Origin of the sequence: Minwuia sp. (genome assembly GCF_048263705.1) — a bacterium.
Taxonomy (GTDB): domain Bacteria; phylum Pseudomonadota; class Alphaproteobacteria; order Minwuiales; family Minwuiaceae; genus Minwuia.
This window is the reverse complement of the sequence record NZ_JBLXDV010000010.1, coordinates 55,534-110,663: the sequence shown is the minus strand read 5'-3', so window position 1 is coordinate 110,663 and position 55,130 is coordinate 55,534. Positions and strand designations below refer to the sequence as shown.

54 protein-coding genes, 1 tRNA gene and 1 other RNA gene (2 of these 56 only partly in view) are annotated in these 55,130 nt (G+C 64.4%); 31 read left to right on the top strand and 25 right to left on the bottom strand.

Annotated features, from left to right (window positions below):
- The 5 genes from ACN0X7_RS14890 to ACN0X7_RS14870 all read left to right on the top strand — a co-directional run.
- Window positions 1-1,013 carry the 3' portion of a TRAP transporter substrate-binding protein gene (locus ACN0X7_RS14890; protein WP_417518632.1) on the top strand. The gene continues 25 nt to the left of window position 1, outside the view, so the window shows 1,013 of its 1,038 coding nt (coding positions 26-1,038); its start codon lies off the left edge, out of view; it ends in the stop codon at window positions 1,011-1,013.
- 199 nt (window positions 1,014-1,212) lie between these two features.
- Entirely contained in the window at window positions 1,213-1,773 is a 561-nt protein-coding gene (locus ACN0X7_RS14885) for a TRAP transporter small permease subunit (RefSeq protein ID WP_417518630.1), read from the top strand.
- Window positions 1,773-3,056: a TRAP transporter large permease gene (locus ACN0X7_RS14880; RefSeq protein ID WP_417518628.1), complete on the top strand. Its 1,284-nt coding sequence runs from the start codon at window positions 1,773-1,775 to the stop codon at window positions 3,054-3,056. The genes ACN0X7_RS14885 and ACN0X7_RS14880 overlap by 1 nt, the downstream gene beginning before the upstream one ends.
- A gap of 28 nt (window positions 3,057-3,084) precedes the next feature.
- Window positions 3,085-6,702, top strand: a complete 3,618-nt coding sequence (locus tag ACN0X7_RS14875; protein WP_417518626.1) for a hydantoinase B/oxoprolinase family protein — start codon at window positions 3,085-3,087, stop codon at window positions 6,700-6,702.
- A 91-nt stretch (window positions 6,703-6,793) separates the two neighbouring features.
- Complete coding sequence (locus ACN0X7_RS14870; RefSeq protein WP_417518624.1) at window positions 6,794-7,759, top strand: YihY/virulence factor BrkB family protein; 966 nt, start codon at window positions 6,794-6,796, stop codon at window positions 7,757-7,759.
- Between the two features lie 5 nt (window positions 7,760-7,764).
- Here ACN0X7_RS14870 and ACN0X7_RS14865 read toward each other — a convergent pair whose 3' ends face one another.
- Window positions 7,765-8,823, bottom strand: coding sequence for a TIGR03617 family F420-dependent LLM class oxidoreductase (locus tag ACN0X7_RS14865; RefSeq protein ID WP_417518622.1), 1,059 nt, complete (start codon window positions 8,821-8,823; stop codon window positions 7,765-7,767).
- 98 nt (window positions 8,824-8,921) lie between these two features.
- Between ACN0X7_RS14865 and cofC the strand changes: the two genes are divergently transcribed.
- The 3 genes from cofC to ACN0X7_RS14850 all read left to right on the top strand — a co-directional run bounded on the left by cofC (window position 8,922) and on the right by ACN0X7_RS14850 (window position 12,672).
- Window positions 8,922-9,602: a 2-phospho-L-lactate guanylyltransferase gene (gene cofC, locus ACN0X7_RS14860; protein WP_417518620.1), complete on the top strand. Its 681-nt coding sequence runs from the start codon at window positions 8,922-8,924 to the stop codon at window positions 9,600-9,602.
- The gene (gene cofH / locus ACN0X7_RS14855; protein ID WP_417518618.1) at window positions 9,599-12,025 is read left to right on the top strand and encodes a 5-amino-6-(D-ribitylamino)uracil--L-tyrosine 4-hydroxyphenyl transferase CofH; all 2,427 of its coding nucleotides are present in this window, start codon (window positions 9,599-9,601) and stop codon (window positions 12,023-12,025) included. Before cofC ends, cofH begins: the two co-directional genes overlap by 4 nt.
- A gap of 299 nt (window positions 12,026-12,324) precedes the next feature.
- Window positions 12,325-12,672: a PilZ domain-containing protein gene (locus ACN0X7_RS14850; protein WP_417518616.1), complete on the top strand. Its 348-nt coding sequence runs from the start codon at window positions 12,325-12,327 to the stop codon at window positions 12,670-12,672.
- A gap of 36 nt (window positions 12,673-12,708) precedes the next feature.
- On the opposite strand, the gene ACN0X7_RS14845 is transcribed toward ACN0X7_RS14850, so the two are convergent.
- Window positions 12,709-12,785: transfer RNA gene (locus tag ACN0X7_RS14845), tRNA-His, on the bottom strand.
- A gap of 118 nt (window positions 12,786-12,903) precedes the next feature.
- On the opposite strand from ACN0X7_RS14845, the gene gndA reads away from it, so the two are divergent.
- The 6 genes from gndA to ACN0X7_RS14815 all read left to right on the top strand — a co-directional run bounded on the left by gndA (window position 12,904) and on the right by ACN0X7_RS14815 (window position 18,735).
- On the top strand, window positions 12,904-14,271 hold the full coding sequence (gene gndA / locus ACN0X7_RS14840; RefSeq protein ID WP_417518614.1) for an NADP-dependent phosphogluconate dehydrogenase: 1,368 nt from the start codon (window positions 12,904-12,906) through the stop codon (window positions 14,269-14,271).
- Window positions 14,268-15,149, top strand: a complete 882-nt coding sequence (locus tag ACN0X7_RS14835; protein ID WP_417518612.1) for a gluconokinase, GntK/IdnK-type — start codon at window positions 14,268-14,270, stop codon at window positions 15,147-15,149. The genes gndA and ACN0X7_RS14835 overlap by 4 nt, the downstream gene beginning before the upstream one ends.
- A 4-nt stretch (window positions 15,150-15,153) precedes the next feature.
- Window positions 15,154-16,167: a C-terminal binding protein gene (locus tag ACN0X7_RS14830; RefSeq protein ID WP_417518610.1), complete on the top strand. Its 1,014-nt coding sequence runs from the start codon at window positions 15,154-15,156 to the stop codon at window positions 16,165-16,167.
- Window positions 16,168-16,231: 64 nt separating this feature from the next.
- Window positions 16,232-17,227: a D-erythronate dehydrogenase gene (gene denD / locus ACN0X7_RS14825; protein WP_417518608.1), complete on the top strand. Its 996-nt coding sequence runs from the start codon at window positions 16,232-16,234 to the stop codon at window positions 17,225-17,227.
- Window positions 17,228-17,362: 135 nt separating this feature from the next.
- Complete coding sequence (locus ACN0X7_RS14820) at window positions 17,363-18,103, top strand: SDR family oxidoreductase (RefSeq protein ID WP_417518606.1); 741 nt, start codon at window positions 17,363-17,365, stop codon at window positions 18,101-18,103.
- Window positions 18,100-18,735, top strand: a complete 636-nt coding sequence (locus ACN0X7_RS14815; RefSeq protein ID WP_417518605.1) for a glutathione S-transferase N-terminal domain-containing protein — start codon at window positions 18,100-18,102, stop codon at window positions 18,733-18,735. The genes ACN0X7_RS14820 and ACN0X7_RS14815 overlap by 4 nt, the downstream gene beginning before the upstream one ends.
- Window positions 18,736-18,750: 15 nt before the next feature.
- On the opposite strand, the gene ACN0X7_RS14810 is transcribed toward ACN0X7_RS14815, so the two are convergent.
- From ACN0X7_RS14810 to ACN0X7_RS14795, 4 genes are all read right to left on the bottom strand, one after another.
- Entirely contained in the window at window positions 18,751-19,572 is an 822-nt protein-coding gene (locus ACN0X7_RS14810) for a metal-dependent hydrolase (protein WP_417518603.1), read from the bottom strand.
- Between the two features lie 91 nt (window positions 19,573-19,663).
- Complete coding sequence (chrA, locus tag ACN0X7_RS14805; RefSeq protein ID WP_417518601.1) at window positions 19,664-20,941, bottom strand: chromate efflux transporter; 1,278 nt, start codon at window positions 20,939-20,941, stop codon at window positions 19,664-19,666.
- Window positions 20,938-21,768: a chromate resistance protein ChrB domain-containing protein gene (locus ACN0X7_RS14800; protein WP_417518599.1), complete on the bottom strand. Its 831-nt coding sequence runs from the start codon at window positions 21,766-21,768 to the stop codon at window positions 20,938-20,940. The genes chrA and ACN0X7_RS14800 overlap by 4 nt, the downstream gene beginning before the upstream one ends.
- Window positions 21,769-21,880: 112 nt before the next feature.
- Complete coding sequence (locus ACN0X7_RS14795; protein ID WP_417518597.1) at window positions 21,881-22,417, bottom strand: hypothetical protein; 537 nt, start codon at window positions 22,415-22,417, stop codon at window positions 21,881-21,883.
- Window positions 22,418-22,502: 85 nt separating this feature from the next.
- Between ACN0X7_RS14795 and ACN0X7_RS14790 the strand changes: the two genes are divergently transcribed.
- Window positions 22,503-23,450 carry an AEC family transporter gene (locus ACN0X7_RS14790; RefSeq protein WP_417518595.1) on the top strand — a complete coding sequence of 316 codons (948 nt, stop codon included), beginning with the start codon at window positions 22,503-22,505 and terminating at the stop codon, window positions 23,448-23,450.
- A gap of 14 nt (window positions 23,451-23,464) precedes the next feature.
- Here ACN0X7_RS14790 and ACN0X7_RS14785 read toward each other — a convergent pair whose 3' ends face one another.
- Together ACN0X7_RS14785 and ACN0X7_RS14780 are read right to left on the bottom strand one after the other, a co-directional pair.
- Window positions 23,465-23,704, bottom strand: coding sequence for a type II toxin-antitoxin system RelE/ParE family toxin (locus ACN0X7_RS14785; protein ID WP_417518756.1), 240 nt, complete (start codon window positions 23,702-23,704; stop codon window positions 23,465-23,467).
- A 41-nt stretch (window positions 23,705-23,745) separates the two neighbouring features.
- Window positions 23,746-24,042: a type II toxin-antitoxin system ParD family antitoxin gene (locus ACN0X7_RS14780; RefSeq protein ID WP_417518593.1), complete on the bottom strand. Its 297-nt coding sequence runs from the start codon at window positions 24,040-24,042 to the stop codon at window positions 23,746-23,748.
- 145 nt (window positions 24,043-24,187) lie between these two features.
- Between ACN0X7_RS14780 and ACN0X7_RS14775 the strand changes: the two genes are divergently transcribed.
- Together ACN0X7_RS14775 and ACN0X7_RS14770 are read left to right on the top strand one after the other, a co-directional pair.
- Window positions 24,188-24,469, top strand: a complete 282-nt coding sequence (locus tag ACN0X7_RS14775) for a type II toxin-antitoxin system ParD family antitoxin (RefSeq protein WP_417518591.1) — start codon at window positions 24,188-24,190, stop codon at window positions 24,467-24,469.
- Window positions 24,466-24,759: a type II toxin-antitoxin system RelE/ParE family toxin gene (locus ACN0X7_RS14770; protein WP_417518589.1), complete on the top strand. Its 294-nt coding sequence runs from the start codon at window positions 24,466-24,468 to the stop codon at window positions 24,757-24,759. Before ACN0X7_RS14775 ends, ACN0X7_RS14770 begins: the two co-directional genes overlap by 4 nt.
- Before the next feature lie 529 nt (window positions 24,760-25,288).
- On the opposite strand, the gene pyc is transcribed toward ACN0X7_RS14770, so the two are convergent.
- Both pyc and ACN0X7_RS14760 read right to left on the bottom strand, forming a co-directional pair.
- Window positions 25,289-28,741 (bottom strand): pyruvate carboxylase, encoded by a 3,453-nt coding sequence (gene pyc / locus ACN0X7_RS14765; RefSeq protein ID WP_417518587.1) that lies wholly within the window; start codon window positions 28,739-28,741, stop codon window positions 25,289-25,291.
- A 424-nt stretch (window positions 28,742-29,165) separates the two neighbouring features.
- Window positions 29,166-29,552, bottom strand: a complete 387-nt coding sequence (locus ACN0X7_RS14760; RefSeq protein ID WP_417518585.1) for a hypothetical protein — start codon at window positions 29,550-29,552, stop codon at window positions 29,166-29,168.
- A gap of 51 nt (window positions 29,553-29,603) precedes the next feature.
- On the opposite strand from ACN0X7_RS14760, the gene ACN0X7_RS14755 reads away from it, so the two are divergent.
- Window positions 29,604-30,074: a winged helix-turn-helix transcriptional regulator gene (locus ACN0X7_RS14755; RefSeq protein ID WP_417518583.1), complete on the top strand. Its 471-nt coding sequence runs from the start codon at window positions 29,604-29,606 to the stop codon at window positions 30,072-30,074.
- A gap of 340 nt (window positions 30,075-30,414) precedes the next feature.
- Complete coding sequence (locus tag ACN0X7_RS14750) at window positions 30,415-31,092, top strand: hypothetical protein (protein ID WP_417518581.1); 678 nt, start codon at window positions 30,415-30,417, stop codon at window positions 31,090-31,092.
- Between the two features lie 8 nt (window positions 31,093-31,100).
- Here the strand turns inward: ACN0X7_RS14750 and ACN0X7_RS14745 are convergent, their stop codons facing one another.
- From ACN0X7_RS14745 to ACN0X7_RS14715, 7 genes are all read right to left on the bottom strand, one after another.
- On the bottom strand, window positions 31,101-31,304 hold the full coding sequence (locus tag ACN0X7_RS14745; RefSeq protein ID WP_417518579.1) for a hypothetical protein: 204 nt from the start codon (window positions 31,302-31,304) through the stop codon (window positions 31,101-31,103).
- Between the two features lie 208 nt (window positions 31,305-31,512).
- Window positions 31,513-32,220, bottom strand: a complete 708-nt coding sequence (locus tag ACN0X7_RS14740; protein WP_417518577.1) for a copper resistance protein B — start codon at window positions 32,218-32,220, stop codon at window positions 31,513-31,515.
- Between the two features lie 3 nt (window positions 32,221-32,223).
- On the bottom strand, window positions 32,224-34,041 hold the full coding sequence (locus ACN0X7_RS14735; RefSeq protein ID WP_417518575.1) for a copper resistance system multicopper oxidase: 1,818 nt from the start codon (window positions 34,039-34,041) through the stop codon (window positions 32,224-32,226).
- Between the two features lie 20 nt (window positions 34,042-34,061).
- On the bottom strand, window positions 34,062-34,607 hold the full coding sequence (locus ACN0X7_RS14730; RefSeq protein WP_417518573.1) for a cupredoxin domain-containing protein: 546 nt from the start codon (window positions 34,605-34,607) through the stop codon (window positions 34,062-34,064).
- A 60-nt stretch (window positions 34,608-34,667) separates the two neighbouring features.
- On the bottom strand, window positions 34,668-35,021 hold the full coding sequence (locus ACN0X7_RS14725) for a hypothetical protein (RefSeq protein ID WP_417518571.1): 354 nt from the start codon (window positions 35,019-35,021) through the stop codon (window positions 34,668-34,670).
- Window positions 35,022-35,247: 226 nt separating this feature from the next.
- A complete protein-coding gene (locus tag ACN0X7_RS14720; protein ID WP_417518569.1) occupies window positions 35,248-35,553 on the bottom strand; it encodes a hypothetical protein in 306 nt (101 codons plus the stop codon).
- Entirely contained in the window at window positions 35,535-36,371 is an 837-nt protein-coding gene (locus ACN0X7_RS14715; RefSeq protein ID WP_417518567.1) for a hypothetical protein, read from the bottom strand. The genes ACN0X7_RS14720 and ACN0X7_RS14715 overlap by 19 nt, the downstream gene beginning before the upstream one ends.
- A gap of 527 nt (window positions 36,372-36,898) precedes the next feature.
- On the opposite strand from ACN0X7_RS14715, the gene ACN0X7_RS14710 reads away from it, so the two are divergent.
- The 7 genes from ACN0X7_RS14710 to recR all read left to right on the top strand — a co-directional run bounded on the left by ACN0X7_RS14710 (window position 36,899) and on the right by recR (window position 42,230).
- Window positions 36,899-37,870 carry a sulfotransferase family protein gene (locus ACN0X7_RS14710; protein ID WP_417518565.1) on the top strand — a complete coding sequence of 324 codons (972 nt, stop codon included), beginning with the start codon at window positions 36,899-36,901 and terminating at the stop codon, window positions 37,868-37,870.
- Between the two features lie 103 nt (window positions 37,871-37,973).
- The gene (locus ACN0X7_RS14705; RefSeq protein ID WP_417518563.1) at window positions 37,974-38,618 is read left to right on the top strand and encodes an MBL fold metallo-hydrolase; all 645 of its coding nucleotides are present in this window, start codon (window positions 37,974-37,976) and stop codon (window positions 38,616-38,618) included.
- 2 nt (window positions 38,619-38,620) lie between these two features.
- A complete protein-coding gene (proC, locus tag ACN0X7_RS14700; RefSeq protein WP_417518561.1) occupies window positions 38,621-39,433 on the top strand; it encodes a pyrroline-5-carboxylate reductase in 813 nt (270 codons plus the stop codon).
- Window positions 39,434-39,476: 43 nt separating this feature from the next.
- An RNA gene (gene ffs, locus ACN0X7_RS14695) (signal recognition particle sRNA small type) lies at window positions 39,477-39,574 on the top strand.
- A gap of 29 nt (window positions 39,575-39,603) precedes the next feature.
- A complete protein-coding gene (locus ACN0X7_RS14690; protein ID WP_417518559.1) occupies window positions 39,604-41,313 on the top strand; it encodes a DNA polymerase III subunit gamma/tau in 1,710 nt (569 codons plus the stop codon).
- Entirely contained in the window at window positions 41,310-41,633 is a 324-nt protein-coding gene (locus ACN0X7_RS14685) for a YbaB/EbfC family nucleoid-associated protein (RefSeq protein ID WP_417518557.1), read from the top strand. The genes ACN0X7_RS14690 and ACN0X7_RS14685 overlap by 4 nt, the downstream gene beginning before the upstream one ends.
- A gap of 3 nt (window positions 41,634-41,636) precedes the next feature.
- The gene (recR, locus tag ACN0X7_RS14680) at window positions 41,637-42,230 is read left to right on the top strand and encodes a recombination mediator RecR (protein ID WP_417518555.1); all 594 of its coding nucleotides are present in this window, start codon (window positions 41,637-41,639) and stop codon (window positions 42,228-42,230) included.
- Window positions 42,231-42,427: 197 nt separating this feature from the next.
- On the opposite strand, the gene ACN0X7_RS14675 is transcribed toward recR, so the two are convergent.
- The 4 genes from ACN0X7_RS14675 to ACN0X7_RS14660 are packed head-to-tail and all read right to left on the bottom strand — an operon-like array spanning window position 42,428 to window position 46,254.
- Window positions 42,428-43,312 carry an AEC family transporter gene (locus ACN0X7_RS14675; protein ID WP_417518553.1) on the bottom strand — a complete coding sequence of 295 codons (885 nt, stop codon included), beginning with the start codon at window positions 43,310-43,312 and terminating at the stop codon, window positions 42,428-42,430.
- 12 nt (window positions 43,313-43,324) lie between these two features.
- Entirely contained in the window at window positions 43,325-44,596 is a 1,272-nt protein-coding gene (locus tag ACN0X7_RS14670; protein ID WP_417518551.1) for an HlyC/CorC family transporter, read from the bottom strand.
- Window positions 44,597-44,599: 3 nt separating this feature from the next.
- On the bottom strand, window positions 44,600-45,706 hold the full coding sequence (gene aroB, locus ACN0X7_RS14665; RefSeq protein ID WP_417518549.1) for a 3-dehydroquinate synthase: 1,107 nt from the start codon (window positions 45,704-45,706) through the stop codon (window positions 44,600-44,602).
- A complete protein-coding gene (locus tag ACN0X7_RS14660) occupies window positions 45,703-46,254 on the bottom strand; it encodes a shikimate kinase (protein ID WP_417518547.1) in 552 nt (183 codons plus the stop codon). Before ACN0X7_RS14660 ends, aroB begins: the two co-directional genes overlap by 4 nt.
- Here ACN0X7_RS14660 and ACN0X7_RS14655 point away from each other — a divergent pair.
- From ACN0X7_RS14655 to ACN0X7_RS14640, 4 genes are read left to right on the top strand one after another with little or no spacing between them, the layout of a single operon-like run.
- Window positions 46,253-46,582, top strand: a complete 330-nt coding sequence (locus ACN0X7_RS14655; RefSeq protein WP_417518545.1) for a hypothetical protein — start codon at window positions 46,253-46,255, stop codon at window positions 46,580-46,582. The genes ACN0X7_RS14660 and ACN0X7_RS14655 overlap by 2 nt on opposite strands.
- Window positions 46,563-48,239, top strand: a complete 1,677-nt coding sequence (locus ACN0X7_RS14650; RefSeq protein WP_417518543.1) for a hypothetical protein — start codon at window positions 46,563-46,565, stop codon at window positions 48,237-48,239. Before ACN0X7_RS14655 ends, ACN0X7_RS14650 begins: the two co-directional genes overlap by 20 nt.
- Window positions 48,232-49,155, top strand: a complete 924-nt coding sequence (locus ACN0X7_RS14645; protein WP_417518541.1) for a site-specific tyrosine recombinase XerD — start codon at window positions 48,232-48,234, stop codon at window positions 49,153-49,155. Before ACN0X7_RS14650 ends, ACN0X7_RS14645 begins: the two co-directional genes overlap by 8 nt.
- A gap of 48 nt (window positions 49,156-49,203) precedes the next feature.
- Window positions 49,204-50,181: an HpcH/HpaI aldolase/citrate lyase family protein gene (locus ACN0X7_RS14640; protein WP_417518539.1), complete on the top strand. Its 978-nt coding sequence runs from the start codon at window positions 49,204-49,206 to the stop codon at window positions 50,179-50,181.
- Window positions 50,182-50,260: 79 nt separating this feature from the next.
- Here the strand turns inward: ACN0X7_RS14640 and ACN0X7_RS14635 are convergent, their stop codons facing one another.
- On the bottom strand, window positions 50,261-51,028 hold the full coding sequence (locus tag ACN0X7_RS14635) for a hypothetical protein (protein ID WP_417518537.1): 768 nt from the start codon (window positions 51,026-51,028) through the stop codon (window positions 50,261-50,263).
- Window positions 51,029-51,091: 63 nt separating this feature from the next.
- Entirely contained in the window at window positions 51,092-52,123 is a 1,032-nt protein-coding gene (locus tag ACN0X7_RS14630) for a zinc ABC transporter substrate-binding protein (RefSeq protein ID WP_417518535.1), read from the bottom strand.
- Window positions 52,124-52,248: 125 nt separating this feature from the next.
- Here ACN0X7_RS14630 and ACN0X7_RS14625 point away from each other — a divergent pair, with 125 nt between their 5' ends.
- A complete protein-coding gene (locus ACN0X7_RS14625; protein WP_417518533.1) occupies window positions 52,249-53,814 on the top strand; it encodes a long-chain-fatty-acid--CoA ligase in 1,566 nt (521 codons plus the stop codon).
- A 12-nt stretch (window positions 53,815-53,826) separates the two neighbouring features.
- Here the strand turns inward: ACN0X7_RS14625 and ACN0X7_RS14620 are convergent, their stop codons facing one another.
- Both ACN0X7_RS14620 and ACN0X7_RS14615 read right to left on the bottom strand, forming a co-directional pair.
- A complete protein-coding gene (locus ACN0X7_RS14620; RefSeq protein ID WP_417518531.1) occupies window positions 53,827-54,810 on the bottom strand; it encodes an NADPH:quinone oxidoreductase family protein in 984 nt (327 codons plus the stop codon).
- 59 nt (window positions 54,811-54,869) lie between these two features.
- Window positions 54,870-55,130 carry the final stretch of a 5-(carboxyamino)imidazole ribonucleotide synthase gene (locus tag ACN0X7_RS14615; protein WP_417518529.1) on the bottom strand. Its footprint extends 846 nt past the window's final position, so 261 of the gene's 1,107 nt are visible here — the last part of the coding sequence; its start codon lies beyond the right edge, outside the window; its stop codon occupies window positions 54,870-54,872.

The following is a 55,130-nucleotide window of genomic DNA, read 5'->3' as shown; positions in this document are numbered from 1 at the left end:
CCGCGCTGGGCATCAGCGCGACAGCCGCCATGGCCGATGACGTCACCGTCATCAAGGGCGTGGGCACCTGGGGCAACCTGACCAATTACCAGAAACACGAAGGCCCCTTCTGGAACAGCCACATCGCCGAAGCCTCGGGCGGCAAGATCATCGGCGAGATCAAGCCGCAGACCGAACTGGGTCTGAAGGGCTTCGAGATCATGCGTCTGGTCAAGAACGGCGTGTTCGATTTCGCCTTCGGCCTGCCGGGCTACGTCGCCGCCGAGAACGCCATCTTCGAAGGGGCCGACCTGTCGTCGGTCACCCAGGACATCGAAACCCAGCGCAAGGTGTCGGAAGCCTATTTCCCGACCCTGGAGAAGGCCTTCGCCGAGACCTATAACGCCAAGCTGCTGATGCTCTACCCGTTCCCCAGCCAGATGCTGTGGTGCAACGCCGAGGTGAACGGCATCGAAGACCTGAACGGCAAGAAAATCCGCGTCTATTCCACGACGCTGGGTGATTTCGTCGAAGGTGTTGGCGGCACGTCCGTGACCGTACCGTTCGCCGAAGTGATCCCCGCGCTGGAGAAGGGCGTCGTCGATTGCGCCATCACCGGCACCATGCCGGCCTACAGCGCCAAATGGTACCAGGTCGCCACCCACGCCTACACGATGCGCGTTGGCTGGGGCCTCGCCTTCGGTGCAATGAACATGGACAAGTGGAACTCCATGGGTGCCGAGAAGCAGACCATGCTTCAGAAGGAACTGGCCATGCTGACCGATCAGATGTGGGAAGAAACGGCGAACGAGGATTCGATCGCCGTGGGCTGCATCACCGGCGGCGAATGCCCGATCGGCGAGCCGGGTGCGATGAAGCTGGTGAAGCCGTCCAAGGAAGATCTGGCCGCGCGTGACAAGATCGCCAACGAGGTCGTGCTGGCCCGCTGGGCCGAGCGGTGCGGTGCCGAGTGTGCCGCTAACTGGAACGCGACCGTTGGCCCGATCCTGGGCCTGAAGGCGGAAGCGAAATAGGCTGAGATGACGGTCCGGCTGCACCCCCGACACGGGTGCAGCCGGATGCTCTTTCACGCCGACGCTGGCAAGAGCCGTCAAGCCCGCCCTTGCGCGGGCATCTGGTCGAACGATCATACTTGCGGCAAGGCCGCTCCGGATTCCCGCACAGGGCGGGGATGACGCCCGGAGTGTGATCCACCTCTTCAGGAACGCACCGATGCTGCCATTTATCGCCAAGGCCCATCATTTCTCCCGCCTGCTCGCCTGGCTTGGCGGCACCCTGATCCTGGGTTCCGCGCTGCTGGTCACGCTCGAGGTCGTCCTGCGCAAGTTCTTCGGTCTCAGCATGGCGGGTGCGGATGAGATTTCCGGCTACGCCTTCGGTGTCGCCACCAGTCTGGGATTTGCATTTGCCCTTTTCGAACGCGCCCACATTCGCGTCGATGCGCTGTTCCTGATCCTGCCGCGCTGGCTGCGCGTCATTCTGAACCTGTTCGGCCTGCTTCTGCTGATCGGTTTTGCCGCGATCGTCACCTGGATGGCCTGGCAGCTTGTCGGCGACACGCTGAAACACGGATCGCATTCGATCACACCCATGCGCACACCGCTCGCCCTGCCCCAGATCCCGTGGCTGGCGGGGTGGGTCATCTTCGTCGCCTCCGGCGTACTGCTCTTCTTCGGCGCCTTGTTCAGCACATTGACCGGCGACAGCGCCTCGGCGGACCGCCTGATCGGGGTGAAGACCCTGGACGAACAGATTGAGGATGAGACCACCTGATGCTGACCAAAACCCTCCTCATCCTGCTCGGCCTGATCGCTCTGGCCGTCCCCGTCGCCGCCGCCCTCGGCTGGCTCGGCCTGACCATCCAGTACATGGACAGCCCGATGCCGCTGCACCGGGCGCTGGGCGACATGGTCTGGCAGACCGGCACCGATTTCCTGCTGGTCGCGATCCCGATGTTCATCCTGCTGGGCGAGATCCTGCTGCGGTCGGGTATCGCGGGCCGCATGTATGACGGCATCATGAAGTGGCTGGGCTGGCTGCCGGGCGGCCTGATGCATGCTAATACCGGGTCTTGCGCCCTTTTCGCCGCGACCTCCGGGTCATCGGTCGCGACCGCCGCCACCATCGGCACCGTCGCCATCCCGCAGATCGAGAAGCGCGGCTACAACGAGCCGCTGTTCCTGGGCACCATCGCCGCCGGCGGCACGCTGGGAATCCTGATCCCGCCGTCGATCAACCTGATCCTCTACGGCCTGCTGACCGACACTTCGGTCCCTGAGCTCTATCTGGCCGGATTTCTGCCGGGCTTCCTGCTGGCAGCGCTGTTCATGCTCACCGTGATCGTGCTGTGCGTCATCAAGCCGAAGTGGGGCGGCACCAGGATCGAGGTCACATGGCGCGAGCGCATTGCCGCGCTGCCGTCGCTGCTGCCGCCGATCGGAATCTTCGTGGTCGTCGTCGGCTCGATCTACGCCGGTGTCGCGACACCCACCGAAGCCGCCGCGCTGGGCGTGGTCGCGGCGCTGATCCTGGCCGCCGCCAATCGCACGCTGACCCTGGCCATGCTCAGGGGGGCCGTCGAGGGCACCATGCGCACCACCTCGATGATCATGCTGATCATTCTGGCCGCCGTGTTCCTGAATTTCGTGCTGTCCATCGTCGGGCTGACGCAGGCGCTTGCGGATTTCGTCACCGGTCTCGGGCTGACGCCGATGCAGACGATGCTGCTGCTGATCGCCGTGCTGGTCGTGATCGGCTGTTTCATGGAAACGCTGTCGATGCTGCTGACCACCGCGCCCCTGATCACCCCGATTGTGGTCGCGCTGGGCTTTGATCCGGTCTGGTTTGGCATTCTTCTGATGGTGATCCTGGAGACCGCGCTGATCACGCCACCCATCGGGATCAACCTGTACGTCGTGCAGGGCGTGCGCGAGCGGGGCAACCTGACCGACGTCATGAAGGGTGCCTTCCCGTTCGTCGTGACCATGTTCGGCATGATCGCGCTGCTGCTGATCTTCCCGGAGATCGCACTCTGGCTGCCCGAAATCTTCTACTGAACCGTTCTTCTGCGAAAGACCCGAGATCATGGCCTATTCCGCGTCCCAAAAAACCTCCGGCTGGCAGTTCTGGGTCGACCGGGGCGGCACCTTCACCGATCTGGTCGGGCGCAGGCCGGACGGATCGCTGGTGACCCACAAGCTGCTGTCGGAGAACCCGGAGCAGTATCGCGATGCCGCCGTGCAGGGCGTGCGCGATCTGCTGGGCGTGAAGAAGGGTGAGCCGATTCCGGCCAACACCGTCGACGCGGTGAAGATGGGCACGACGGTCGCCACCAATGCCCTGCTGGAACGCAAGGGTGACCGGACGCTTCTGCTGATCACGAAGGGCCTGGGCGATCTGCTGCGCATCGGCCATCAGGCGCGCCCGACCCTGTTCGACCTGCATATCGTGCTGCCGGAACTGCTGTACGAACGCGCGGTGGAGATCACGGAGCGGCTGGATGCCGAGGGCGGGATCGTCACGCCGCTGGACGAGGACGGTGCGCGCGCCGCGCTGCAGGCCGCGAAGGCGGACGGCATCGATTCCGTCGCCATCGCCTTCATGCACGGCTATCTGAACCCGGATCATGAATCCCGCGTCGCCGCCATCGCGGCGGAAGAAGGCTTCGGCCAGATCTCGGTCTCGCATCAGGTCTCGCCCCTGATGAAGCTGGTCAGCCGCGGCGATACGACGGTCGTCGATGCCTACCTCAGTCCGATCCTGCGGCGCTACGTGAATCAGGTCTCCGACGAACTGGGGGGTCACAACAGCACGCGGCTGATGTTCATGCAGTCGAACGGCGGCCTGACCGATGCGCGCCTGTTCCAGGGCAAGGACGCGATCCTGTCCGGGCCCGCCGGTGGTGTGGTCGGCATGGTCAAGACTGCCAGGCTGGCCGGGCACGAGAAACTGATCGGCTTCGACATGGGCGGCACATCGACCGACGTGTGTCACTATGCAGGCACCTACGAACGGTCGTTCGAGACGGAAGTCGCGGGCGTGCGGATGCGCGCGCCGATGATGAACATTCACACGGTGGCGGCGGGCGGCGGTTCGATCCTGACCTTCCGCGACGGGCGCTTTCAGGTCGGCCCCGACAGCGCAGGCGCCGATCCGGGTCCCGCCTGTTACCGCCGGGGCGGTCCGCTGACGGTCACCGACTGCAATGTCATGCTGGGCAAGCTGCAGCCCGACCATTTCCCCGCCGTGTTCGGCCCGAACGCGGACGAGAAACTGGACGCCGACGTCGTGCGCCGCAAGTTCGAGGCCCTGGCCGCCGAAATCGCCGAGGCGACCGGCGAGCCGCCGCGCACCCCGCAGAGCATCGCCGAGGGCTTCCTGCGCATCGCCGTCGAGAACATGGCGAACGCGATCAAGAAGATCAGCGTCCAGCGCGGCTATGACGTCACGAAGTACACGCTGCAGTGCTTCGGCGGGGCCGGAGGACAGCATGCCTGCATGGTGGCGGATGCACTGGGCATGGAGACCGTGTTCGTCCATCCGCTGGCCGGTGTGCTGAGCGCCTACGGCATGGGTCTGGCCGAGATCCGCGCCCTGAGAGAACAGCAGTTCGAACGCCCCCTGAGCGACCTTGCGGAAGCGTCCGGCGCACTCGACGCCATGGCAGCACAGGCGACCGAGGAAGTCATTTCACAGGGTGTCGAGCCGTCGCATGTCTCTGACGTCCGCCGCGCGCATCTGCGCTATGCCGGGTCGCATCAGGCGCTGGAAGTCGATTTCGGCACGGAAGACGAACTGCGCGCCCGCTTCGACGAGGCCCATCGCGCACGTTATGGCTTCGCCGCCGACGAACGGGAACTGATCTTCGAGGCGCTTTCCGTCGAAGCCATCGGCGGCGCGGCCGACATCGCCGATCAGGAACACCCCGCCGCGTCCGGTGCGCCCGAACCGCTGGCCGAGGTCAGCGCAACCTTCGGCAATGCCCGCCAGGTGCCGCTGTACGACCGCGAGGCCATACAGGCCGGACAGCGTATCGAAGGCCCCGCGATCATTCGCGAACCCACCGGCACCAACGTCATCGAGACCGGGTGGCGCGCGGAGATGAACGCCTGGGGCCATCTGATCCTGACCCGCGTCGTGCCGCTGGAGCGCGAGGTTGCCGTCGGCACGCAGGTCGATCCGGTGATGCTGGAAGTCTTCAACAACCTGTTCATGTCCATCGCCGAGCAGATGGGGGCGACGCTGGCCAATACGGCCTATTCGGTGAACATCAAGGAGCGCTACGATTTCTCCTGCGCGCTGTTCGACCCCGAAGGCGGACTGGTTGCCAACGCGCCGCACGTGCCGGTGCATCTGGGGTCGATGTCGGAGTCCATCCGCACCGTGATCCGGCTGAACCCCGGCGTGAAGCCGGGCGACGTGTTCACCCTGAACGACCCCTACAACGGCGGCACGCACCTGCCCGACGTCACGGTGATCACACCGGTCTTCGGGGAAGACGGCACGGCGCTTTTCTATGTCGCCTCGCGCGGCCATCACGCCGATATCGGCGGCAAGACACCCGGTTCCGCCCCGCCGGATTCGGTCCGGATCGAGGAAGAGGGCGTCCTGATAGACAATTTCAGGATGGTCGCGGGTGGCACCTTCCAGGAGGCCGAGACCCGCGCCCTGCTGGCCTCGGGTCCGTATCCCTGCCGCAACATCGACAGCAACATCGCGGATCTGAAGGCGCAGGTCGCCGCCAACGAGACGGGCGTGCGCGAAATCCAGAAGATGATCCACCAGTTCGGACTGGATACCGTCCACGCCTACATGCACCACGTGCAGGACAACGCCGCCGAAAGCGTCCGCCGCGTGCTGGATGCGCTCTCCGACGGGGCCTACGACTATGAACTGGACAACGGCAAGTTCATCCGCGTGGCCGTGACAGTCGATCATGAGAAGCGTGAGGCCACCATCGATTTCAGCGGCACGGCGGAGAAGGATCCGTTCAACTACAATGCGCCGCTGGCCGTCTGCAAGGCGGTGGTCCTGTATGTCTTCCGCTCGCTGGTCGGCGCGCCGATCCCCATGAACGAAGGCTGTTTCCGCCCCCTGAAGATCATCACGCCCGAGGGCAGCATGATGCACGCGGCGTACCCTTCAGCGGTCATCGCCGGGAACACCGAGGTCAGCCAGATGGCCTGTAACGCGCTGATGGGCGCGCTGGGCGCGATGGCCGGCAGCCAGGCGACGATGAACAATTTCGTCTGGGGCAACGAGCGGATCCAGAATTACGAGACCATCTGCGGCGGCTCGGGCGCGGGCCCGGACTTCGACGGCTGTTCGGCGATCCAGACCCACATGACCAACACGCGCGGCACCGACCCGGAAGTGCTGGAGTTCCGGTTCCCCGTACGGCTTGAGGATTATGCCATCCGTCATGGCTCGGGCGGCAGGGGCCGGCATTCCGGCGGCGACGGCATCGTGCGGCGCATGCGCTTTCTGGAACAGATGACGGTCACCACGCTCTGTTCGCACCGCCGCGTCCCGCCCTTCGGCGTCGACGGCGGCGCCCCGGGCGAGGTCGGCGCGGAATGGATCGAACGGGCATCCGGCGAGAAGGTCGCCCACGCGGGCAACGATCAGAACGAGGTCTATCCCGGCGATGTCTTCGTCATGCAGACCCCATCGGGCGGGGGCTACGGACCGGCGGAAACGTGAGGCCATGACCGGGGCTGCGCCGTTTCGCCCCCATTGAAGACTGTTGCGGCCCCCATACCTGACCACGGAACAAACAAAAAAGACCGGGGCAATGACCGCAGCAAACGAGAATGACCGCAGCACGGCCGATGCCAGCCGGCCCGCCGAGCTGACATGGGACGACTGGAAACAGATCCTGCTGCGGGTGAAGGACCAGATCGCGAAGGACAACGTCTCGCTGATCTCCGCCGGTGTCGCCTTCTACGCCATGCTGGCACTGTTCCCCGGCATCGCGGCCTTCGTCGGCATCTATGGCGTGTTCGCCGATCCCACCGACGTGGCCGACCATCTCGGCACGCTGGCCGCGGTCATGCCGGCGGAAGCATTCAATATTGTCCGCGAGCAGGTCACCGACCTGACGTCCGCCGGCCCCACTGAACTGGGCTTCGCGTCGGTCCTCGCCATCCTGCTGGCGCTGTGGAGTACGCGCGCCGGGGTCAACGCCCTGGTCATGGGTCTGAACATCGTCTACGACCAGCGCGAGCGCCGCGGCTTCTTCTCCCAGATATCGGTGACCCTGACCCTGACCGCCGTGCTTCTGGTGGTGCTGGCCATCGCCTTCCTGGCCATCCTCGCGGTTCCGGTGGTTCTGGACACATTCTACCTCGGCGATGTGGGCGAATGGCTGGCGGCGATCCTGCGCTGGCCCATCGTCATCGCGACGGTGATTGTCGGACTGGCCCTGATGTACCGGTTCGGCCCGCATCGCAGCGAAGCGCGTCTGGTCTGGCTCAGCTGGGGTGCGGCTGCCGCGACGGTCCTGTGGATCGTCGGCTCCGCCGCCTTCTCGATCTATGTCGCCAACTTCTCGAACTACAACGAGACCTACGGCTCGCTGGGCGCGGTCGTCGGCCTGCTGATGTGGTTCTACCTCAGCGCCTTCATCGTGCTGCTGGGCGCGGAGATCAACTCCGAAATGGAGCGCCAGACCCACCGCGACACGACCACCGGCCCGCCTCGGCCGATGGGCGAACGCGGGGCCGTCGTCGCAGACCATCCCCCCGAAGCGCGGCGCTGACCGCGTCAAGCAGCCGCCGGCAGGTCGAACCCCTCGAACGTCGTCGGAATCTTCTGGATGTCCTGAATCAGGCCGGGATCCAGCATCGGCGTGTCGTCGCCCAGTTCGGACTGCAGCGTCACGATATCGGCCATGCCGCCGAAGCGTTTCTCGATCTCGCCCGCAATCGTGTCCCAGGTGCCATGGGCGCAGAACAGGTCGACCACATCGTCGGGCACTTCGGCCGCCATCTCGTCCCAGCGCTGGGCGACCGACAGGCGGTGCAGCTTCTCGCCCAGATCCAGCAGGTCGTGCTGTTCGAACACGGGCCAGTAGGTGCGCGTCGAACCGTAGAAGGCCACGCGATAGCGCACCCATTCGTACATCTTGGCGGTCTTTTCGGCGTCGGGACCGGTGGCGATGAAACCGCCGCCCGAGAGTTCCAGATTCTCCCGCTTGCGCCCGCCCCGCTCGAAGCCGGTCTGCAGTTCCTTCATCACCACGTTCTCGACATATTTCCGCGTGCAGAACCCGTGCAGCCGCGCCCCGTCGCAGGTCTCGCCAGCGACCCGCAGCATGGCCGGGCCGACCGCCGCGATGGTGATCGGGCAGCCGACCGAGCCGATCTTCGGCGGCAGGAAGTTGGGCGTCATCAGCGTGAAGGAATAGTGCTTGCCGATGTAGGCGAGGTCGGTGGACTGCTCGTCGAAGCACTTCCAGATCGCGCGCAGCGACTGGATGTATTCCTTCATGCGCGGCGCGGGCGCGGACCAGGGCACCGAAAAGCGCCGTTCGTTATGGCCCTTCACCTGGCTGCCGATGCCGAGGATGAAGCGCCCGTTGGAGCTTTCCTGAATGTCCCAGCAGAGGTTCGCCGTCACCATCGGGCTGCGCGGGAAGGCGATGGCGACCGACGTGGCCAGTTCCACCTTCTCCGTCACCGTCGACGCGACCGCCAGCGGCATGAAGCTGTCGCGGCTCGTCTCGTTGGTCGCGATCCCGTCGTATCCCCGCCGCTCGATCTCCTGCGCCAGCGTCACCGCCTCGCGCATCGTCACGCGCGGCATGTTGTAATAGACCTTCATTCCGTTTCCTTCCCCGGTACGGGTGCCTTTCCCCGCTTGTCCCGAGTATGCTACTGCCCCAAGTGGGGAGACATCAACGACCGGGGCACGGGATTGCCATGTGGATCATTCTGCCGATCAAGAATCTTGATCAGGCCAAGCAACGCCTGTCCGGCGCGCTGAGCGCCGAGGAACGGCGGACGCTGTTCGAGACGATGCTGGAGGACGTGCTGTCGTCACTGAAACGGTGCACGACGGTCGACGGCATCCTGATCGTCAGCCGCGAGGACAAGGCCCGCGAACTGGCCGACCGCCACGACGCGCAACTGCTGGTCGAGCCGGACAACGACGGTCAGTCGACGGCGGTGCGGCGCGGGGTCGAGTGGGTGAAGGCCCGCATGGGAGAAGGCGTGGTGACGATACCCGGCGATACGCCGGCCCTGACATCCAAGGAGATCGACGATCTGGTCCGTCTTCATGGCGGGCAGGATCGCGGTCTGACCCTGTCGCCCTCTCACGACGGGCTGGGGACCAACTGCGTGATCGCGACCCCGCCGGACCTGATCACGTTCCATTTCGGACATCAGAGCTTCGAGCCGCATCTGGAAGAGGCGCGCAAGGCCGACGTCACGCCTCGCGTGAAGGCGCTGCCGGGAATCGGGCTGGACATCGACACGCCGGAAGATGTGCTGAAGTTCCTGGACATGGACACCGACACGCGCACCCACAGATACCTGATCGAGACCGGCATCGCCGACCGGTTGAAGCCCGACCGGATGAAAAGCGAACCCGCAGCATGAGCAACCTGATCGCCAGCATCCTGGCAGGGACCCGCCCCACCCCCGCGCAGGCCCGGGAGCTGCTGGATACGCCGCTCGACCGGATGCTGACCGCCGCCGCGACGCTGCGCGACGCGGGCCATGGCGACGTGATGACCTATTCGCGGAAGGTGTTCATTCCGCTGACCCACCTCTGCCGGGACGTCTGTCACTACTGCACCTTCGCGGAACCGCCGAAGAAGGGCGAACCCGCCTACATGACGCCTGAGCAGGTGCTGGAAATCGCGCGTCAGGGCGCGGCAGCCGGCTGCAACGAGGCGCTGTTCACCCTCGGCGACAAGCCGGAACTGCGCTATCGCGCTGCCTCCGAAGCCCTCGAAAAGCTCGGTTACGCCAGCACGCTCGACTATCTCGCCGCCATGGCCGATCTGGTCTTCACCGAGACCGGCCTGCTGCCGCACCTCAACCCCGGCCTGATGGATCTGGACGACCTGAAGCAGCTGAAACGGGTCTCGGTCTCGATGGGCATCATGCTGGAAAGCGATTCCGAGGCCCTGCTGGAACGCGGTCAGGCCCATTTCGGCTCCCCCGACAAGGTGCCGCAGGCCCGGATCGACTGCATGGAAGCTGCGGGCGAGGCCGGTGTGCCGTTCACCAGCGGCATCCTGATCGGCATCGGCGAAACGCGTGAAGACCGCATCTCCTCGCTGCTGCGCCTGCGCGACCTGCACGATCGCCACGGCCACATTCAGGAGATCATCGTCCAGAACTTCCGCGCCAAGCCGGACACGAAGATGAAGGACGCGCCGGAACCCACGCTGGAAGACCTGCTCTGGACGATCGCGGCGGCGCGCCTGATCTTCGGGCCGCAGATGCACATTCAGGCACCGCCCAACCTGTCGCCGGGCGTGCTGCCGCAGCTGGTCGGCGCGGGCATCGACGACTGGGGCGGGGTCAGCCCAGTGACACCCGACTTCGTGAACCCCGAGGCCCCCTGGCCGCACCTTGAAAAGCTGGCAGAAGAAACACGCAGGGCGGGCAAACACCTGGAACAGCGGCTGCCGCTGTATCAGGACTATGCCCTGAAGCCGGAGCGCTGGCTCGACAAACGCTTCGTGAAGCCGGTGCTGGACCGGATCGACGGCCACGGACTGGTGCGCGACGACGCATGGTCGCCCGGTGAACATGATGCCATTCCGGGACTGCCGGACATCCTGCCGTCGGACCGGCTGTCGCCCATCCTCGACCGCGCCGTGTCCGGACAGCGGCTGACCGAGCCCGAGATCGTGCGGCTGTTCCAGGCGCGTGGCGGCGACTTCCGCGCCATCACCGAGGCGGCGGATACGCTGCGCCATGCGGCGAACGGCGACACGGTCTCCTACGTGGTCACCCGCAACATCAACTATACCAACGTCTGCTATTTCAAATGCCAGTTCTGCGCCTTCTCGAAGGGCAAGCTGTCGGAGAACCTGCGCGGCCGGCCCTACGACATCGGCCTGGACGAGATCGGCCGCCGCGTCACCGAAGCCTGGGACCGCGGCGCGACCGAAGTCTGCATGCAGGGGGGCATTCACCCGGACTACACCGGTCAGACCTATCTCGACATTCTGGCGCGTGTGAAGCAGGCGGTGCCCGACATGCACGTCCACGCCTTCTCGCCACTGGAGGTCGCCCAGGGCGCGGCCACGCTGGATCTGCCGCTGGCCGAATTCGTGGCGATGCTGAAGGACGCGGGGCTCGGCACCCTGCCGGGCACCGCCGCCGAAGTGCTGGATGACGAGGTCCGCGAGGTGCTGTGTCCCGACAAGCTGCGCAGCGAACAGTGGCTGGACGTCATGCGCACGGCGCACGCCGCCGGTTTTCACACCACGGCGACCATCATGTTCGGGCACATCGACCGCTATCCCAACTGGGCGCGGCATCTGCTGTGCCTGCGCGACCTGCAGGCCGAAACCGGCGGCTTCACCGAATTCGTACCCCTGCCCTTCGTTCACATGGAAGCGCCGATCTATCTGAAGGGCCGTGCGCGCCGCGGTCCGACATTCCGCGAAGCCGTGCTGATGCACAGTGTTCCCAGGCTGGTCTTCCACGGCCTGATCGACAACATCCAGACGAGCTGGGTGAAGATGGGGCCGGAAGGCGTGAAGGCCTGCCTGAACGCCGGTGCCAACGATCTGGGCGGCACATTGATGAACGAGACCATCACGCGCGCCGCCGGCGCCTCATACGGTGAGGAGATGCCGCCGGAAGCGATGGAGCAGATGATCCGCGCCGCGGGCCGTGTCCCGAGACAGCGGACCACGACGTACGGCACCGCGCCGGCGGCGCAGGTCGAGCGCTCGTTCGGCGCGCCCGTGCTGTCCGATGTCGTCAATACGCCGGCCGCCCGCTATGACCGCGGCCAGCGCCCGTCCCGGCTGATCCGGCCTGGCCTCGCCCCCTGAACAACGAGTCACGGAATCGTTCCTGATCGCCGCCCCAGCCGGCTGTTTCGCCAAAACGCGAACCGGCAACTGTTGCCGCCCTGGTCTGACAATTACCCTCTGATGTGAACATTTATTCATAATTCACCCATACCAGATATCGGAATATTATTATTTGAAATCAATATAATAGACTGAGAGAACGCGACGACTGATCTGATTGGAGGGTGATCGGGCCAACTGTCGGTGGTGTGACCGTCATAACTGGCACGCGCTTTGCTCCACCCCTAGGATGAAAGCTCATCAGAGGTCGTACCGTTATGAACAATGAAATCAGTCTTGCAGATCGACGTCAGCACAGCCGGATCGAACTGACGGAACTGCCGTTGGCAGCCATCAACGGAGAAAATGACAATCTGGCGGTGCGTGCACAGGTTCTCGATATCAGCCTCGGCGGCGCACGCGTGCGCATCGACCGGGCGCTCGACCCCGCACGCAGGACGGTCGAGATTCTGATCGACGGGATCAAGACGGTGGCGGAAGTGGTCTGGCGTTCGCCAACCGAACTGGGACTGCGTTATCTGGAACAAGCCGGCGATGCCGCCGTCGTGATATTCGAACAGATCCTGACCCGCGAATTTTCCCGCAATATCCACGCGACCGCGTGAAACGGTCCATCATTCCGGCGACGTCTGGCAGGAAAATGGGGCGAGTGACCGGAATTGAACCGGCGACTTCCAGAATCACAATCTGGCGCTCTAACCAACTGAGCTACACCCGCCACAGGACGCGCGGGTTTTAGCCGTGCAATCTCATCGGGTCAAGCGATCTGACCGCAACGGTCGCCAGGATGTGCGGCAGACCTGACAGCCCGTCGTTCCGGCCCTAGTCTGTCGGCGATGAATCCGGTTCAGAACCATATCGGCCTTGTCGGCCTGGGTGTGATGGGACGCAATCTCGCCCTCAACCTCCGCGACCATGGCATGGCCGTCACCGCCTGGGATCCGTGGGCCGAGGCCCGTTCGTGGCAGGCGGACAGGATTGTCGTGACCGATGGTATCGCCGCGCTGGTTTCAGCGCTGCCGCGACCGCGCACCATCATGCTGATGGTCAAGGCCGGCGCGCCGGTCGACGAAGCGATCGACCTGCTGCGGCCCCTGCTGGACGACGGCGACATCATCGTCGACGGCGGCAATTCCCGCTTTTCCGACACCGAACGACGGCAGGAAAGCTTGTCGGTCGCGCGCATCCGGTTTGCGGGCCTGGGCGTCTCGGGCGGGGCGGAGGGCGCACGCAGCGGCCCGGCGATGATGCTCGGCTGCGATGATGCCGCCTGGCGGAGCCTGCGCCCGATTCTGGGCCCCGTCGCCGCTCAGGCTGAAGGCACAGCCTGTCTGGAACGGTTCGGGCCGGGCGGAGCCGGGCATTTCGTGAAGATGGTTCACAACGGCATCGAATATGCGGTCATGCAGGCGATCGCCGAGGTCTGGCATGCGCTCCGCTTCGCGGGCAACTCCGGCCACCGCGATAGTGCCAATGCACTGAAGACCGCCGAGCAGGGCTATCTCGTCGAGATCACCCGTGAGATTCTGGAAACAGCCGATGCCGAAACCGGTGTCCCGCTGATCGATATCGTCAGCGATCGGGCCGGTCACAAGGGGACCGGCGGCTGGTGTCTGGAGGCCGCGCTGGATCTGGGTGTGCCCGTGCCCGCGATCGCCGCGGCCATGGCCATGCGGCAACTTTCATCGATGCCGCATCCGCGCGACAGAAGTCCGGCGGCGCGCATCGGCAGCACAGCGGACTTGCTCCATCGCGCGGCGGGTTCGGCCATCGATGCGGCCACGGCCATCGCACTGGCGCAGGGTTTCAGCCTCGCGCTGACTGCCGCCGGGCGATATGGCTGGGACATTTCGATCGAACGCATGGCCCGGAGCTGGCGCGCCGGAAGCATTCTGCGCATGCCCGTCCTCGACCGCCTGACCGGCGGCGTCAGCGACCCACGTGCGGACTTCCTGCCGCCCGCGCTGCGCCGGATGATGGAACGGAACCTGCCCGGCCTTCGCGAATTCACCGGCGCAGCCATCGCCGCCGCCGCACCCGCGCCTGTGCTGGGCGCCAGCCTCGCATGGGCCGACAGTTTTCAACTGACGGTCCTGCCCACGGCCATGATCCAGGCGCAGCGCGACCGCTTCGGCGCGCACGGCTTTGGACGCACCGACAGACCGGGCATCCATCACGGGCCCTGGCACGACGCAGCCTCATGATCGTCATCGTCATGGGCGTCGCCGCCTCGGGGAAGTCGCAGGTGGCGCGGGAACTGGCGCGGCGGACCGGCTGGCCGATGCGGGAGGGCGACGATCTTCACCCGCCATCGAACCGCGCGAAGATGAGCGCGGGCATGGCCCTGTCCGACGACGATCGCGGACCCTGGCTCGACGCCATCGGTGCCGAGATCGCGGCAGCCTGCGCGAAGGGCCGGTCGCTGATCGTCACCTGCTCGGCGCTGAAACGCGCCTATCGCGACCGGCTGCGCGGTTTCTGCCCTGATCTGCATTTCCTGTTCCTGCACGGTCCCGACACAGTGCTTGTGCAACGCATGGCGGCGCGCACCGGCCACTTCATGCCGCCCTCGCTTTTGCCGAGCCAGCTTGCCACACTGGAGCCGCCCGCCGATGATGAGCCGGGCGTTCATTCCGGCGACATCCGCCGGACGGTTCCGGAGATCGCCGCAACATTCCTGGGGGAGGGTCACATGACCAACAAGATCATCAATCCGGCGGGCACTGCCGCGCCGCTGAGCAAGTTCGCGCCGGGCATCGAGAGCACCGCCGGCTCGCGCCTGCTGCATGTGTCCGGGCAGGTCGGCGTCGATGCGGACGGCAAGCTGGGCGGCGATGCCGAGACCCAGATCCGCCACGCCTTCGCCAATGTGCAGGCCGTGCTGGAAGCCGCGGACATGGGCTGGAACGATGTCATCCGCATCAACAGCTACCTGACCGATGCCGCCGACGTGCCGACCTTCCGCAAGGTGCGCGACGAGGTGCTGGACGGTGCCATGACCGCCTCGACGCTGCTGATGATCTCCGGGCTGGTGCATCCCGACATGGTCGTCGAGATCGAATGCGTCGCGGGCAAGGACTGAACGGTTGCGCATTCTGGTTCCCGACACGCAGTTCGAGGGCGAACCGCTGGCCGAGCGCGAGGCGCTGGGCGATAGCGTCACTTTTGACCTGCAGTATGCCCGGACGGCCGAAGAGATCGGCGACAATGTCTGGGCTGCCGCCGATGCCGTGCTGCTGTGGCATGTCATGGACATCACGCCCGAGGTCGCGAAGAAGCTGACGAACTGCCGGATCATCAGCCGGATCGGCATCGGCTATGACCGGATCGATACCGAGGCCTGCGCCGCCGAGGGCATTCAGGTCAGCAATGTGCCCGCCTACGACATGTCCGATGTGGCGACGACGGCGGTGACGCTCGCACTGAACCTGCTGCGCGGGGTGGTGACCTACAACGACCGCGTGCGCGCCGACATCGTCGGCGGCTGGAGCTGGGACGGCCCGCCGATCCTGCGCCGGGTGCGCGGGCAGAAGTTCGGCGTGGTCGGCTGCGGGCGGATCGGCACGATGGCCGCGCTGCGTGCGCGCGCCTTCGGCATGGAGGTCGGCTATTTCGATCCCTACCTGCCGGTCGGCCACGACATCACCATGGAGATGCAGCGCTTCGGCAGTCTGGAAGAGCTTCTGGGCTGGGCCGATGTCGTGACCCTGCACACGCCGCTGAACGACGAGACCTGGAACCTGATCGGCATGCCGCAGGTCGCCGCCATGAAACCGGGCCTGATCCTGATCAACGCCGCGCGCGGCGGGCTGATCGACATCGACGCGCTGGAGGTCGGCCTGCGGTCCGGCCAGATCGGTGCCTGCGGCATCGATGCCTTCACACAGGAACCGCCCGATCCGAACCATCCGCTGCTGGCGGCCTTCAATGCGCGCGAGGACTGGCTGGACGGCCGCATGATCGTCATTCCGCACGCCACCTGGTATTCGCCAGAAACATTCAACGACATAAGGCGCGAGGCCGCTGAGAACATCCGCGGCCTGTTCGAGGACGGCGTGCGGCGCAATGTGGTGAACACGGGCGATTTCCGGGATGTTTGACTAACCTCGTGAATCCTTGGGCTTGACCCGAGGAAGGCAGTAATTGGGTGGGGGAAGAAACGAAATGAAAGTTGTCATCACAGGCGGTGCCGGGTTCATCGGGCGCAGGCTGGCGCGGCAGATTCTGGCGAAGGGATCGCTGGCCGGGCCGAACGGGGCGCAGCAGGACATCACGAAGCTGGTGCTGTTCGACGTGGCCGAGGCGCAAGGGTTCGACGACAGCCGGGTCGAGGCCGTCGCGGGCGATGTGTCCGACGCGGCACAGGTCGCGGCCGTCATCGGCAGCGACACGGGCTCGATCTTCCACCTGGCCGCCATCGTGTCGGCGCAGGCGGAGGAAGACTACGATCTGGGCATGCGGATCAATCTGGACGGCACCCGGCATGTGCTGGCTGCCGCCCGCGCGTTGCCCCATGCGCCGCGTCTGGTCTTCGCCAGCTCGGTGGCCGTGTTCGGCGGTGACGACTTGCCGGATGTGGTCACCGACGATACGCCCATCACGCCGCTGACCAGCTACGGTGCTGCCAAGGCCTGCGGGGAGCAGCTTGTCAGCGACATGTCGCGCAAGGGCTTCATCGACGGGCGTTCGTTGCGCCTGCCGACGATCTCGGTGCGCACCGGCCAGCCGAACCGCGCGGCCTCGACCTGGGTCAGTTCGATGGTCCGCGAACCGCTGTGCGGCGTGGACATGGTGGTGCCCGTCTCGCCGGAATCGAAGATGGCGGTGCTCAGCCCGCGCAAGGTCGTCGATGCCTTCATCACCGCGCACGAGGCGGAGGCCGAGAAGATCGGGCACTGGCGGTCGATGGTCCTGTCGGGGATCACGGTGTCGGCCGGCGAGATCGCCGAGGCCGTCGCGCGCAACAAGGGCAACCGCAAGGTCGGCGAGATCCGCTTCGAACCGGACCCGGCGATCCAGAAGATCGTCGACGGCTGGCCCGGTGGCTGCCGCGGCGACCGCGCCGAGGCGCTGGGGATCAAGGTCGATGGGTCGATTGACGAGATCGTGCGCTATTTCATCGAGGATGATCTGGACAACCAGATGCAGGGGAAGTTCTGATCCGCCTGCACTGACGGTCATCCCGGGCCAGGCCCGGGATCCGGTCGAACTGAAAACGTGCGGCGGAGCCGCTCCGGACCCCGGCACAAGGCCGGGGAGACAGTCCGGAAGAACAAATAAGGGGAGAGAGATCACATGGCAGGACGGCTCGAAGGCAAGAAATGCTTTCTGACGGCGGCGGCGCAAGGCATCGGGCGGGCGACCGCGCTGAAATTCGCAGCCGAGGGCGCCGAGGTCATCGCAACCGATCTGAACGCCGATCTGGTCGGTGAACTGAACGGCACGCCGGGCATCACCGCGCGCAAGCTGGATGTGATGGACCATGACGCCGTGCGTGCCATGGCCGCCGAGGTCGGCGCGGTGGACGTGCTGTTCAACTGCGCGGGCTATGTCGATCACGGATCGCTGCTGGATACGACCATGAAAGGCTGGGACTTCAGTTTCGATCTGAACTGCCGGTCGCTGTTCGTGGTCACCCAGTCCTTCATCCAGGCGATGCTGGACAACGGCGGCGGGTCGATCGTCAACGTGGCGTCCGTCGTCAGTTCCGAGATGGGCGTGGTCAACCGCTGTGCCTACGGGGCCAGCAAGGGGGCGGTGATCGGCTTCACCAAGTCGGTTGCGGCGGACTATATCGGGCAGGGTATCCGCTGCAACGCGATCTGCCCGGCGACGGTGCAGACGCCCTCGCTGGACGGCCGCATCAACGCCTTCGATGATCCGGTGGCCGCCCGTCAGGACTTCATCGCGCGCCAGAAGATGGGCCGCCTCGCCGAAGCCGAGGAGATCGCCGATCTGGCCGTCTTCCTGGCCTGCGACGAGAGCCGGTACATCACCGGCCAGCCCATGGTGATCGACGGCGGGATGCACCTTTGAAACTGCTCAGCGCAACGCCCAGCCCCTACGCCCGGAAAGTCCGCATCGCACTGGCCGAGAAGGGCGTTGCTTTCGACCTGTTGACCGAGGTGCCGTGGAACGAGGACACCTCGACACCGCAGCACAATCCGCTGGAGAAGCTGCCGGTGCTGATCCTGGACGATGGCGAGACGGTCTATGAGTCCGATTTCATTCTGGAATGGCTGGAGCACCACCACCCCGAACCGTCCATGCTGCCCGCCGATCCGGAACTGAGGCTCGCCGCGCGGCGGTTCGAGGTGCTGGCGGACGGCGTCTGCGATGCCTTCGTGCTCTGGTTCTTCGAGAGCTTCCGGCCCGAAGCCCATCGCAGCCAGTCCTGGATGGACCGCCAGCACCGCAAGATCACCGGCGGTCTCGCCGAGATCGACCGGCTGGTGCCAGCGGAGGCGGAATTCTGCGTCGGCGACCGCTTCGGGCTGGCCGATATTGCCGTCGGCACCGTGCTGGATTACATGCGTGCCCGCTATCCGGCCCTGGACTGGCAGACGCGCCACCCGGCCCTGGCCGCACGGCTGGACCGTCTCTCGGAACGTCCTTCGTTCAGGGAGACGGTACCGGTGCCGCAACAGATCGCCGGCTCGGTCGTCTGAGTCCTTTTGGACGGATCAGAAGTCGCGCGTATCGCCCGGCTGCATGACGACCGTGTCGACCTTGTGATCCTTCAGCGCCTTCTTGAACTGCTCGGGCGTGCCTTTCAGGATCGGGAAGGTGCCATAGTGCATGGGCATCACCGTCTCGACGTCCTTGAAATAGTTGCGCACGGCAAAGGCGGCGTGGGCCGGCCCCATGGTGAAGTGTCCGCCGATCGGCAGCAGGGCCAGCTTCGGCTTGTAGTAGTTGTTGATGAAGCCCATGTCGCGGAACACGCCGGTGTCGCCCGCATGATAGATCTTGTAGCCGTTTTCCAGCTGGATGATGTAGCCCGCCGGTTCACCGCCCGGCAGCACGATATCCTTGCCCGAAATCGGATCCTTGGTCCGGATGGACGAGCTGTGCTCGGCACGGGTCATCGTGATGATGATGCCGTCACCGATCGGCGAGATCCGGCCCGACTTGTTGAACCGGATCAACTGCTTGGAATCGATCACGTCCAGCGTGGCGTAGGTCGAACCCATGTCCGCGTTCATGGCGACCTTGGCACCAGTCAGTTTCGCCAGTTCGAACGTATCGCCGACATGATCGCCATGCCCGTGCGTCACCAGGATCAGGTCCACCTTCCCCAGCTTGGCCAAATCCTTCATGGCCTCCGGGGTCTTCGGATTCTTCGTGATGAAGGGATCGATCATGATCACCTTGCCGCCCGGCGAGACGATCTTGAACGCCGCCTGCCCGTACCACGTGATCTTCGCGCCCTCGGCCTGCGCCGCGAACGCCATCATTGCCGTGGCGCCGGCCACCGCTGCGAATTTCAGAAACCTGCCGATCATCTCGTCACCCCATCCTTGTGCTCGGTCGCTTTGTGCCAAGCATGACGCACTTGCGCACAAAAGCCAGTCAACAATTTCGCCGCAGCGCGTTTCAGACAGCCGAGGAAAGCAGAAGGCCACCCAGCGCGCTGAACGCCAGTACGCGGAACAGGCTCCAGTGCAGGTTGAGCAGAAGGACGGCCGCAATGATCGAGAGGGTCAGCACCGCCGGGTCCAGCGTCCCGAGTTCCGGCTGCCAGAGTGTCAGCGGCCCGACCTGTTCCAGCGTCACCGTGCGGAACAGGACATGCAGACCGAACCAGATCGACAGGTTAAGGATGACCCCGACCACCGCCGCCGTGATCGCGGCGAGCGCACCGCTCAGCCGTGGCTGCGCCGAGATCCATTCGATGTAGGGCGCGCCTGTGAAGATCCACAGGAAGCACGGCGCGAAGGTCGCCCAGAGCGTCACCAGCGCACCCGCCAGTCCCAGCCCGATGCCGCCTTCCCGGAAGGCTGCGATGAAGCCCACGAATTCGGTCACCAGGATCAGCGGGCCCGGGGTCGTCTCGGCCAGTCCCAGCCCGTCCATCATCTCCACCGCCGTCAACCAGCCGAAGCCGGTGACGACATCCTGCGCCATGTAGGCCAGCACCGCGTAGGCGCCGCCGAAGGTGACCACCGCCAGCTTCGAGAAGAACAGCCCGATCTCGCCCAGCACCGGAAACCCGGAAAGCTGCCCGATCAGCAGCAGCGGGACCAGCCAGATGATCAGCCAGACCAGAACCGTGCCGAGCGTTCTCAGCGGTCGCACACTGACCGGCACCGCCGCGTCGCCGCGCTCCCGACCGGCAAAGATAAATCCGTACTGCGCGGCCAGACCGATGATCAGCGGGAACGGCAGCGCCAGAAAGAAGATCGCGATGAACGCCAGCCCGGCGATGATCCAGTGAGACGTGCCCTTCAATGCGCGGCGGGACACCTTCAGCAGGGCTTCGATGACGATGATCAGGACCGCCGCCTTCACGCCCAGAAACAGCGCGCTGACCAGCGGCACCGATCCCCAGATCGCATAGATGACAGCCAGCGTCAGCACTACTGCTGCACCCGGCAGGACGAACAGCAGCCCCGCCATCAGGCCGCCCGCAACACCGTGCAGCCGCCAGCCCGCGTAGGTCGCAAGCTGCATGGCCTCCGGGCCTGGCAGCAGCATGCAGAAGCTGAGCGCGTTCAGATACTGCTTCTCGGTCAGCCAGCCCTTCTCATCGACCAGCACGCGGTGCATCAGCGAGATCTGGGCGGCGGGCCCACCGAAGGATAGCAGTCCGATGCGGCCGAACGCAGCGAAGGCTTCTGCCCGGTCGGGCCCTGTCCTGTTCATGTCGCTCATGCCGCCTGCTTCTTTCCGACCGTGCCGTGGGTTTCGTCATGGGTTTCATCCGACGCATCGCGCGCCCAGCGATAGAGCGCATCGTAGATCGCAAACCCGGCCTCCAGCATGGCCAGGTCATTGCGATACATGCGTGACAGCCCCAGCGAAACCGCCAGCAGACCGGCACATTCGGGTGCCAGATCGTGCCGGCTGGTGTCGGCGCCGCGCACGATCAAGGCCAGACGGGCCAGTGCGTCGGTCTTCAGCCCGAATCCGTCCAGCATGGCGTCGAAGGTGCAGTGATCGCCGTCGTGACGCCATACGGCATCGTCGGCATCGAAGGGCGTGGCACCGAACTTCCCGGCGACCGCCCCGACTTCAGACGGACTGACGAACAGGAACCGCGCCCGGCGGTCGACAAACCGCCGGATCAGCCACGGACAGGCCAGCCGGTCGATCTTCGGGCGATGCCGCGTGACCCAGACCGTGCGGCCCTCGGCGTCGGGGACCGGCAGACGGGCCACGGGCACAAGCGGCTGAACCGCGTCCCGCCATCCCCACTGACCGCCCGCAAGGCTTTCGGCCCGGACCCCGGACGCGCGCAGAAGTGCCGCCGCGCCCTGGCTGAGCTTCAGGCCCTTCTGGCAATAGACGACGGCGCGCTGCCCCTGCAGGCGTGGCACAAGTGCCTCGATCCGGTCGAAGGGCTGGCGGATCGCACCGGGGATGATGCGCGGATCGAGGGCGAAATCCGCATCGATGCAGACATCGATGATGACCGGCGCATCGGGAGTCCCGATCAGCCGCGACAGTTGTTGAATGGTGATCTCGGTCGGTGACGCCATGGCAGCATCCTCCCCACGTCCATGAGGTTGAACAGGATGCGGATTTGGGCTGACGCCTCACGGGGCACCCGCGCGCCCCATGGACAAAGCATGTCGCGACGCGTGTCCTGCGTCAACCGGCAGCGCGAGAAGACCGTTTCATCGCCTCGAAATTCGCGTCGGTGAAAGGCATCGCCGCGCCGGTGCGCCAGTTGAACAGGGACCGTTCGACCTGCATCAGGGGGCCCAGGTAGACATGCAGCGCCAGGCTGGGGTCCGGACCGGCGGCGGTCACCGCATGAATGCCATCGGCCCCCATCGACAGCATGTCGCCGCGACCGACCTCCTTCTCGAAGACCTGCAGCAGTTCGCCATACAGGCGGCGGTAGAGAATGTTGCGCTCCACCCCGCCGACGACGCCGATATGAACCGGAATCGTATGCTCGTGCGGTGGCAGGATGACGTCGGGCCAGAAGCGACAGGTCCAGATCGAGACCGTTTCATCCTCGAACAGGTGCACTTCGTCGTCGGCCTGTGCGGCGATCAGCGCGGCGAACGCGTCCGCGCGCGTCAGGGCATCTTCCAGCACGCCGCGCACGGCGCTGGTCGGTTCATCGCTCACCGCTGCGGCGCGCGCGTCGGTGACGAATGTTTCAAGCAGGCGATCCATGGCCGCATCTGACCGATAAAGCCGGTCCGGTTCAAGCGCGAAAGGCCGCATGGTGGCGGCATTGCGCAGCAGCTACGGAAAGAACATGGAACCGATCATCAACATCGTGCTGCCGGTCTTCGCCATCGTCGGCGCGGGCTACCTGTGCGGTTCGCGGAAGCTGCTGGGCGCGGAAAGCAGCGCAGCGCTGAACGGTTTCGTGTACTGGGTCGCGCTGCCGGCCATGCTGTTCCGGGCGATGGCAACGGTCGATGTCGGACAGCTCTGGCAGCCGGATTTCCTGATCGGCTTTCTGGTCCCGCTGCTTGCCATCGGGTTTCTGGCGATCCTGGCGGCGCGGCTGCTGTTCGGGCGCTCGCTGGCCGAGGCCGCGATCCACGCCATGAACGGTATCTACGGCAATTCCGGCTACATGGGCATCCCGCTGGCGGTCGCGGCCTTCGGCGAGGCCGCCGCCGTGCCTGCGGTCGTGGCGACCGTGATCAACACCGCGGTCGTCGTCGGCATCGCGATCACCCTGATCGAAGTGGGAACGAAATCCGGCGCGAACCCGTTCCGTGTGGTCGGCAACGTGCTCGCCTCCATGGCCAGGAACCCGATGCTGGTCGCGCCTCTGCTCGGGCTGCTCTGGGCGGTCGCGGGCTTCGACCTGCCGGTGCCGGTCGACGCCTTCACCGGCATCCTGGGCGCGGCGGCGGGGCCATGCGCGCTGTTCGCCATCGGCCTGTTCATGGTCGGCAAGCCGCGTTCGGAAGGCCGCGCCGAGGTCGGCGTGATGACCGCCACCAAGCTGATCGTGCAGCCCGGCCTGACTGCGCTGGCCTTCTTCTGGCTGCTGCCGGTCGATCCGCTCTGGGCCAAGGTCGCCGTGCTGATGGCCGCCCTGCCGACGGGCGCAGGCAGCTTCGTTCTGGCCCAGGCTTACGGCATCTACGTGCTGCGCACCTCGTCGGTGATTCTGCTCAGCACGGTGCTGTCCGTGGTCACGATCTCGATCTTCTTCATCCTGTTCCCGCCGATCGTGGGCGGTTAAGTCATTATCCAGCTTCAATCGTCCGTTTCAATGACGTGCTCAATGTCACGAGAGCCGTGCAGCACCCTTCCGATCTCGATGTGCTCGCCGGAAACAGTGTAGAAGATCAGATACTTTCGGTGTGGAAAGGCGCGCATACCTTCCGGCATATATGGTCGCCTGAAACCGATGCCCGGCTGCGAGGCCAGGGCGTCAAACATCTCGAACAGCTGCCCGACGAACCCGTCAGCGTTAACCTCGGAATCTTCGGCGATCCAGTCCCAGATTTCCTGAAGATCGGCATCCGCCTTCTGACTTAATCGGAAGCGGATCGTTTCTGCCTTTCCCTGCCGCGCCGCTTCACATCTTCAAGATATGCGCGCGTTCCCTCTGGGTGGTCGAATTCGACATAGCGGCCTTCTTCGATATCAGACCGACCCTTTTCAAGTTCAGTACGAAGCCAGGCGCGTTTCTGCTCCTTCTCAGCTTCATGATCCTCCAGCAGGCGCAGCCCGGCGCGCACGACATCGCTGGCGTTGCCGAAGCGACCGCTTGTGACCTGGCCATCGATGAATTTCTCAAACCTGGATCCAAGCGAAAAGCTGCGAGGCATACCGGTTATCCATTTTTGATAGTCGGATAACTATTATCTGGTCTGAGGATGCGAAACTCAACCCCGCTCAAGCGCCGCGTCCAAGGCGCTGGCACAGTACTGGTATGAAGGTATAATACCGGAGATTCAGCAACGGAGCATCGACATGGCCCTGGCCGAAAAGCGCACCATCAGCCTGCCCCCCGAACAGGCAGCCTATATCGACGATCAGGTCGCGAACGGCGGCTATGCCTCCGCCAGCGAAGTGGTCCGCGCCGGATTGCGTGCCTTACGGGAGCGCGATGAGGTCATCGAACGCTGGCTCCGCGAAGAGGTGGTGCCGGTCCATGAGCGAATGCAGCGAGAACCCGATTCGGGCATCCCGGCGGAGGACGTGTTCGCGATGCTGCGGGACCGAAATGCACAGATGAGCGACAAGGCCGAATGAAAGAACGACCGGTTGTCTTCGCGATTGAAGCTCAGACGGACCTTGTTGCAATCCATGACTACATTGCTGAAAGAGCCGGTACGGTGATCGCCCTTGGTTACGTCGAACGGATTGAGGCATTCTGCCTTGGCCTCGGCGATGGGTCGGAACGCGGCACGCGCCGAGAGAATCTGGGCATGGGCGTGCGAACCATCGGCTTCGAGCGGCGGGCCACGGTGGCCTTCACCATCGACGTCAACCGAGTGACCATACTCCGCATATACTACGGCGGGCGGGGAATCGATCGATAGCCGAAGCAAACGGCTGTCTGGCGCAAGCCATCAGATTGACGCGCGGGTCGTGCCCGCCCCCGTTCAAGCCGGGGGCAGCGGGCATCCGGCAAACTCTGGAACCTGTGGCCAGGCCGCCCCGGACCCCCGCACAAGGCGGGGGTGACCCGATGAGGCGTGAAGGAATTCAGTCGAAAGTCGGAACGATCCACGCCAGCCTCTACGCACAGCGGGAACGGGATGAGGCGGTCGAACACTGGCTGCGGGAAGCGGCCCCTCGATCATGGGGGATCAGTCGCAGACGCGCGCCGCCAAGTCACGGAAGCCTCCGAACTCTCAGGCGGGTCATGCCCGCCTCGCGCGGGCATCCGGCAGGCTCTGCAATCTGTGGCCGGGCCGCCCCGGACCCCCGCACAAGGCGGGGGTGACCCGATGAGGCGTGAAGGAACTCGGTCGAACGTTGAAATGGTCCAGCGTTCCGGATGGCAGGCTCCAGAAAACGGCCGCCCATATCGGCGATCCCCCCAGCCTTTCATCGCGGGAGGTGCTCCTACCCCATCTCCACCAGCAGGTCTTTTGCGTCGACCTGGGTACCTGCGCCTGCAACGACCCGGGCCACCTCGCCGTCGGTTTCGGCGCGGATGGCGGTTTCCATCTTCATGGCTTCGATGGTCAGCAGCAGGTCACCCGCCAGCACCTTGCTGCCGGCTTCGACCGCGACGGTGGCGACGAGGCCCGGCATCGGGGCGGCCACGTGCTTCGGGTTGGTCGGGTCGGCCTTCGGGTGGCGTTCGACGGATGAGTCCACACTTCGGTTCTGCACCTTCACGCGGCGCGGCTGGCCGTTCAGTTCGAAGAAGATGCGTACGATTCCCTCCTCGTCCGGCTCGCCGATGGCAAGGCAGCGGATCACCAGCGCCTTGCCCTTCTCGATCTCGACCGCGATCTCCTCGCCCGGCTTGATGCCGTAGAAGAAGTTCATCGTCGGCAGCCGGTCGACCGGCCCGAATTCGGCCTGGAAGGCGGCAAAGTCGGCGAAGACCTTCGGGTACATCAGCCAGGACTGGAATTCCTCGTCGGTGATCTCCCGGTTCGCATCCTCCTCGGCCTGCGCGCGGGCGGCGGTCAGATCGGCGGGGGGCAGGCTGGCACCGGGGCGGTCGGTCAGCGGCTTGGTCTCGCCCAGCACCTTCTTCTGAAGTGCGCTGGGGAACCCGTTCGGCGGCTGGCCCAGATCGCCGTGGAAGAAGCTGACAACGGAATCGGGGAAGCTGAACGGCTTGTCCGGATCCTCGATATCATCGCGCGTCAGCCCTGCAGAGACCATGGCCAGCGCCATGTCACCCACGACCTTGGATGAAGGTGTCACCTTCACGATGTCGCCGAACATCTGGTTCACGTCGGCATAGGCCCGGGCGACCTCGTGCCAGCGTTCCTCAAGGCCCAGGCTGCGCGCCTGTTCCTTCAGGTTGGTGAACTGCCCGCCGGGCATCTCGTGCAGATAGACCTCCGACGCGCCGAAACGCAGATCGCTCTCGAAGCCGCGATATTCGCGCCGCACGGCCTCCCAGTAGTCGGAGAACTGCCGGATGGTGGCCGGGTCCAGACCGGTCTCGCGGTCGCCGTGGCGCAGCGCCTCGACGATGGAGCCCAGGTTTGGCTGGCTGGTCAGGCCGGAGAAGCTGTCCATGGCCGCGTCCACGGCATCGACGCCCGCTTCCGCCGCCGCCAGCACGCTTGCCGCCGAGATGCCGGAGGTGTCGTGGGTGTGGAAATGGATCGGCAGGCCGGTCTCGTCCTTCAGCGCCTTCACAAGCACCCGCGCCTGCGCCGGTTTCAGCAGGCCCGCCATGTCCTTGATGCCCAGAATGTTGGTGCCCGCCGCCTGAAGGTCGCGCGCCATCTTCACGTAGTAATCCAGGTCGTAGGTGCCGCGGCTGTCGTCGAAGATATCGCCGGTGTAACAGACGACGGCCTCGCACAGCTTGCCCGATTCACGTACCGCATCGATGGCGACGCGCATGTTCTCGACCCAGTTCAGGCTGTCGAAGACGCGGAACACGTCGACACCGCTGTCGGCCGCCTGGTGCACGAAACCCTTCACCACATTGTCGGGATAGACCGTGTAGCCGACGCCGTTGGCGCCGCGCAGCAGCATCTGGAACAGGATGTTGGGCACCTTCTCCCGCAGGTCCGACAGGCGCGTCCACGGGCATTCCTTCAGGAAGCGCATGGAGACATCGAAGGTCGCCCCGCCCCAGCATTCCAGACTGAACAGCCCGGACATGTTGCGGGCGTAGGCGTCCGCCACCTGCACCATGTCGAAGGTCCGCATCCGGGTCGCGAGCAGCGACTGGTGGGCGTCGCGCATGGTGGTGTCGGTGACCAGCACGCGCTCCTGCGCCAGCATCCAGTCGGCGAACTTCTCCGCGCCCAGTTCATCCAGCAGGTCGCGGGTGCCCTTCGGCGGTTCGTCGTTCTGCCAGGCGGGGACCTTGGGGTCCGGTCCGACGGCGGGCAGCACACGGTTCGCGACTTCCGGATTGCCGTTGACCATGACCTCGCCCAGAAAGTTCAGCAGCTTGGTCGCGCGGTCCTGACGCACGGGGAAATCGAACAGTTCCGGCGTCTCGTCGATGAACTTGGTGGTGTACTCGTTGGCAACGAACTTCGGGTGGTTGATCAGATTCTCTACGAAGGCCAGGTTGGTCGCGACGCCGCGGATGCGGAATTCGCGCAGCGCCCGGTCCAGACGGCGGATCGCCTGTTCCGGGGTGCGCGCCCAGGCCGTGACCTTCTCCAGCAGGGAATCGTAGAACCGCGTGATCACCGCGCCCGAATAGGCCGTGCCGCCGTCGAGGCGGATGCCGAAGCCGGTCGCGCCGCGATAGGCCAGAATGCGCCCGTAGTCGGGGATGAAGTTGGCTTCGGGGTCTTCGGTGGTGATGCGGCACTGCAGGGCGTGGCCGTTCAGCCTGATCTCGTCCTGCGGCGGCACCCCGGTCTCCTCGATCACGCCGACATGGCCGCCCTCGGCCACGCGGATCTGCGCGCGCACGATGTCGATGCCGGTGACTTCCTCGGTCACCGTATGCTCGACCTGGATGCGGGGATTGACCTCGATGAAGTAGAAATCGCCGGTATCGAAATCCATCAGGAATTCGGCGGTGCCCGCGTTCACATAGCCCGCCGAACGTGCCAGTTTCAGGGCGCTTTCGCACAGCTCGGTGCGCTGTGCATCGTTCAGATAGGGCGCGGGCGCACGCTCCACGACCTTCTGGTTGCGGCGCTGGACCGAGCAGTCCCGCTCCCACAGGTGCACGACATTGCCGTGATGGTCGCCCATCAGCTGCACCTCGACATGGCGGGCGCGGCGGATCAGCTTCTCCAGATAGACCTCATCGTTGCCGAAGGCGTTGCCGGCCTCGCGGCGGCCCGCGTTCACTTCCTCCTCAAGCTGATCCTCGGTCTCGATCTCGCGCATGCCGCGTCCGCCGCCGCCCCAGGATGCCTTCAGCATCACCGGATAGCCGACCTCGGCCGCCATCCGCGCGACCTCGGCCATGTCGGTGGGCAGGGGGCCCGTGGCGGGCACGACCGGCGTACCGGCGGCGATGGCGGCCTCGCGCGCGGCAACCTTGTTGCCCAGCGAGCGCATGATCTCCGGCGGCGGGCCGATGAAGGTGATGCCGTTGGCGGCACAAGCCTCGGCGAAGTCGGGGTTCTCGGACAGCAGGCCATAGCCCGGATGCACCGCATCCGCGCCGGCCAGTTTCGCCACGCGGATCATCTCCTCGATCGACAGATAGGCCCCGACCGGCCCCAGGCCCTCGCCGATCAGATAGCTTTCATCAGCCTTGAAACGGTGCAGCGCCAGCTTGTCCTCAGCGGCATAGACGGCCACCGTACGGATGCCCATCTCGTTCGCGGCGCGCATGACGCGGATCGCGATCTCGGACCGGTTCGCAATCAGAATCTTGGTGATCTTGCGGAATTCGGCCATCTGGACCCCCTGATTTCCATGTACCCCGCAGGCATGGTGGGTGAAGCGCCGGGTTTTGGCAAAGGGGAAAGCGGAACGAGCAAGCAGCGGTCACAGGTTGGCAGGGCATCGCGACAGATTCTGCAGATCGACCGGCCGGTTCTGGCAAACTCGGTTTTTGCCAAATCCTGCACCGGGCTCTCATCTGACAGAGAGTCGGAAATCTGGTTCGAGCCCAATTTGACGAATGCTGCGTTGGGGCGGAAACAGTCTGAATGGTTCCATTCAGACTGTTTTCAAGAATGGCAACCACCTGTGCGAGTTGCGTTGTTTCGTATTCATGGTGATTCCATGAATACGAAAAGCGCTCTAGGTCGGAATGTCGGCCAGGCCAATGAAACGAGGATCTGAGTGGATCAGGCCCTTCCAAACATCGATCATCTGTTCAGAAAAGTGGTGCGAGAGCAAATTGCTGCATCAGTGCGCAGAACAACAAGGCAATTGCAATTGCTCCAAACACAGCCGCCACCGCGCGACTGACATTCCGTGGCCCAACCAGAAGAAGAACTGCCGCAGCACCACCGTTTGATACGATGCCCATCCACACGATGCCCCAGGGGAAATCCCCCTGAAGGGCTTGCCAGATGCCGCTTGCATAGGCCACGGCCAGCGCCAGCATCGAAACCCCATAGAGCCGAAAGAGCATTGGTGATTTGGCGCTGATGCTCAGTCGTTTTTCGAGCTTTGCCTGTGGCGACAGGAGGAACGGCCCGGCAAGAAAGGCGACGGTGATAAATATCTTGATCGCCAGAACCACGTTGATTGCATTCATTTTCTGAAACCTTATTTTGGACCCAGATAGGATTAAGGAACCTGAAACTGAATGTCAAACTCAGCCAAGAGGGACTCGGTCCGCCGGTCTGCGCCGGTGCCGATAGACCAATGCGGTGCAGCACTTGCGACCGAAATATTGTCGGACCGATGGACGCTTTTGATTGTGCGCGAAGCCTTCTATGGGGTGATGCGATACGATGACATTCGCGCAGACATCGGGATTCCTCGCTCTGTGCTGACAGATCGCCTGAAGCGTTTGGTCTCGGTGGGAATCCTCGCCCGCGAGCCCTATCGAGAGGTCGGCGCGCGCAGCCGGTATGGGTATCGATTGTCGCCAATGGGGGCGGAGTTGGGGCTGACGATCCTGGCTTTGATGCAATGGGGCGACAAGCATATCAATGCGGGTAAGACCGCGGTTCGCGTGCAGGATCGAGCGACCGGCAAGAAACTCAAAGTCGCATTGGTCGAGGATGATGCTGTGGAGGTAAAGCTTGCCGAAGTGCAGATAACGGTTCTCTAGTCACAAATGGCAAAACCGGATTTCTGGCGAGAACCTCAATCACTTCGAATGAAATTGCTGTAGCGTTGCCTTATGACAGAGCGGCCATTCGTTCGACCTTCGCGAAGGTCTGCATTGTCCGCATTGCGGCCCCTGGCCGCTAGCCGAATCACAGGCCGAAGCCCGCATGCGTGTTATACGGTGCTGCGGGTTTGTTTCTGAAAACCCTGGTTTGCGGAAGCTTCAAGGATTGTACGCCCGTCAGGTGGTATCCGGTGGACGGGAGGTCGCTTGATCATATGATGAAAATCCAAACTATCCGTCGATAGAAGCCGCTTCCCAAGGGCAGAAAGTCACCAGCATGAGCCATACGTTTCACGTCGACGTCAGGGACGTCATCGAGATCGAGGAGATTGACGGCACCTGGACCGCCGACGACTTCCGCGCCCTTCTGGACGCGATGGATTTCGGCGACCATGCCGGCATGGCAGAGGATGAACTGCGCGAGATGTGCCTGATGTCGCTGCAGGATCAGGACCCCAATGACGCGGCATATCTTGTCTTGCGTTACGTCATCGGCGATGCGCTGCGCGACGGCCAGTTGCGCAACATGTCGAGTGAGATGCAAGACGAGAAGCTTTGGGAGGAGTATGTCGATCCGGCGTTTCACGAGCGGCTGTTTCGCGTGGGCAGCCTGCTGTATGCAGCCAGACCGCAGGTCTTTCCGAAGACGGACGCGGTCAGGGTCACGCTTGAAGTCCGGTGCCCGGACGCGGAAGGCCGGGCCTTGTTCGACGCGACGCCAGACGAAGCCTTCCTGGTCCGTCTGGTGGCGGATGGCATGGACGCGCGCGCCGTCCTGCACCGCTTCTACGGCGATCAGATGAAGCAGGCGCACTTTCCCGAAGCGCCCGGCATCGTCTGGATCTCAGAGGTTTCGCCTGCGGGACCGGAGGCCTGGACGGTCGAACTCATCGGCTCGCACTACTGGCTCGGTCCGCTGGACGACACAAAATCGTTCGAGTCGAACGCGGCGTAGTTCAGCCCCTATCGCCTGCTGGATGCGCCGGTATTGCCGTTCCGCCAGGTTGTCGATGACTTGCAGCGGCGGCAGATGCGTTCGCCGAAGCCCGAGCTTTCGAACTTCTCCGCGCAGCGCAGGCAGGACCGCGTCTTCGCGACATCGGCGGTGGCGTGCGTCGACGGATCGTTGCCCGAAGGGCCCGGGGGATCTCTGTGTAACTTGCGCATGATGCGGACTCCGGACAGGGGATGCTGAGGTTTGCGGGGAACGGCGAGGTGTGGCTTGGACAAGCATACACCACTTCTCGCCGCTCTCCGGCGTGTTCATCGCGCGCAACAGCATCCCGCAGCCTCCGGCGGACCGCCGCGCATCATGCGGGACCGCTGAAGACGCGCCGCAGATTTGGAGTGCGCGTCTCCGGCCTGCGCCCGGGCATCAGAAAATGAAGCGCGCACCGACCACGAAAAACACGGTTCCCGCGTCTTCGCCATTGGCTCTGGCCAGGTCCGCAGTCTCGCCGAACTTGCGTTCGTAGTGAATACCCACATATGGCGAGATCAACCGGTCAACGAGATCATAGCTGAGACGTCCGCCGGCTTCGAGCGTCGGACCGAACGCGCCGTTGCCGACCGCCGGGTCATCCGTGAACGGGATGTCCAGTTCGATGCTGGGTACGAAGATGATGCGGTTGGTGATCAGACCTTCATACTCGACCTCGAACCGCGCTGACGGATTGTCCGAGATGAACAGATCGGCATCCACTTCGAACCACTGTCTTGTCAGCCCGTGCAGGCCGATCACGCCGTGGACGCGGTCAGCGCCTTCCGGTGTATCCAGGCGCACGCCCACAACGGCATCGAAGAAGTCCGATACCGGCGTCTGCAGACGCAGTTGGTTTTCCAGTGTTTCAAAGCTGTCTTCCGCTGTTGCGAATTCAGCTTCACTGCGCAGAACCAGTTTCAGTTCGTCCTTGCCGACGAAGGCGTCGAGATCCCAGGCGAAGATGTCCGAACCTTCGTCGATCCGGTACTCGGCCTGTTCGACCTGAACGCCCCACACAATCGGTTCTGCCTGCGCTTGCAGGAATAAGCCGATACCCAATGCGACAAGCGCACCTGCGAGAAGTCCAGAGATGTAATGCATGGCTCACCCCCGATCTTCTGAGTTGAGCGACACCGCATCGCCAGAAGGCCCGCCCTGGACAATGACCTTGCGGAACATGCCAGAGTCAGCGTGATAGGACAGGTGACAGTGGAACGCCCACTCGCCCGGCGCATCGACTTCCGTTTCCATGTAGACGGTCGTGCCCGGCGCGACGCTGACGACATGCTTGATCGGGTTCCACTTGCCGGCACCCGTGTCGAGGATCGACCACATGCCATGCAGATGCATTGGATGCGTCATCATGGTTGTGTTCACAAACTTGAAGCGCACACGTTCACCATATTGCAGGATGATCGGATCGGCGTCTTCGTATTTCACACCGTTCAGCGACCAGATATAGCGCTCCATGTTGCCGGTCAGCTTCAGTTCGATCTCTCGCGTCGCATCCCGATGCTCATAAAGTGGTTTCTGGGCCTTCAGATCAGCATAGGAAAGGAACCTGCCCCCATTTGCCGCTTCAGGTGCCAGACCACTGCCGGGCGCATAAAACGGGTCCGGGCGGGAAGTTGCCGCGGCACTGCCGTGCCCCATCTTCGCGTGATCCATCTTCGAGTGATCGACCTCACCATCTTTGCTGGGCATCACGTGGCCCATCGCGGCATGATCCACTTCACCGTCTTTCCCGGGCATCTTGTGGCCCATCGCTTCATGACCTGCCGCACCATCCTTCTTCGGCATGGCATGGCTCATCTTTGAATGGTCCATTCCGCCGGATCCCGACCCATGATCCATCATCGCGCCGTGACCTTCATGAGCCATGCCCATGTCAGCCATGGTCAGCAGCGGATCTTCACGCAGGTCAGGCACGGCGGCTGTCATTCCCTCGCGCGGCGCAAGAGTTCCCCGCGCATAGGCCGTCCGGCCCATGGATTCCGCAAAGATCGTGTAGGCCTTGTCCTCCTCCGGACGGACAATCACGTCGTAGGTCTCGGCAACCGCGATCCGGAACTCGTCGACCGTTACCGGCTGCACATTGTTGCCGTCCGCCTGGACCACGGTCATTTTCAGTCCGGGAATGCGGATATCGAAATAGGTCATGGCCGAGGAGTTGATGAAGCGCAGTCGTACGCGCTCACCCGGCTTGAACAGACCAGTCCAGTTCTGGTCAGGCCCCTTGCCGTTGATCAGCGGCGTGAAGCCCTGCAGATCTTCGATGTCCGTAGGCATCATCCGCATCTCGCCCCAGTCGCCCCGGTCCGAGAGAGCCTTGTCCACGCCCATCTCGTCCGCATCGCTGAGGAAGTCGAGGAGCGTGCGCTGCTTTCGGTTGTAGTAGTCCGGCATCATCTTGAGATTGCGCATGATGCGATCACCCGAATGCGGATGCGCATCCGTGAACTGCACCACATACTCGCGATCATAGCTGTAAGGCTCGCGATCCTCTGGTTCGATAATGATTGCGCCATAAGCACCATCAGGTTCCTGAAACCCGGAGTGGCTGTGAAACCAGTAGGTGCCGCTTTGAGTGATCGGGAAGCGGTAGGTGAAGGTCTCACCCGGTGCAATTCCCGGATAGCTGATCTTCGGCACACCATCCTGTTGATAGGGCAGGATGAGGCCGTGCCAGTGAACCGAAGTGTCTTCGGAAAGATTGTTTGTCACGTTGATCGTGACATCCTCGCCTTCCCTGAACCGCAGAACAGGTCCCGGTGAAGCGCCGTTGAATCCGATCCCGGACCGGGTGAACTCACCGGTATCAATCTCCACACGGTCAACCGACAGATTGTACTCCCCTGCGATGGCCGGGAAGGTGATCATGCCCAGGAGCGCGACCGCCATGATGAAAGCTCTTGTATGCATTGTTTCAGACTCCCTCTGGCTCAATGAGAGAGCTTGATCTTGCCGACCATGCCGGAGCCGTAGTGACCCGGCACGTTGCAGGCAAATTCAAGTTTCGCGTGGGTATCGAAAGTCCAGATGACCTCACCGGTCTCGCCTGGTTCCAGCAGCACACTGTTGGCGTGGTCGTGCCGCATGCCGTGATTGCCGTGTCCCATCATGCTGTGATTGATGCGATCAACTTCCAGAATGCCCTTCTCCATCATCTGCATCATTTCCGTTTCGTGGGCGGCATGCATTTCGGCAGTCGCGATATTGAACTCATGCACGAACTCGCCCTTGTTCGTGACAACGAACAGGACGGTTTCGCCTTCTTTCAGGTTCATCGATTTCGGTTCGAAATAGTTGTCGTACATATCGACGTTGATGGTGCGCGATACGTTGCTCCGCTCACCTTCATAGCCCGTCCTGGCACCGTGACCACCGTCATGAGAACCGGCAGCAAGGGTTGCTTGAGAAAGTCCTGAAGCAATCAGGACTGAGAGTACAAGGGCCGTAAGCCCCGTGTGTTCACGGATAATCTTCATTCTTCATTTCCTTGATTCGTATACGTTTTGGCCGTCCCGGAGACAGCCGACAGTCAAAAATCAGGAAATATGCTTTGGTGGGGGAGCAGTCGGCGCGTACCCAAGCGTGACAGCTGAATCTGCCGTTTCGTTGTAACGTTCAGTGAGAAAGGCAGGAGTTGGCTGAACTGGTGGCAGCAATGCCATGCCGACACAAAAACCGTGGTCGCATGGCACAAAAATCGAGCACGCCATGCGCTCGTGATCGGGTTGATTCCCGAAGAGCTGATCACCCGCGTCAGCTGGCACCTCATGCCCCATCATCGCGTGGTGCGACATCGGTTTCGAGAACGCACCATTGATCAGCAGCGGCGATAGCATCGCCGCCAGAAGGAGAACTGAAAAGGTGCGCCGCAAGGCGTGGGTCCATTTCATGAGAAAAGATTGGGCCTTCCAGCGGATGGAAGGTCAACAGTGATTGAATCGCATACATCGGCAGGACAGCGAGAGGTCAACGCAACCCGTCATAGTTAACGGCATGTTCACCGGCTTCACGGATGCTCTTGCCCGAAGGGCCCGGGGGATCTCTGTGTAGCTTGCGCATGATGCGGACTCCGGACAGGGGGTTGCTGAGGTTTGCGGGGGTCGTCGCGGGAAGAGGTTAGCCATTGTACAGGACTTTTGCGACATCAGGTGCGCTCATGGCGCGCATCAGGGCACTGTAGTCGGGCTGAAACCGCATTTCGCTGCCGACACTCGCGGGCACACCGGACATTCTTGTGACGAGGTGATCGCTGGTGGTGCCTGCGAAGGCGACACCTTCGGGCATCGCGAGGCCAGCCGTATTCGTGTCCTGCTGACCGGTCGCGAGCAGCGTCCGCGCCGCGTGATCGCTGGCGGGCGCGGTCGCCGGTCCGGGTCCGGTGCCTGGCGCGCGGTTCCCGGAGGTCACCTGGCCAGAACGCAAGTGTCTTTCGACTGCTTGAATCCCTTGTGGCATTCCCAGCGGTTTCCCGATCTGTCGAGATGCGCGTTCTCGGGCAGGTCGATGGCGATGCAGAGATTCCCGGACACTGCGTAGCCGCGATCACATTTCCAGCCCGCACCATAGGCCGCCTCATGGAAGTAGCCATTCTCCGGCACCTGGACCGCCGCGCACCGACCGTCCTGTTCGAAGAAGCCGCGCTCGCATGACCACGGCAGCCCGTAGGATGATGTGTTCAGAAAGCCGTTTTCCGGAATCCGGATGGCGGCGCATTCGTCTCCCGCGACCCTGTAGCCGCGGTCGCAAAGCCAGGCCGGTCCATATGCGTTATCGGACAGATAGGCGTTGTCCGGCAGCACGATCTTGCGACAGGTCTCATCGACCTTCGCGTGGCCGCGCAGGCACTTCCAGCCCTCACCGGAGGCGGTGAGATATCCGCCGTCCGGCACGGCAACACGGACACAGGATGACTGGTCGATCTCGATGAAGCCGTGTGCGCATGCCCATCCCACCCCATAGGATCGATGTGTCGGATATGCGTTCGCCGGCACATCGACGGCGACGCATTCGTTGCCCCGGGCGCGGAAGGAACGGTCGCAGTCCCATCCGGAGCCATAGCTTTTCGCATGGGCATTCGCGGGAATACCGTCACTTCCGGACTGCGCGAGCGACATCGCCGGCAGCATCACAAGCGTGAGCAGTATGGCGAGAAGCGGCATCCAGACACGCGGCGCAACGCGTATGCCCGTCATCGACCGCAGGACGATGGGATATGCTGCCCCGTGCCGATCACGTTGCACGCGGGGTGTCTTCCGTTCGGATGAAGTCATCATGTGTCCTGTGACGGATAAGGCACCGTCTTGCCGATCTGATCCCGATCAAAAATTCGCGGTCGTGCGCGTCAATACCCCGCCGGCCGCCAGGCCGGAATTGCAGCCATGGCCGTCTGCTGCCTCTTCGGATCGAGTATTGTGTGTGCCGGAAATCTCGAAAACTCTATCAGATAAAGAGTTATTTCCCGATACTGTGTATATAGAAGTTTTCCTGCACTTGTCAAATTTGAGTTTCCTAATAAAAATATGAAATTACATCTTCCAACGGCAATATTTTCCTACGGATACAGGATTTTATTCAAATTTCTACTCCAAGAATGACGGAAGATGAAGACTGAACGATGCGTAGGAGTGTCTCCCGTCCCGACCCGCCAGAGCCGTGGGCGGCCTGGCGCGGTCTTCACCGGGACCAGTTCCCCGGAAATCATCGTTAACGGCATGTTCACCGGCTTCACGGATGCTCTTGCCCCGCAACAGACGCGAGGGCAGATTTCATGACACCGGAACGCATCGACTTTTTCATTGCCGGCTCGGAACGCAGCGGGACCACCGTGACCGGCACCATGCTGGACCAGATGCCCGAGATCTGCGCGGTGCAGGCGACCATGGTGATGACGCGCCTGTCGAACCTGTATGACATGATCACGCGCGTGGTCCGTCAGGGCGGCGGGATCGAGGGCGTCGACCCGGCGCTGTGCGGCAGCCTGCAAGAATTTGCAACCAATGTGCCGGTGACGCCCTTCCTGCACAAATGCCTGTTCCACTACAGCTTCTATGAGAATCTCGTCTTCTCGTCCCGGTCCGACGTGACCAAGGACGTGCTGTCCCAGAAGGCCTATGTCGAGGATTTCGACTTCGCGCGCTACATGGCCCGCTTCGAACAGGGCGACCGCACCTGGGCGGCGTCGGTCGCCGCGCTCTATGCCGAGTTCGCGGCGTCGGCGGGCTCGGACGGTCACATCTTCGGCGAGCAGACGCCCGACAACGCACTCCGCGCCGAAGCGATCTCGGCGCTCTATCCGCAGGCGAAGTTCATCTTCATGGTCCGCCATCCGGTGACCAGCATCGCCTCGCTGATGGACCGCTACAGCGACGTCGACTATGCGACGAAGCAGTTCCGCAACCCCTATGCCCACTTCCCCTTCAACAATGAATCGGTGATGGAGCGGACCCTGTTCGTGAAGTTCGAGGATGTCCTGCTGAACCCGCTGATCACGATGAATTCGATGCGGGAGTTCCTGGGTCTGGAGGCCCTGTCGGAGAAGGCGTTCTCGACGGAGCACAAGTCGAAGGTGTTCTCGCAGTATGTCGGCGGCAAGCTTTCGATGGACCGCTACTACCGCTCGCTGACGAAATACCCGATCCAGTTCCGCGCCGAAATCCTGCAGAAGAACGAGGACATCGCAAAGGTGTTCTATTCCGAAGGCGAATCGCGGGCGATCCTGGGCTATCAGGAAGCGGCCTGAACCGGCCCCTGCCGTTTAGCCCGCGCAAGAAGCGGGCTTGACCCCGACTGTCAGAAAGGCTTCACGATAGGGCTGCTGTACGCCCGTCACGTGAGGTCCATCCATGAAAGTCGCCATCGTTCCCGTTACCCCGTTCCGCCAGAACGCCTGCGTCATCTGGGACCCGGATACCATGGTCGGGGCGCTGACCGATCCCGGCGGCGACAAGGAACGCATCCTGGAAGTGGTCGAGAAACACGGTGTGAAGCTGGAAAAGATCCTGGTGACCCACGGCCATCTGGACCATGCGGGCGCGGTCGCCGACCTGGCCGAGCAGCTGGACCTGCCCATCGAAGGCCCGCAGAAGGAAGAGACCTTCTGGATCGAGAAGCTGGACGAGCAGGGCAAGCGCTACGGCTTCGACGGTTCGCGGTCGTTCACGCCCGACCGCTGGCTGGAGGATGGCGACGAGGTCACGGTGGGATCCATGACCCTGGGCGTGCGCCACTGCCCCGGTCATACGCCGGGCCATGTGATCTTCTTCCATGAGGAGTCGAAGATCGCCATCGTCGGCGACGTGATCTTTCACGGCTCGGTCGGCCGCACCGACTTCCCGCGCGGCAACCACAAGCAGCTCATCACCTCGATCCGCGAGAAGCTCTGGCCGCTGGGCGACGACATGACGTTCGTGCCCGGCCACGGCCAGACATCGACCTTCGGCAACGAGCGGAAGATGAACCCCTACTGTTCCGACTTCGTGGAGGTCTGACGATGGCTGAAGGACTTCTGCTGGTCGGTTGCGGCAAGATGGGTGGTGCGATGCTGCAGGGCTGGCTGGCCGAAGGCACGAACCCGGCAACGGTGGTCGTGGTGGAACCGGCGGAGGCATTGCGTGCGCCCATCGCCGAAACCGGCGTGAAGGCGCTGAACGGCCCCGATGCGATACCCGACGATTTCCAGCCCGACTGCGTGATCTTCGCCGTGAAGCCGCAGCAGATGCCCGACGTCGTCGGCGACTACAAGCGCTTCAAGGGAGACGGCACGCAGTTCCTGTCGATTGCCGCGGGCACCACCATCGGCTTCTTCGAGACGGAGCTCGGCAGCGACGCGGCCATCGTGCGCACCATGCCCAACACGCCCGCCGCCGTAGGGAAAGGCATGATGGTGGCCTGCCCCAACGCCAATGTGACCGAGGCGATGAAGGAACGCGCCGGGGCGCTGCTGGCCGCGGTCGGCAATGTCGCCTGGATCGACGACGAGGCCCACATGGACGCGGTCACCGCCGTCTCCGGTTCCGGCCCGGCCTATGTGTTCCATCTGATCGAGACCCTGGGCGAAGCAGGGGTGGCGGCAGGGCTTCCGGAAGACCTGGCGAAGGAACTGGCCCTGCAGACGGTCTACGGGGCAGGCGCACTGGCCCGCGACGCCGATGACGATCCGGCGCAGCTTCGGGTGAATGTCACCAGTCCGGGCGGCACGACCGCCGCCGCGCTGGAGGTTCTGATGGGCGCGGACGGCCTGAAACCGCTGATGGAACGGGCGGTTGCGGCGGCCACCAAACGCAGCCGCGAACTGGGCAGCTAACTCCCCCTTGAAATCGGCCCCCCATCCGCGCGATATAGAGCGTGGAAGGTTGCTGGCGGACGGACTGCTCGCCAACCCGGTCAGGTCCGGAAGGAAGCAGCCGTAACGATTCCGGTCCGGGTCGCCCGGCAGCCTTCCACCTTCTCGCTTTCAGGAGACCGTGACGGACGATGACCGAGGCAGCACCAGCGCCCTATCAGGTTCTCGCCCGCAAGTACCGTCCCCAGACCTTTGACGAACTGATCGGACAGGATGCGCTGGTCCGCACCCTGTCGAACGCCATCGAACATGACCGCCTGCATCACGGCTACATGCTGACCGGCGTGCGCGGCGTGGGCAAGACCACGACCGCACGCATCATCGCCAAGGCGTTGAACTGCTCGACCGCCGACGGGCCGACCATGACCCCCTGCGGTACCTGCACCGACTGCCGGCAGATCGCCGACGGCCGCCACATCGACGTGCAGGAACTGGATGCCGCCAGCCGCACCAAGGTCGAGCAGATGCGCGAACTGCTGGACGGCGTGCCCTATCTGCCGGTTCAGGCGCGCACCAAGGTCTACATCATCGACGAAGTGCACATGCTGTCGAACAGTTCGTTCAACGCGCTGCTGAAGACGCTGGAAGAACCACCCGAGCACGTCATCTTCATCTTCGCGACCACGGAAATCCGCAAGGTGCCGGTGACGGTGCTGTCGCGTTGCCAGCGCTTCGACCTGAAACGCGTACCCGCCGACAAGCTGATGGCCCATCTCGCCCGGATCGCCGGAGAGGAGGGCGCGAGCATCGACGAGGGCGCGCTGCAGCTTCTGGCACGCGCGGCGGATGGATCGGTGCGCGATTCGCTGTCCCTGCTGGATCAGGCCATCGGTCATGGCGCGGGCACCGCCGACGTCGCCATGGTCCGCGAGATGCTGGGCCTGGTCGACCGGATGCAGGCACTGGACCTGTATGAGGCGGTCATGCGGGGCGAAGCGGCAAAGGCGCTGGGCATTCTGCGCACGCTGTATGACGCCGGCGCGGATCCGCTGGTGATCCTGCAGGATCTGCTGGACATCACGCACTGGCTGTCGTCGGAGAAGCTGGCCCCCGGCCACGAGGCCCCCGAGGCCCGCGCGGTCGAGGAGCGCGAGGCCGGGCAGCGCATGGCGGAAGCGCTGGCCATGCCGGTGCTCAGCCGCGCCTGGTCGATGTTGCTGAAGGCGGTCGCCGAGGCCCGCACGGCGCCATCCCCCATCGCCGCCGCCGAGATGGCCGTGATCCGGCTGGCCTACGCCGCCGACCTGCCCGACCCGGCGGACCTGATGCGGCGCGTACAGCAGGGCATGGCGTCCGGTACAACAACCAGCGCACCGACGGGTGGACAGGCATCGCAGCCCCCCGCGCCATCGGGCGCGCCACGCGCCTATGCCGGCGGCCAGCAGCAGGCTGCGCCGAAGCCGGAACCGGCGCCCGAGGCACTGCGGCAGGCTTTGCCCCAGGATTTCCAGGCGCTGATGCAGTTCGTCGAGGACCGCAACGAAGTCCGTCTGCTGGGCCTGATCGAGGAGCATGTCCGGCTGGTCGATTATCAGCCCGGACGGCTGGAAATCGGGCTGGAGAACGACCCGCCGAAGGATTTCAGCCAGCGGCTGGTGAACTGGCTGAACAGCCATACCGGTGCGCGCTGGGGCGTGATCATTTCCAACAAGGAAGGCGCACCGACCATCGCGTCGGTGAAGCGCGCCGAGGCCGAAGCCGAACGCGAGGCCAAGGCGAACGATCCGCTGCTGCTGGCGGTGAAACGGTATTTTCCGCAGGCGAAGGTGATCAGCGATCACGATCTGGAAACATTGCCGGGCCCGCCCCCGGTCGACGATGAGGAGATCGACGAGACATGAAGAATCTGGGCAACCTGATGAAGCAGGCCAAGGCCATGCAGGAAAAGATGGAAACCATGCAGGCCGAGCTGGAAACCATGGAAGTAACCGGCGAATCCGGTGCGGGCATGGTGAAAGTGACGCTGACGGCCAAGGGCGTGATGCAAGCCATCAAGGTCGACCCGTCCATCGTCGATCCCGCGGATCCTGAAATGCTGGAAGACCTGATCGTCGCCGCCCACAATGACGCCAAGAAGCGTGCCGACGCGGCCATGAAGGAAAAGATGGCCGAGGCAACGGGCGGCCTGGACCTGCCCGCGGGCATGAAACTGCCGTTCTGATCCATGGCAGCCGCTGATGTCGAACGGCTGATCCGGCAGTTGGCAAAACTGCCGGGGCTGGGACCGCGATCCGCGCGCCGCGTGGCCCTGCACATGATCCAGCAGAAGGAAACGGTGATGCGGCCGCTGGCCGAGGCCTTGGCCGAGACCGCGGAATCCGTCGGCGTCTGCAGCCAGTGCGGCAACATCGACACCACCGATCCGTGCGAGATCTGCACCGATCCGCGCCGCGACGTCACCAGCATCTGCGTGGTGGAGCAGGTCGGCGACCTGTGGGCGCTGGAACGGGCGTCCGCCTTCCGGGGCCGTTATCACGTGCTGGGCGGTGTGCTGTCCGCGCTGGACGGCATCACGCCCGAGGACCTGAACATCGAGAACCTGATCCCCCGTGCCGCCTCCGGGGCCGTCTCGGAGATCATTCTGGCGACCAACGCCACCGTCGATGGTCAGACGACGGCGCACTATCTGACCGAACGCCTGGAGGGCTGCAACGTCGCCATCACGCGGCTGGCGCGCGGTGTGCCGGTCGGCGGCGAACTGGACTATCTGGACGATGGCACCCTGATCACGGCACTCGCGAGCCGGAAAGAACTCTGAGTGCCAGAGCGTTCCGGCTGAGCCTGTCCTGGCAAAGTCCCGTCTTCGACTGGATCGCCGACGCTCGAACTGTCACCCCCGGTTTATCCGGAGGCCTCACCGAATAGCCGACACGCGCAGTGTTCGCCGGGTCGTTCGTTGCCCCCGCACGGAGGCGGGGGCGACACCCTGTCGTTTCAATCGAATGCTGGACCGCTCTAGAATCTTTCGAGCGCGAGCAGCAGCAGGAACGGCAGCGTCAGGAACGAGATCGCCGTTGAGATCAGCACCGATCCCGCAACCGCGCCGGGACGCTGATCATAGGTGGCCGCGAACAGGTAGTTGAAGACGGCGACCGGCATGGCGGACTGGATGATGATCACGCCCCGCGCCGCGCCTTCCAGACCCAGCAGTTCGGCCACTCCCAGCCCGACCGCCAGCCCGGCGACCAGGCGGATCAGCGCGACGATGGTGCCGTCCTTCAGGCTGCGGACCTCCAGCGAGGCCAGCGACACGCCCAGTGCGATCAGCATCAGCGGAATCGCGATGCCGCCCAGCACCTGCAGCGTATTGTGCAGCCAGCCTGGCAGCGGCGTTCCCGCCAGCAGCAGACCGATCCCGATCACGCTGGCCCAGACGACGGGCGTCTTCAGGATCGCCGCGAACGACCAACGCCCGGAAACCAGCGCGATCCCGAAGGTGAAATGATAACCCGCGATCACCGCGAAGCAGGCGATGCCCAGCGACAGCCCTTCCTGCCCGAAGGCAAACAGGCACAGTGGCAGGCCCATGTTGCCCGCATTGGCCATCATCACCGGCGTCAGGAACGCACGCGGCGACATGCGGCAGACCAGCAGCACTGCCAGCCCGACGAGTGCGAAGCCGCCCAGCGTCAGCACCGTCGCCAGCAGCATTTCGGTGAAGGCCTCCGCCGTCACCTCCAGCCGCGACAGCGTGGCGAGGATCAGCGCCGGCGTGCCAACCCTGGTGGCAATTCCGGTGACGGTCGCCGTGTCGAAAGGCAGTTTGAGCCGGCCCCACGCCAGGCCGATCCCGGCGATCAGGAAAACCGGCGCGATGATCGCGAACAGTTCGGCGGTCAAACGCTCCCGCCCTTACTGAACGGGTTCGGGCGGGGTGATCTTCAGCCGGTTGATGCGGTTGCGGCGGCGCTCCAGCACCTCGAACGTGAAACCGTGAAAGCGGAAGATCTGCCCCGCGTCGGGCAGCGTCTGCGCTTCATAGACGACAAGGCCCGCGATGGTCGCCGCTTCCTCGTCGGGCAGATGCCAGTCGAAGCGCCGGTTCAGATCGCGGATCGTCACCGAGCCCTCGACCTCATAGGCATCGTTCGGCAGCACCTTGACACCCGGCGTCGCCGCGTCGAACTCGTCGGAGATATCGCCGACGATCTCCTCCAGGATGTCTTCCAGCGTGACCACGCCCTGCAGGTCGCCATATTCGTCGATTACCAGCGCGAAATGGGCGTGCCGGCGCCGGAAGGCGTTCAACTGCTCGCGCAGGGTCGTCGTCTCCGGCACGAACCAGGGTTCGCGTGCCACGGCCTCCACATCCACCTTCGACGGATCGCCGCCGTGACGTGCCAGTTCCCGCGCCAGATCCTTGGCATGCAGCACGCCGACAACCTCCTCGCGCTCGCCCCGCCAGATCGGGATGCGCGTGTGGTTGCTGGCCAGCGCGTCGGCAACGATCTTCTCGGGCGCGTCCTCGGCGTTCAGCATGAAGACCCGCCGCCGGTGCACCATCACCTCGGACAGATCGACATCGTCCAGTTCCAGAATCGAGCCCAGCATGTCCTTCGCGGTCTTGCGCACGGTGCCGTCCCGCGCGTGCAATTCGATCGTGCCCTTCAGTTCGTCCTGAACCGAGATGTCGTTGCTGTTCGTGTCGTAGGCCCCGAAAAGCTTGAGTGTGGACCGGACCACGACCTGGATCGCGTTGACCGCCGGCGACAGGATCGGCACCAGAAAGCCGATGATCGGGGAGACGGCCAGCGCGACGCGGTCCGGATTGCGGATGGCGTAGGTCTTCGGCAGCACCTCGGCGAAGATCAGCACCAGCAGGGTCATGACGATCGTCGCGACCGCCACGGCGGCATCGCCGACCAGCGCGATCAGCACGGTGGTCGCCAGCGACGACGCCAGGATATTGACCAGATTGTTGCCCAGCAGGATGGAGCCGATCAGTCTTTCCTGATGCTCGACCAGTTCGCTGACGCGTTTCGCCCGCTTGTTGCCCAGCCGCTCCAGATGGTGCATGCGCGCCCGCGACGCGGCGGTCAGCGCGGTTTCCGACCCTGAGAAGAAGCCGGAAAGAAACAGCAGCACGACAATCGAACCGATGTAGATGAGAAGAGACGTGTCCATGGATCAGGCCACCTTGCCGGAGAGATAGTCGTGTACCGCATTGGCGGCGATGTCGCGGGTCACGAAGGCTTCGCCGATTCGCCGCACCATAATGAAAGTCAGACGCCCGTCGCGAACCTTCTTGTCCTGGGCCATGTGGTCCATTAGCCGGTCAGCAGGCACGCCGTCCAGCCCCCGGTCCGCCGGACGGACCGGCAGGCCGACGCTCTCGAAATGACGGCGCACACGCTCCGCGTCCTGGCCCGGGCAAAGTCCGAGCCGCACCGAAAGCTCGAACGCCTGCATCATGCCGATCGCCACGCCTTCGCCGTGCAGCAGCGTGCCGTCGAAACCGGCTTCGGCCTCCAGCGCGTGCCCGAACGTGTGCCCCAGATTCAGCAACGCCCGCTCACCGCTCTCGCGTTCGTCGGCCGCCACGATCCGCGCCTTGGCCTCGCATGAGCGGGCGACAGCCTCGATCCGCGCATGGCGATCGCCTTCGATCACCGACTTCCCGTTGACTTCCAGCCATTCGAAGAACCCCGGATCGCCCAGCAGTCCGTATTTCACCACCTCGGCGTACCCGGCCAGCACCTCGCGCTTCGGCAGGGTCTCCAGCGTCGCCACATCGGCCAGCACCAGGCGCGGCTGGTGAAACGCGCCGATCAGGTTCTTGCCCTGCGGCACATTGATGGCGGTCTTGCCGCCGACGGAACTGTCGACCTGCGACAGCAGCGTCGTCGGCACCTGGATGAAATCGACGCCGCGCCGCAGGATCGAAGCGGCGAAACCGGCCAGATCGCCGATCACGCCGCCGCCCAGCGCCACGATCATGTCGTCGCGCCCGACCTGACGATCGACCAGCGCCGCGCACAGCTTCTCAAGCTCGGCAAAGCACTTCGTCCCCTCGCCCGGCGGCAGCACGATGGCCGCGCTGTCGATCCCCCCGGCCCGGCAGGATGCCTGAACGGTCTCAAGATGCGTCGCCGCGACATGCTCGTCCGTCACGATCACGGTGCGCGGTCGCTTCAGGACAGCCTGAAGATGCGCGCCCGCACCGGTCAGCAGATCGCTGCCGATGACGATGTCATAACTGCGCGCGCCCAGCGCCACGTTCACGGTGCGGTTCATGCGTCCTCGATCCCCAGCACACTGATGATCCGGTCCACGACCTGGTCGTGGGTGTCGCCGCCGCTTTCCACGGTGTGATCGGCTTCGGCATAGATCGGGTACCGCTCGGCCATCAGTTCGCCCAGCGCCTCGCCCGGATCGCGCCCCATCAGAAGTGGCCGGTCCGTGCGCTTGGCGCAGCGGCGCACCAGCGTGTCGAGATCGGCCTTCAGCCAGATCGATTCGCCGTGGCGGCGGATCAGCGACCGGGTTTCCGCGTTCATGAACGCACCGCCACCCGTCGCGATCACCATGTCGCCTTCCTTCATCAGACGGGCCAGCACGCGCCGCTCGCCGTCGCGGAAATGCGCCTCACCGAATTTCTCGAAGATTTCGGGAATGGTCATGTCCGCCGCGCGCTCGATCTCGTCGTCGGCATCGACGAACCGGCGATTCAGCCGGTGTGCCAGCCGCCGGCCGACGGTGCTCTTGCCCGCACCCATCAGCCCGACCAGCACCAGTGGATGGCTGCGGTCTCCGTCTTCCTGTCGCGCTGCCTCAGCAGGCATGAATCACAACTTCCTTCCCGATCAGGTCACGCACGCGATTGCGGGCACGGGGCTGCAAAGATATGCTGCCCGGGCGATGATCATTGTTCCGGTGTTACGCGAAACAGGCAACCGTCTGCTGCCGTCGCCACACATTGAGACATACCGTTTAGACCTTTGCTGGCCCAAGGAAAATCCCAACTGCATCATGCGTCGTATTCTCCTCGTAATGTTCGCCCTCGTATTCGTGCTTGTCGCAGGCGGCATCGCCTTCGTCGCAACCACGGATATCCCCCCGCCATCCAAGCAGGTCCGGAAGGTAATCCCCGATGATCGTTTCCCGAAGTAGGGCGTTTCTGGCCGCCGTCGTTCTTGCGCTGGCGACACAGGCGTCGCCGGTCCTGGCCCAGTCGACGGGCCCCAAGATCCTGCGCCCCGGTGCCCAGACCGCGCCGGCGGATCGTCCGCGTCAGGGCGACGGCATTCAGGTCGACCGCCTGGACGCGCCCGGCCGCGTCGCCGCCGGGCTGCTGACCGAGGACAACGGCGGCCTGCCCGCGAACCTGTGGAGCGGGTCGGATCGCGATGTGGTCGCGACCCTGTTCCAGCGCATGCCCGATCACTATCGCTCGGCCGCAGCGCGGGAACTCGCGCGGCAACTGCTGCTCTCGGCAGGCGATATCGCTCCCGGGCGTCTCGACGACAACGCCCTGCTGGCGATCCGCATGACCAGGCTGCTGCATCTGGGCGACGCGCAGAGTGCCGTGGCGCTGGCCGAGGCGGCAGGCGGCGGTGCGACCGCGCCGGAAGTCGCCGAACCGCTGACCGAAGCCCTGTTCGTGCTGGGGGAAACCGAGCGGGCGTGCGACACGGCGCAGGGACAGATCAGGCTCGGCGGACGCGGCTACTGGCAGAAGGCAACCGTCTTCTGCGATCTGCTGGCGGGACGCGACAGCGACGCCGACCTGACGCGGAGCCTGCTGTCGGAAACCGGGCAGAAGGATCCGCTGTTCGACACACTGGCCGACGCGCTGCAGTCGGACAGGCCGGCCACGATCGATGCCACACCGGACATGCAGGCGATCCACGTGGCGATGCTGATCGCCGCCAAATCCGCAACCCTGCGCAAGCGCGATCAGTTGCCCCCGCACCTGGCCGTCCAGGTCGCCGCGGCACCCCGGATGGACACCGATGACCGGATCGCGGCGGGCACCATCGCCATTCGCGATGCGGGCATGTCTCCGGCGATCATTATGCTGCTGTTCGACGGCAAGACCGGGCCGGCGGGTCAGCCGTTTCGCGACCCGGTGGTCGTCGCAATGGGCGCGACCAGCGATGCCGTCCGGGCCGAGGCGCTGAATGACCTGTGGAACAAGTCCGCAAAGGTCGAGGATCGGCATGTGGCCGCCGCCTACGCGGAAGGTTTCCTGTCAAAGCTGCAGGCCGAGTCCGGCGTCACCTTCATGGCGCCGGCTGCCCTGCGCATGTCGCTGTTGAATGGCGACCGGTCGCGCGCCCGCGACTGGATGGCCGCGCTGCGCCGGAATGCGGCGGCAGGCGAAGGGGAAGCCGTTGCCGAGCAGACCCGCGCGCAACCGCTTGTCCAGGTGGCCGGACTGACGTCCGTCGACGACCGGACGCTGGACCTCTGGCTGGCAGGGAAGACGGGATCGGCGGCAGACAGGCAGCATGCCCTGACCGTGCTGATGCTGCTGGATGCGCTTGGTACGCCTGCCGGATCGCGGATCTGGCAGTCGGCGCTCGGCACAGCCGCCGACGGCAGCGCGCCGTCCGATCCCGGCCTGTGGCGTCAGTTGGTGATGGCAACGGGGGGCGGGCGTCTCGGTGAAGCCGTCCAGGCTGCGCTGGCGCTCATCGGTGCGGACGGTCCCGCCGGGCTGGACCCGGTCGCCATATCCACCATCGTCGGTTCGCTTCGGCGGCTGGGGCTTGAAGACGCGGCACGACGGCTGGCGGTGGAAACCGTCATCGCTCAGGGTGGCTGACCCGGACACAACCGACGACCGGCGGCTGATCGCCCTGTTTCTGGATATGATGATCGCCGAACGGCATGCGGCGGCGAGCACGATCGACGCCTACCGGCGCGACCTTTCCGACCTGTCGGGCTGGCTGGCGGGCCGGAACCGTGCGCTGGAAGACGCGGATACAGACAGTCTGCGTGCCTGGCTGTCCGCGCTTTCGCGCGACGGACTCGCCGCGTCATCCCAGGCCCGCAAGACCTCCGCCGCGCGCCGCTTCTACCGGTTTCTGTTTTCGGAAGGCCTGCGCACGGATAACCCCGCAGCGGTGCTGGATACGCCGAAACTGGGCCGTCCCCTGCCAAAGGTGCTTTCGGTCGAGGACATCGGCGCGTTGCTGACGCAAGCGCGGCAGGACCAGAGCCATCGCGGCGTGCGCATGATCTGCCTGATCGAGATGCTTTATGCGGGCGGCCTGCGCGTCAGCGAGCTGCTGGGTCTGCCCTATCCGCCCCTGCGCGGGGACAAGCGGTTCCTGATGGTCCGCGGCAAGGGGAACAAGGAACGGCTCGCCCCCCTGAGCCCGGAGGCCCTGACGGCCCTGGACAGATACCTCGAAGTCCGCCCCCGGTTCCTGAAGAAGGGAATGCCCTCCCCGTTCCTGTTTCCGTCGCGCGGCAGGGACGGCCATCTGACACGTCAGCATTTTGCCACCGAACTGAAGAAGCTCGCGGCGCGCGCCGACCTGAACGCGGCGGAGATATCGCCCCACGTCCTGCGACACGCCTTTGCAACGCATCTGCTGGCCGGGGGTGCCGACCTGCGCACGCTGCAGAAGCTTCTGGGACACGCCGACATCGCAACGACACAGATCTACACACACGTTCAGGACGACGGCCTGAGCGACCTCGTGAACACCAAGCACCCGCTTGCGGGACGCTGACAAGGCGGCTATAGCCGACCGCACATACAGACAGGGGAATGCAGAAAAATGAGCTTCAAGATCGTTGAACAGACCACACCGCGCCTGAACCGTTGTGAACTGGCCGTGCCCGGCTCGTCGCCGAAAATGTTCGAGAAAGCCGCCAAGTCGGACGCCGACGTGATCTTTCTCGACCTGGAAGACGCCGTCGCACCCGATGACAAGCCGCAGGCCCGCAAGAATGTCATCGAGGCGCTGAACGACATCGACTGGGGCAACAAGACCATGTCGCTGCGCATCAACGGCCTGGACACGCATTACATGTACCGCGACGTGATCGACGTGATCGAACAGGGCGGCGAGCGGCTCGACCTGATCATGATCCCGAAGGCGGGCACGGCCTCGGACATCTACGCCCTCGACATGCTGGTGACCCAGGCCGAGGCCGCGACCGGCCGGAAGAAGCGCATCGGCTTCGAGATGATCATCGAGACCGCGCTGGGCATGGCCAACGTGGACGAGATCGCCGCCGCCAGCCCGCGCAACGAATCGCTGCACTTCGGCGTGGCCGATTATGCCGCCTCGACCAAGGCCCGCACCACGGTCATCGGCGGTCCGAACCCGGACTACGGCGTGCTGACCGACCCCGATGACGACGGCAACCGCGACTATCACTGGGGTGACATGTGGCACTATGCCGTGGCCCGCATGGTGGTTGCGGCGCGCGCCAACGGCCTGCGTCCCATCGACGGCCCGTTCGGCGACTTCTCCGATCCGGACGGCTACAAGGCGCAGGCGCGCCGCTCGGCCATCCTGGGCTGCGAAGGCAAATGGGCCATCCACCCGAGCCAGATCGCCGGCGCGAACGAGGTCTTCACCCCGTCCGAGAAGGAAGTGAACAAGGCCAAGCGTATCCTGGAAGCCATGGAACAGGCACAGAAGGAAGGCCGCGGCGCGGTCGCGCTGGACGGTCGCCTGATCGACATCGCCTCCATCAAGCAGGCCGAGGCTCTGGTCAAGCAGTCGGAACTGATTGCCGGCGGCTGAACGAAGAAGGGCGCAGCCTTAGAAAGCTGCGCCCTTTCGTTTCGCAAGCCGTGTAGAGGGAGGCTTGCGCCGGGGGGAGTCAGAACTTCAGTTCGACGTTGAACGAGAGTACCGCGTCGGGTGCGGCGTCCGTCAGACCGGCCAGGATCGCGATGCGCGGCTCGATCACCCGGCCATGGCCGAGGTCGAAGCTGGTATAGGCCGCAGGGCCGATCACGTGCTGTTGCTGGTCCAGAGCGGGCGCGTCGCCGAACGCCTGCTCGAAGCTGCCGAACATCTCGACGCCCAGCCGCCAGTCGCTGCCCACCCCTCGGGCGACCGAGAATGCATAGGACAGGCCGGGGTCCGTGCCGTCCTCGAACGGAATATCGACGAACAGATTGCCGATGGCCAGCCAGGGGCCGTGCGCGACCTCCAGCACCGGGCCGACGCTGATCTCGGCAGCGTTGATGCCTGCTGCGTTCGGCAGTTCCATACCCAGGAAAAGACCCGGCAGAACGTGCAGTTCATCGCCGTGACCATGATCATGGGCGTGACCGCCGCCGCCAGGCATCAGAAAGACGTTCTCGAACTCGAAGGCCTCGACCTCGGCGTTCGCCCCCTTGGGATTGGCGATCTCCAGCGCCACGGTGGGTTTCCACCAGGACACGGGCGCGTAGGAGAAAGCCAGTTCGTGCGCCGAACGCTCGTCGCCGGGCGCGACGTCCGACAGGGTGAGCCCGTTCAGGGACTCGAATTCGAACCCGCCCTTCTCGATATCGGGATGGATGACTTCGAACACCTGAGCCTGCGCGCCGGCACCCAGCAGGATGCCCGCGATCACCAGCGGCATGACGGATTTCTTCATTTCTACCTCTTCGATCAATGGGACGCGTTGGTTTTCGTTCAGGCGGCAGCGGGGTGGGAGCAATCAGCCGAGGCATTCCCGGAACGCCCGGGCTGCGCCCCGCATCAGCTGTTCGTACTGGTTCGGGCCTGACGGATAGGCCGCGCCCAGCGGGTCGGCGACCCCCACCCGCGCGTCCGTCCCGTCGGCCAGGGTCCGGGGCAGGGAGTCGCCGAATTGCGGCTCGGCGAAGATGCAGACCACCCCGAGATCGCGGATGCCCGATCTCAGCCGGCTCATCCGCCGCACGCCCGGCGGCGTTTCGGGGCTGACGGTGATGGAGCCGACGGCTGTCAGGCCGAACTCATGCTCGAAATGCTGCCAGGCGTCGTGAAAGACGATGAAGGGCCGACCCCTGACCGGTTCGAGAAGCTGCTTCAGTTCCGATGACAGCGCCTGAAGGCGGGCCACCGTTGCCTGCGCGTTGGCCCGATAGGTGTCGGCGTTGGCCGGATCGACCGCGGCAAGCTTCTGCGCGATCGCCTGTGTCATGATCACGGCATTGCCGGTCTCCAGCCAGATGTGCGCCTCGGTGTGGGCCGCTTCTCCGGCTTCATCACCGTGTGCGTGCTTCTTCTCGTCATCGTGGTCATGCCCGTGCTTCTCGCCTTCATGGCCGTGTTTCTCATCGTCATGGTCGTGCCCGTGCTTCTCACTCTCGTGGCCGCCATGGTCGTGCGCATGCGGCTCGAACGCGCCGCCTTCCCGCAGCGGCAGCAGATGCAACCCCGGCTCATCGCCGAGCCGGACGATCTGTGCATCGTCCGCCAGTTCGGTCAGTGCCTTGTCCAGAAACGTGGAGATCCGCGGACCGACCCAGAAAACGACGTCCGCCTGCGACAGCGCACGGGCGTCCGACGGTTTCAGCGCGTGGTCATGCGGCGACGCGCCCGGCGGGACCAGCAGATAGGGATCACCCAGATCCCCCATCACCGATGCCACCAGCGCGTGGACGGGCTGGATCGACGCCGCAACACGCGGCGCGGCATGTGATGCCGATATGCCCGTCACGGCGGTCAGGGCGGCAACGGCGGCGGCGGCAAGCAGGCGGGTCATCGGGGCACCTCGACGTAATGTTATTTTATAACGTGTTACAACATTACATCTCACAGCCTCGGCTATGGCGCAAGCCCGATCTCTCTGGCATAGAAAAGAAAAACACGATCCGGGGAGGGCGAACGATGTCGATGAAGAATGTTGCGGATGTTCTGCGGGGCCACGCGAAGGCGCGGCCCGATGCCGTCGCGACCGTCTTCCGGGACCGCCAGTCGAGTTACGCCGATCTGGACCGCTTCAGCAATCAGGTCGCCAACGGGCTGATCGCCATGGGGGTGAAGCCGGGGCAGCGCGTGGCCCTGCTGACCAAGAACTGCGACCAGTTCATGGAACTCTACTACGGCGTCGCCAAGACGGGCGCGGTGCTGGTGCCGGTGAATTTCCGCCTGGCCGGACCGGAGATCGCCTACATCGTCAATGATTCCGGCGCCGAGGTGTTCTTCGTCGGTGAAGGGTATGCCGATCTGGCCGCGGAACAGATGGCCGAGATGTCCAAGGTGCGCGAGGTGATCTCGCTGGAAGGCGAAGGCGGCTATCCGGCCTATTTCAGCTGGCGCGACCGGCAGGACGATGCAGATCCGATGATCGAGGTCGATCCGGAGAGCATCGCCTCGCAGCTTTATTCATCCGGCACGACAGGCCACCCCAAGGGCGTCCAGTTGAGCCATCAGTCCGGCCTGAACCTCTGGCCGCTGCTGGCCGATCCGGACCAGTCCGCCTATGGCCGCTGGGGGCCCGAGGACGTCAATCTGGTCTGCATGCCGCTGTATCACGTCGGCGGGCTGAACAATGCGCTGGCCGGCATGTATGTCGGCGCCAAGACCGTGATCCTTGCCGAAGCGATTCCGGCGGACATCCTGCGCGTGATCCCCGAGCACAGGGTCACCAAGACCTTCCTGGTCCCGGCGCTGATCCTGTTCCTGGTACAGACGCCGGGCTGCCGGGACGTCGATTTCTCGTCCATGGACGAGATCTGGTACGGCGCGGCCCCGATCCCGGTCGAGCTTCTGAAGCAGGCCATCGACATCTTCGGCCCCGTCTTCGGGCAGGCCTACGGCATGACCGAATCCAACGGCGGCGGCGTCTATATGGCCAAGGAGGACCACGACCTGTCGAAGCCCGACCGGCTGCGCGCCTGCGGCAAGCCCGCACCGGGCTATGACGTCAAGGTCGTCGACGAGGACGGCAGGGAAATGCCGACCGGCGAGGTCGGCGAGATCATCCTGCGGTCGAACACGCTGATGGCCGGATACTGGAACCTGCCCGAAGCGACCGAGAGCACGCTGAAGGACGGCTGGCTCTGGTCCGGCGACGCGGGCTACTTCGATGACGAGGGGTTCCTGTATATCTTCGACCGCGTGAAGGACATGATCATCTCGGGCGGCGAGAACATCTATCCGGCCGAGATCGAGAGTGCCCTGTTCGGCCATCCGGCCATCGCCGACGTCGCCATCATCGGTGTGCCGGACGAGCGCTGGGGCGAGGCGGTGAAGGCGGTGGTGGTGCGCGCGCCGGACACCGACATTTCCGAAGGCGAGGTCATCGCCTACGCCCGCGAACGGATCGCGCACTACAAATGTCCCAAGTCGGTCGATTTCACCGATGAGCTGCCCCGCAACGCCACGGGCAAGATCCTGAAGCGCGAGTTGCGCAAGCCCTACTGGGAGGGACTGGAACGCGGCGTCAGCTGAGGCCGCGGCCGGTCAGTCGGAAACCCGGATCACCAGCTTGCCTTCGGCCTTGCGGTCGCGCATCGCCTTCAGGGCATCGATACCGTGGTCGAGGTCGTAGACCTGCCCGATGTGCGGGCTCAGCTTGCCCTGCCGCCACCAGTCGAGGTTCTGCGCCATGTTTTCGCGACACCGGTCGGGGAACCGGCGTGAGAAGCCCTGATAGGCCACACCGACCAGTTCGATCTGCTTGATCAGGATGTGGTTGGCCGGCAGTTGCGGTATCGACCCGGCCGCGAAGCCGATCACCAGCATCCGCCCGCCCCAGTTGATCGAGCGGATGGCCTGCTGGCTGAAATCGCCGCCTACGCTGTCGAAGATGACATCCGCGCCCTTGCCATCGGTCGCTTCCTTGACCTGATGGCGCAGTTCCGGGCCTTCGGCATAGTTGATCAGCACATCCGCGCCCTTGGCCTTGCACGCAGCCAGCTTGGCATCGGTGCTGGCGGCGGCGATGACCCGCGCGCCCAGCGCCTTGCCGCCTTCGATGGCAGCCAGTCCTGTTCCGCCTGCCGCGCCCAGCACCAGCAGGTTCTCCCCCGCCTTCAGTTCGCCCCGATCCACCAGCGCATGCCGGATGGTACCATAGGTCAGTCCGAACGCCGCCGCGGTCACCCAGTCCATTTCATCGGGCAGCGGGAACAGCCAGTCGACCGGCGAGACCACATATTCGGCAAAACATCCGATCCAGGGATGCACCGCGACCCGGTCACCCACCGAAACACCGCTCACGCCCTCGCCCAGTGCCGCGACGATTCCGGCGGCTTCCATGCCGGGCGCGAAGGGCGGCTCGCCCGCATACTGGTACTTGCCTTCCGGCATCAGCACATCGGGGAAGTTCAGCGACGCGGCCTTCACCTGCACCAGCACCTCGCCTTCCCCGGGCGACGGTTTCGGCAGGTCACCGACCTTCAGGTCGTCGACCGACCCGATCTTCTCGCAGACTATGGCTTTCATGCGTGCGCCCTCCCCGGCGGTACCCAGCATTCAACGCACCCGCTTTCCGGTCAAGCCGGTCAGGGCAGTTCGGCCTCTTTCGGGGGCCAGTTCGGGCGATCCGGCGCATAGAGCCGCGTGACGTGTCCCATCTTCCGGCCCGGACGGGATTCCGCCTTGCCATACAGATGCAACGTGCCGTCGCCATCCGCCAGATCGGCCCAGCGGTCCGCATCCGTCCCGATCAGGTTCCGCATGACGGCGCGGTGGTGATAGCCCGTCGGTCCCAGCGGCAGACCGGCGGTCGCGCGGACCTGCTGCTCGAACTGGCTCACCCGGCA

What these genes read in the sequence shown, in the direction of transcription:
- ACN0X7_RS14885 (WP_417518630.1), top strand. Translation starts at nt 1,213, where the DNA reads ATGCTGCCATTTATCGCCAAGGCCCATCATTTCTCCCGCCTGCTCGCC.
- ACN0X7_RS14880 (WP_417518628.1), top strand. Translation starts at nt 1,773, where the DNA reads ATGCTGACCAAAACCCTCCTCATCCTGCTCGGCCTGATCGCTCTGGCC.
- ACN0X7_RS14875 (WP_417518626.1), top strand. Translation starts at nt 3,085, where the DNA reads ATGGCCTATTCCGCGTCCCAAAAAACCTCCGGCTGGCAGTTCTGGGTC.
- ACN0X7_RS14870 (WP_417518624.1), top strand. Translation starts at nt 6,794, where the DNA reads ATGACCGCAGCAAACGAGAATGACCGCAGCACGGCCGATGCCAGCCGG.
- ACN0X7_RS14865 (WP_417518622.1), bottom strand. Translation starts at nt 8,823, where the DNA reads ATGAAGGTCTATTACAACATGCCGCGCGTGACGATGCGCGAGGCGGTG.
- cofC (WP_417518620.1), top strand. Translation starts at nt 8,922, where the DNA reads ATGTGGATCATTCTGCCGATCAAGAATCTTGATCAGGCCAAGCAACGC.
- cofH (WP_417518618.1), top strand. Translation starts at nt 9,599, where the DNA reads ATGAGCAACCTGATCGCCAGCATCCTGGCAGGGACCCGCCCCACCCCC.
- ACN0X7_RS14850 (WP_417518616.1), top strand. Translation starts at nt 12,325, where the DNA reads ATGAACAATGAAATCAGTCTTGCAGATCGACGTCAGCACAGCCGGATC.
- gndA (WP_417518614.1), top strand. Translation starts at nt 12,904, where the DNA reads ATGAATCCGGTTCAGAACCATATCGGCCTTGTCGGCCTGGGTGTGATG.
- ACN0X7_RS14835 (WP_417518612.1), top strand. Translation starts at nt 14,268, where the DNA reads ATGATCGTCATCGTCATGGGCGTCGCCGCCTCGGGGAAGTCGCAGGTG.
- denD (WP_417518608.1), top strand. Translation starts at nt 16,232, where the DNA reads ATGAAAGTTGTCATCACAGGCGGTGCCGGGTTCATCGGGCGCAGGCTG.
- ACN0X7_RS14820 (WP_417518606.1), top strand. Translation starts at nt 17,363, where the DNA reads ATGGCAGGACGGCTCGAAGGCAAGAAATGCTTTCTGACGGCGGCGGCG.
- ACN0X7_RS14810 (WP_417518603.1), bottom strand. Translation starts at nt 19,572, where the DNA reads ATGATCGGCAGGTTTCTGAAATTCGCAGCGGTGGCCGGCGCCACGGCA.
- chrA (WP_417518601.1), bottom strand. Translation starts at nt 20,941, where the DNA reads ATGAGCGACATGAACAGGACAGGGCCCGACCGGGCAGAAGCCTTCGCT.
- ACN0X7_RS14800 (WP_417518599.1), bottom strand. Translation starts at nt 21,768, where the DNA reads ATGGCGTCACCGACCGAGATCACCATTCAACAACTGTCGCGGCTGATC.
- ACN0X7_RS14795 (WP_417518597.1), bottom strand. Translation starts at nt 22,417, where the DNA reads ATGGATCGCCTGCTTGAAACATTCGTCACCGACGCGCGCGCCGCAGCG.
- ACN0X7_RS14790 (WP_417518595.1), top strand. Translation starts at nt 22,503, where the DNA reads ATGGAACCGATCATCAACATCGTGCTGCCGGTCTTCGCCATCGTCGGC.
- ACN0X7_RS14780 (WP_417518593.1), bottom strand. Translation starts at nt 24,042, where the DNA reads ATGCCTCGCAGCTTTTCGCTTGGATCCAGGTTTGAGAAATTCATCGAT.
- ACN0X7_RS14775 (WP_417518591.1), top strand. Translation starts at nt 24,188, where the DNA reads ATGGCCCTGGCCGAAAAGCGCACCATCAGCCTGCCCCCCGAACAGGCA.
- ACN0X7_RS14770 (WP_417518589.1), top strand. Translation starts at nt 24,466, where the DNA reads ATGAAAGAACGACCGGTTGTCTTCGCGATTGAAGCTCAGACGGACCTT.
- pyc (WP_417518587.1), bottom strand. Translation starts at nt 28,741, where the DNA reads ATGGCCGAATTCCGCAAGATCACCAAGATTCTGATTGCGAACCGGTCC.
- ACN0X7_RS14760 (WP_417518585.1), bottom strand. Translation starts at nt 29,552, where the DNA reads ATGAATGCAATCAACGTGGTTCTGGCGATCAAGATATTTATCACCGTC.
- ACN0X7_RS14755 (WP_417518583.1), top strand. Translation starts at nt 29,604, where the DNA reads ATGTCAAACTCAGCCAAGAGGGACTCGGTCCGCCGGTCTGCGCCGGTG.
- ACN0X7_RS14750 (WP_417518581.1), top strand. Translation starts at nt 30,415, where the DNA reads ATGAGCCATACGTTTCACGTCGACGTCAGGGACGTCATCGAGATCGAG.
- ACN0X7_RS14745 (WP_417518579.1), bottom strand. Translation starts at nt 31,304, where the DNA reads ATGCGCAAGTTACACAGAGATCCCCCGGGCCCTTCGGGCAACGATCCG.
- ACN0X7_RS14740 (WP_417518577.1), bottom strand. Translation starts at nt 32,220, where the DNA reads ATGCATTACATCTCTGGACTTCTCGCAGGTGCGCTTGTCGCATTGGGT.
- ACN0X7_RS14735 (WP_417518575.1), bottom strand. Translation starts at nt 34,041, where the DNA reads ATGCATACAAGAGCTTTCATCATGGCGGTCGCGCTCCTGGGCATGATC.
- ACN0X7_RS14730 (WP_417518573.1), bottom strand. Translation starts at nt 34,607, where the DNA reads ATGAAGATTATCCGTGAACACACGGGGCTTACGGCCCTTGTACTCTCA.
- ACN0X7_RS14725 (WP_417518571.1), bottom strand. Translation starts at nt 35,021, where the DNA reads ATGAAATGGACCCACGCCTTGCGGCGCACCTTTTCAGTTCTCCTTCTG.
- ACN0X7_RS14710 (WP_417518565.1), top strand. Translation starts at nt 36,899, where the DNA reads ATGACACCGGAACGCATCGACTTTTTCATTGCCGGCTCGGAACGCAGC.
- ACN0X7_RS14705 (WP_417518563.1), top strand. Translation starts at nt 37,974, where the DNA reads ATGAAAGTCGCCATCGTTCCCGTTACCCCGTTCCGCCAGAACGCCTGC.
- proC (WP_417518561.1), top strand. Translation starts at nt 38,621, where the DNA reads ATGGCTGAAGGACTTCTGCTGGTCGGTTGCGGCAAGATGGGTGGTGCG.
- ACN0X7_RS14690 (WP_417518559.1), top strand. Translation starts at nt 39,604, where the DNA reads ATGACCGAGGCAGCACCAGCGCCCTATCAGGTTCTCGCCCGCAAGTAC.
- ACN0X7_RS14685 (WP_417518557.1), top strand. Translation starts at nt 41,310, where the DNA reads ATGAAGAATCTGGGCAACCTGATGAAGCAGGCCAAGGCCATGCAGGAA.
- recR (WP_417518555.1), top strand. Translation starts at nt 41,637, where the DNA reads ATGGCAGCCGCTGATGTCGAACGGCTGATCCGGCAGTTGGCAAAACTG.
- ACN0X7_RS14670 (WP_417518551.1), bottom strand. Translation starts at nt 44,596, where the DNA reads ATGGACACGTCTCTTCTCATCTACATCGGTTCGATTGTCGTGCTGCTG.
- aroB (WP_417518549.1), bottom strand. Translation starts at nt 45,706, where the DNA reads ATGAACCGCACCGTGAACGTGGCGCTGGGCGCGCGCAGTTATGACATC.
- ACN0X7_RS14655 (WP_417518545.1), top strand. Translation starts at nt 46,253, where the DNA reads ATGAATCACAACTTCCTTCCCGATCAGGTCACGCACGCGATTGCGGGC.
- ACN0X7_RS14660 (WP_417518547.1), bottom strand. Translation starts at nt 46,254, where the DNA reads ATGCCTGCTGAGGCAGCGCGACAGGAAGACGGAGACCGCAGCCATCCA.
- ACN0X7_RS14650 (WP_417518543.1), top strand. Translation starts at nt 46,563, where the DNA reads ATGATCGTTTCCCGAAGTAGGGCGTTTCTGGCCGCCGTCGTTCTTGCG.
- ACN0X7_RS14640 (WP_417518539.1), top strand. Translation starts at nt 49,204, where the DNA reads ATGAGCTTCAAGATCGTTGAACAGACCACACCGCGCCTGAACCGTTGT.
- ACN0X7_RS14635 (WP_417518537.1), bottom strand. Translation starts at nt 51,028, where the DNA reads ATGAAGAAATCCGTCATGCCGCTGGTGATCGCGGGCATCCTGCTGGGT.
- ACN0X7_RS14630 (WP_417518535.1), bottom strand. Translation starts at nt 52,123, where the DNA reads ATGACCCGCCTGCTTGCCGCCGCCGCCGTTGCCGCCCTGACCGCCGTG.
- ACN0X7_RS14625 (WP_417518533.1), top strand. Translation starts at nt 52,249, where the DNA reads ATGTCGATGAAGAATGTTGCGGATGTTCTGCGGGGCCACGCGAAGGCG.
- ACN0X7_RS14620 (WP_417518531.1), bottom strand. Translation starts at nt 54,810, where the DNA reads ATGAAAGCCATAGTCTGCGAGAAGATCGGGTCGGTCGACGACCTGAAG.